Annotated in this window: 50 protein-coding genes and 1 tRNA gene (2 of these 51 only partly in view); 26 read left to right on the forward strand and 25 right to left on the reverse strand. The window is 61.0% G+C overall.

Going from position 1 to position 56,710, the window contains the following annotated elements:
• Positions 1–370 carry the 3' end of a CPBP family intramembrane glutamic endopeptidase gene (locus KTAU_RS10900; protein WP_170293222.1) on the forward strand. 530 nt of this gene lie to the left of the window's left edge, so the window shows 370 of its 900 coding nt (coding positions 531–900); its start codon lies beyond the left edge, outside the window; it ends in the stop codon at positions 368–370.
• Positions 371–562: 192 nt separating this feature from the next.
• Here the strand turns inward: KTAU_RS10900 and KTAU_RS10905 are convergent, their stop codons facing one another.
• Positions 563–1,918, reverse strand: coding sequence for a phenylacetate--CoA ligase family protein (locus tag KTAU_RS10905; protein WP_151728415.1), 1,356 nt, complete (start codon positions 1,916–1,918; stop codon positions 563–565).
• Between the two features lie 234 nt (positions 1,919–2,152).
• Here KTAU_RS10905 and KTAU_RS10910 point away from each other — a divergent pair, with 234 nt between their 5' ends.
• From KTAU_RS10910 to KTAU_RS10920, 3 genes are all read left to right on the forward strand, one after another.
• Positions 2,153–2,824: an HAD family hydrolase gene (locus KTAU_RS10910; protein ID WP_170293223.1), complete on the forward strand. Its 672-nt coding sequence runs from the start codon at positions 2,153–2,155 to the stop codon at positions 2,822–2,824.
• Between the two features lie 170 nt (positions 2,825–2,994).
• A tRNA-Sec gene (locus KTAU_RS10915) sits at positions 2,995–3,091 on the forward strand.
• Positions 3,092–3,338: 247 nt separating this feature from the next.
• The gene (locus tag KTAU_RS10920) at positions 3,339–5,531 is read left to right on the forward strand and encodes a putative glycosyltransferase family protein (protein WP_151728417.1); all 2,193 of its coding nucleotides are present in this window, start codon (positions 3,339–3,341) and stop codon (positions 5,529–5,531) included.
• A 130-nt stretch (positions 5,532–5,661) separates the two neighbouring features.
• Here KTAU_RS10920 and KTAU_RS10925 read toward each other — a convergent pair whose 3' ends face one another.
• A complete protein-coding gene (locus KTAU_RS10925; RefSeq protein WP_151728418.1) occupies positions 5,662–6,522 on the reverse strand; it encodes an SDR family NAD(P)-dependent oxidoreductase in 861 nt (286 codons plus the stop codon).
• A gap of 343 nt (positions 6,523–6,865) precedes the next feature.
• On the opposite strand from KTAU_RS10925, the gene KTAU_RS10930 reads away from it, so the two are divergent.
• The gene (locus KTAU_RS10930) at positions 6,866–8,221 is read left to right on the forward strand and encodes an MFS transporter (protein WP_151728419.1); all 1,356 of its coding nucleotides are present in this window, start codon (positions 6,866–6,868) and stop codon (positions 8,219–8,221) included.
• 7 nt (positions 8,222–8,228) lie between these two features.
• On the opposite strand, the gene KTAU_RS10935 is transcribed toward KTAU_RS10930, so the two are convergent.
• Both KTAU_RS10935 and KTAU_RS10940 read right to left on the reverse strand, forming a co-directional pair.
• Positions 8,229–8,783: an acyl-CoA thioesterase gene (locus KTAU_RS10935; RefSeq protein ID WP_151728420.1), complete on the reverse strand. Its 555-nt coding sequence runs from the start codon at positions 8,781–8,783 to the stop codon at positions 8,229–8,231.
• An 87-nt stretch (positions 8,784–8,870) separates the two neighbouring features.
• Complete coding sequence (locus KTAU_RS10940; RefSeq protein ID WP_151728421.1) at positions 8,871–9,509, reverse strand: hypothetical protein; 639 nt, start codon at positions 9,507–9,509, stop codon at positions 8,871–8,873.
• A gap of 508 nt (positions 9,510–10,017) precedes the next feature.
• Here KTAU_RS10940 and KTAU_RS10945 point away from each other — a divergent pair.
• Positions 10,018–10,749 (forward strand): hypothetical protein, encoded by a 732-nt coding sequence (locus tag KTAU_RS10945; RefSeq protein WP_151728422.1) that lies wholly within the window; start codon positions 10,018–10,020, stop codon positions 10,747–10,749.
• Between the two features lie 107 nt (positions 10,750–10,856).
• On the opposite strand, the gene bcp is transcribed toward KTAU_RS10945, so the two are convergent.
• The 7 genes from bcp to KTAU_RS10980 all read right to left on the reverse strand — a co-directional run bounded on the left by bcp (position 10,857) and on the right by KTAU_RS10980 (position 18,034).
• Positions 10,857–11,366 (reverse strand): thioredoxin-dependent thiol peroxidase, encoded by a 510-nt coding sequence (gene bcp / locus KTAU_RS10950; protein WP_151728423.1) that lies wholly within the window; start codon positions 11,364–11,366, stop codon positions 10,857–10,859.
• A gap of 142 nt (positions 11,367–11,508) precedes the next feature.
• Positions 11,509–12,495 (reverse strand): amidohydrolase family protein, encoded by a 987-nt coding sequence (locus KTAU_RS10955; RefSeq protein WP_151728424.1) that lies wholly within the window; start codon positions 12,493–12,495, stop codon positions 11,509–11,511.
• A 172-nt stretch (positions 12,496–12,667) separates the two neighbouring features.
• Positions 12,668–13,186 (reverse strand): TMEM175 family protein, encoded by a 519-nt coding sequence (locus tag KTAU_RS10960; RefSeq protein WP_228026439.1) that lies wholly within the window; start codon positions 13,184–13,186, stop codon positions 12,668–12,670.
• Between the two features lie 410 nt (positions 13,187–13,596).
• Positions 13,597–14,781 (reverse strand): quinolinate synthase NadA, encoded by a 1,185-nt coding sequence (gene nadA / locus KTAU_RS10965; protein ID WP_151728426.1) that lies wholly within the window; start codon positions 14,779–14,781, stop codon positions 13,597–13,599.
• A gap of 57 nt (positions 14,782–14,838) precedes the next feature.
• A complete protein-coding gene (gene nadC / locus KTAU_RS10970) occupies positions 14,839–15,684 on the reverse strand; it encodes a carboxylating nicotinate-nucleotide diphosphorylase (protein WP_151728427.1) in 846 nt (281 codons plus the stop codon).
• Positions 15,677–17,392, reverse strand: a complete 1,716-nt coding sequence (nadB, locus tag KTAU_RS10975; protein ID WP_151728428.1) for an L-aspartate oxidase — start codon at positions 17,390–17,392, stop codon at positions 15,677–15,679. The genes nadC and nadB overlap by 8 nt, the downstream gene beginning before the upstream one ends.
• Positions 17,393–17,620: 228 nt before the next feature.
• Positions 17,621–18,034, reverse strand: a complete 414-nt coding sequence (locus KTAU_RS10980; protein ID WP_151728429.1) for a secondary thiamine-phosphate synthase enzyme YjbQ — start codon at positions 18,032–18,034, stop codon at positions 17,621–17,623.
• Positions 18,035–18,270: 236 nt separating this feature from the next.
• Here KTAU_RS10980 and KTAU_RS10985 point away from each other — a divergent pair, with 236 nt between their 5' ends.
• On the forward strand, positions 18,271–19,530 hold the full coding sequence (locus KTAU_RS10985; protein WP_151728430.1) for a glycoside hydrolase family 18 protein: 1,260 nt from the start codon (positions 18,271–18,273) through the stop codon (positions 19,528–19,530).
• Positions 19,531–19,632: 102 nt separating this feature from the next.
• On the opposite strand, the gene KTAU_RS10990 is transcribed toward KTAU_RS10985, so the two are convergent.
• Complete coding sequence (locus KTAU_RS10990; protein ID WP_151728431.1) at positions 19,633–20,277, reverse strand: TetR/AcrR family transcriptional regulator; 645 nt, start codon at positions 20,275–20,277, stop codon at positions 19,633–19,635.
• Between the two features lie 240 nt (positions 20,278–20,517).
• Here KTAU_RS10990 and KTAU_RS10995 point away from each other — a divergent pair, with 240 nt between their 5' ends.
• Entirely contained in the window at positions 20,518–20,892 is a 375-nt protein-coding gene (locus tag KTAU_RS10995; protein WP_151728432.1) for a DoxX family protein, read from the forward strand.
• A gap of 172 nt (positions 20,893–21,064) precedes the next feature.
• Here the strand turns inward: KTAU_RS10995 and KTAU_RS11000 are convergent, their stop codons facing one another.
• Together KTAU_RS11000 and KTAU_RS11005 are read right to left on the reverse strand one after the other, a co-directional pair.
• Positions 21,065–23,467 (reverse strand): beta-galactosidase, encoded by a 2,403-nt coding sequence (locus KTAU_RS11000; RefSeq protein ID WP_151728433.1) that lies wholly within the window; start codon positions 23,465–23,467, stop codon positions 21,065–21,067.
• Positions 23,468–23,722: 255 nt separating this feature from the next.
• Positions 23,723–24,865 carry a LacI family DNA-binding transcriptional regulator gene (locus tag KTAU_RS11005; RefSeq protein ID WP_151728434.1) on the reverse strand — a complete coding sequence of 381 codons (1,143 nt, stop codon included), beginning with the start codon at positions 24,863–24,865 and terminating at the stop codon, positions 23,723–23,725.
• A 455-nt stretch (positions 24,866–25,320) separates the two neighbouring features.
• On the opposite strand from KTAU_RS11005, the gene KTAU_RS11010 reads away from it, so the two are divergent.
• The 4 genes from KTAU_RS11010 (at position 25,321) to KTAU_RS11025 (ending at position 30,170) form a co-directional block, all read left to right on the forward strand.
• Positions 25,321–26,643, forward strand: a complete 1,323-nt coding sequence (locus KTAU_RS11010) for an ABC transporter substrate-binding protein (protein ID WP_151728435.1) — start codon at positions 25,321–25,323, stop codon at positions 26,641–26,643.
• 206 nt (positions 26,644–26,849) lie between these two features.
• Positions 26,850–27,824 (forward strand): carbohydrate ABC transporter permease, encoded by a 975-nt coding sequence (locus KTAU_RS11015; RefSeq protein ID WP_151728436.1) that lies wholly within the window; start codon positions 26,850–26,852, stop codon positions 27,822–27,824.
• Positions 27,824–28,753, forward strand: coding sequence for a carbohydrate ABC transporter permease (locus tag KTAU_RS11020; RefSeq protein ID WP_151728437.1), 930 nt, complete (start codon positions 27,824–27,826; stop codon positions 28,751–28,753). The genes KTAU_RS11015 and KTAU_RS11020 overlap by 1 nt, the downstream gene beginning before the upstream one ends.
• A 190-nt stretch (positions 28,754–28,943) precedes the next feature.
• Positions 28,944–30,170 carry a glycoside hydrolase family 53 protein gene (locus KTAU_RS11025; protein ID WP_228026407.1) on the forward strand — a complete coding sequence of 409 codons (1,227 nt, stop codon included), beginning with the start codon at positions 28,944–28,946 and terminating at the stop codon, positions 30,168–30,170.
• Positions 30,171–30,453: 283 nt separating this feature from the next.
• Here KTAU_RS11025 and KTAU_RS11030 read toward each other — a convergent pair whose 3' ends face one another.
• Entirely contained in the window at positions 30,454–30,897 is a 444-nt protein-coding gene (locus KTAU_RS11030) for an ArsR/SmtB family transcription factor (protein WP_151728438.1), read from the reverse strand.
• Between the two features lie 472 nt (positions 30,898–31,369).
• On the opposite strand from KTAU_RS11030, the gene KTAU_RS11035 reads away from it, so the two are divergent.
• Positions 31,370–31,849, forward strand: coding sequence for a hypothetical protein (locus tag KTAU_RS11035; RefSeq protein WP_151728439.1), 480 nt, complete (start codon positions 31,370–31,372; stop codon positions 31,847–31,849).
• A 74-nt stretch (positions 31,850–31,923) separates the two neighbouring features.
• Here the strand turns inward: KTAU_RS11035 and KTAU_RS11040 are convergent, their stop codons facing one another.
• A complete protein-coding gene (locus tag KTAU_RS11040) occupies positions 31,924–32,766 on the reverse strand; it encodes a hypothetical protein (RefSeq protein ID WP_151728440.1) in 843 nt (280 codons plus the stop codon).
• A gap of 459 nt (positions 32,767–33,225) precedes the next feature.
• Between KTAU_RS11040 and KTAU_RS11045 the strand changes: the two genes are divergently transcribed.
• Positions 33,226–34,206, forward strand: a complete 981-nt coding sequence (locus KTAU_RS11045; protein WP_151728441.1) for a GAF domain-containing protein — start codon at positions 33,226–33,228, stop codon at positions 34,204–34,206.
• A gap of 26 nt (positions 34,207–34,232) precedes the next feature.
• On the forward strand, positions 34,233–35,057 hold the full coding sequence (locus tag KTAU_RS11050) for a LamG domain-containing protein (RefSeq protein ID WP_151728442.1): 825 nt from the start codon (positions 34,233–34,235) through the stop codon (positions 35,055–35,057).
• Here the strand turns inward: KTAU_RS11050 and KTAU_RS11055 are convergent.
• Both KTAU_RS11055 and KTAU_RS11060 read right to left on the reverse strand, forming a co-directional pair.
• On the reverse strand, positions 35,054–35,680 hold the full coding sequence (locus KTAU_RS11055) for an ATP-dependent Clp protease proteolytic subunit (RefSeq protein ID WP_151728443.1): 627 nt from the start codon (positions 35,678–35,680) through the stop codon (positions 35,054–35,056). The two genes, KTAU_RS11050 and KTAU_RS11055, sit on opposite strands and share 4 nt — an antisense overlap.
• 55 nt (positions 35,681–35,735) lie before the next feature.
• Positions 35,736–36,041, reverse strand: a complete 306-nt coding sequence (locus tag KTAU_RS11060) for a hypothetical protein (RefSeq protein ID WP_151728444.1) — start codon at positions 36,039–36,041, stop codon at positions 35,736–35,738.
• Positions 36,042–36,314: 273 nt separating this feature from the next.
• Between KTAU_RS11060 and KTAU_RS11065 the strand changes: the two genes are divergently transcribed.
• Complete coding sequence (locus KTAU_RS11065; RefSeq protein ID WP_151728445.1) at positions 36,315–36,752, forward strand: helix-turn-helix domain-containing protein; 438 nt, start codon at positions 36,315–36,317, stop codon at positions 36,750–36,752.
• 232 nt (positions 36,753–36,984) lie between these two features.
• Here KTAU_RS11065 and KTAU_RS11070 read toward each other — a convergent pair whose 3' ends face one another.
• The 3 genes from KTAU_RS11070 to KTAU_RS22140 form a co-directional block, all read right to left on the reverse strand.
• Positions 36,985–37,314, reverse strand: a complete 330-nt coding sequence (locus KTAU_RS11070) for a transglycosylase (protein WP_151728446.1) — start codon at positions 37,312–37,314, stop codon at positions 36,985–36,987.
• Between the two features lie 166 nt (positions 37,315–37,480).
• Entirely contained in the window at positions 37,481–37,729 is a 249-nt protein-coding gene (locus KTAU_RS21925; RefSeq protein ID WP_228026408.1) for an ACT domain-containing protein, read from the reverse strand.
• An 18-nt stretch (positions 37,730–37,747) separates the two neighbouring features.
• The gene (locus KTAU_RS22140) at positions 37,748–37,873 is read right to left on the reverse strand and encodes a hypothetical protein (protein ID WP_265576169.1); all 126 of its coding nucleotides are present in this window, start codon (positions 37,871–37,873) and stop codon (positions 37,748–37,750) included.
• Positions 37,874–38,121: 248 nt separating this feature from the next.
• On the opposite strand from KTAU_RS22140, the gene KTAU_RS11080 reads away from it, so the two are divergent.
• Both KTAU_RS11080 and KTAU_RS11085 read left to right on the forward strand, forming a co-directional pair.
• Entirely contained in the window at positions 38,122–38,571 is a 450-nt protein-coding gene (locus KTAU_RS11080) for an ArsR/SmtB family transcription factor (protein ID WP_151728447.1), read from the forward strand.
• On the forward strand, positions 38,568–39,659 hold the full coding sequence (locus KTAU_RS11085) for a cation diffusion facilitator family transporter (protein ID WP_151728448.1): 1,092 nt from the start codon (positions 38,568–38,570) through the stop codon (positions 39,657–39,659). The genes KTAU_RS11080 and KTAU_RS11085 overlap by 4 nt, the downstream gene beginning before the upstream one ends.
• Positions 39,660–39,959: 300 nt before the next feature.
• On the opposite strand, the gene KTAU_RS11090 is transcribed toward KTAU_RS11085, so the two are convergent.
• Both KTAU_RS11090 and KTAU_RS11095 read right to left on the reverse strand, forming a co-directional pair.
• Entirely contained in the window at positions 39,960–41,231 is a 1,272-nt protein-coding gene (locus KTAU_RS11090) for a Bcr/CflA family multidrug efflux MFS transporter (protein ID WP_371875086.1), read from the reverse strand.
• A gap of 207 nt (positions 41,232–41,438) precedes the next feature.
• Positions 41,439–42,047, reverse strand: a complete 609-nt coding sequence (locus KTAU_RS11095; protein ID WP_151728450.1) for a DUF4202 domain-containing protein — start codon at positions 42,045–42,047, stop codon at positions 41,439–41,441.
• Between the two features lie 368 nt (positions 42,048–42,415).
• On the opposite strand from KTAU_RS11095, the gene KTAU_RS11100 reads away from it, so the two are divergent.
• Positions 42,416–44,116 (forward strand): ArnT family glycosyltransferase, encoded by a 1,701-nt coding sequence (locus KTAU_RS11100; RefSeq protein WP_151728451.1) that lies wholly within the window; start codon positions 42,416–42,418, stop codon positions 44,114–44,116.
• 78 nt (positions 44,117–44,194) lie between these two features.
• On the opposite strand, the gene KTAU_RS11105 is transcribed toward KTAU_RS11100, so the two are convergent.
• Positions 44,195–45,115 (reverse strand): class I SAM-dependent methyltransferase, encoded by a 921-nt coding sequence (locus tag KTAU_RS11105; RefSeq protein ID WP_151728452.1) that lies wholly within the window; start codon positions 45,113–45,115, stop codon positions 44,195–44,197.
• A gap of 555 nt (positions 45,116–45,670) precedes the next feature.
• On the opposite strand from KTAU_RS11105, the gene KTAU_RS11110 reads away from it, so the two are divergent.
• Together KTAU_RS11110 and KTAU_RS11115 are read left to right on the forward strand one after the other, a co-directional pair.
• Positions 45,671–46,552: a PHP domain-containing protein gene (locus tag KTAU_RS11110; RefSeq protein ID WP_151728453.1), complete on the forward strand. Its 882-nt coding sequence runs from the start codon at positions 45,671–45,673 to the stop codon at positions 46,550–46,552.
• Positions 46,553–46,881: 329 nt separating this feature from the next.
• Complete coding sequence (locus KTAU_RS11115; RefSeq protein WP_170293224.1) at positions 46,882–48,396, forward strand: carboxylesterase/lipase family protein; 1,515 nt, start codon at positions 46,882–46,884, stop codon at positions 48,394–48,396.
• 187 nt (positions 48,397–48,583) lie between these two features.
• Here KTAU_RS11115 and KTAU_RS11120 read toward each other — a convergent pair whose 3' ends face one another.
• Complete coding sequence (locus KTAU_RS11120; protein WP_151728455.1) at positions 48,584–49,522, reverse strand: methyltransferase domain-containing protein; 939 nt, start codon at positions 49,520–49,522, stop codon at positions 48,584–48,586.
• Positions 49,523–49,949: 427 nt separating this feature from the next.
• Between KTAU_RS11120 and KTAU_RS11125 the strand changes: the two genes are divergently transcribed.
• From KTAU_RS11125 to KTAU_RS11145, 5 genes are all read left to right on the forward strand, one after another.
• Positions 49,950–50,819, forward strand: a complete 870-nt coding sequence (locus tag KTAU_RS11125) for a class I SAM-dependent methyltransferase (protein WP_151728456.1) — start codon at positions 49,950–49,952, stop codon at positions 50,817–50,819.
• A 624-nt stretch (positions 50,820–51,443) separates the two neighbouring features.
• Positions 51,444–52,295: an ABC transporter ATP-binding protein gene (locus tag KTAU_RS11130; RefSeq protein WP_151728727.1), complete on the forward strand. Its 852-nt coding sequence runs from the start codon at positions 51,444–51,446 to the stop codon at positions 52,293–52,295.
• The gene (locus KTAU_RS11135; protein ID WP_151728457.1) at positions 52,270–53,160 is read left to right on the forward strand and encodes an ABC transporter permease; all 891 of its coding nucleotides are present in this window, start codon (positions 52,270–52,272) and stop codon (positions 53,158–53,160) included. Before KTAU_RS11130 ends, KTAU_RS11135 begins: the two co-directional genes overlap by 26 nt.
• Positions 53,161–53,333: 173 nt before the next feature.
• On the forward strand, positions 53,334–54,377 hold the full coding sequence (locus KTAU_RS11140) for an ABC transporter substrate-binding protein (RefSeq protein ID WP_228026410.1): 1,044 nt from the start codon (positions 53,334–53,336) through the stop codon (positions 54,375–54,377).
• Between the two features lie 304 nt (positions 54,378–54,681).
• A protein-coding gene (locus KTAU_RS11145; RefSeq protein WP_151728458.1) for an ATP-binding protein crosses the window boundary here: on the forward strand, positions 54,682–56,710 show its 5' portion. Its footprint extends 743 nt past the window's final position; 2,029 of the gene's 2,772 nt are visible here — the first part of the coding sequence; its start codon is at positions 54,682–54,684; its stop codon lies off the right edge, out of view.

The following is a 56,710-nucleotide window of genomic DNA, read 5'->3' on the forward strand; positions in this document are numbered from 1 at the left end:
TCTCCCGCTACAGACCAACGATCAGGTCATCCTGGAAAGTAGCCGCCTGGCGCCGCTGACGACCGTGGTCCTGCTGGCGCTGGCGGTGATCGTAGCTCCGCTCTGCGAGGAGATCTTCTTTCGCGGCTTCGTCTTTCCCGGCCTGCGCCGCGGCCTGCCTGTCGGCTGGGCCGTGCTGGTGAGCGCTCTGATCTTCGGTCTGGCTCATGCCGACCTCGGCTCGTTGCCCGTGCTGATCGTGATTGGCCTGCTCCTGGCCCTGCTCCGCTGGTGGAGCGGCTCCCTCTACCCCGGCTTACTCTTGCATATGCTCAATAACGGGATCAGCGCGGCGGTGATTCTACTCTATATGCTGGGTCGGCTGCACTAACTCCCAACTCTGGAGCGACAGGCAGGCCAGCAGCGGCGTGACCAGCGAGGCAGCGCTGAGGGGTCTCCAGCTTCCTTGCTTCGTTTAGGCCGTCTCAGCCAGGGAGTAGGGGACCCACTCAGGTCGCCAGACGCCGCTCACGTCGCTCACCCATTCAGGCCAGGCACCTGAGCTGGCACCTCGTCTGGCTCATCAGGCCCCAGCGTGCAACTTCCGCCGGTCCTCTACTCGCGCACTAGCCGTCTTCGACTCGCCGCCGGTAGCGCGCGGCAGGCTATCGGGCGGCACCAGCTCCACCTTGGGTGTATTGCCCGTGACCGATTTAACCGCCTCCGCCATCGCTCGGGCCAGCTCCTGGCAACGCTCGTTCTGCTCCAACAGCTGCCGCTCCTTGACCTCGACCTTGAGCAGGAAGGTGTCCAGCCCATCGTGGCGATCGACAATGATGCGGAAGTTCGTGCCGGTCTCGGGAAAGCGTAGCAGAGCCGCCTCTACCTGACTGGGGAAGACCAGCAGACCACGAATGGAGACCGCATCATCGGTGCGCCCTTTGATGGCTCCGATTTTCGGATGAGTGCGTCCACAAGGACAGCGCTCTTCCCACCAGAGACGCGAGAGATCACGGCTGCGGTAGCGAATCATGGCTGTTCCCTCGCCCGTGAGCCAGGTCCAGACAAGCTCCCCTTCCTGGCCTTCCTCCACCCATTCACCGGTTTCGGGATCGATGCACTCCACCAGGAAGGTATCGGCCCAGGCGTGCATACCCTGGCGCTCCTGGCACTCGCAGGTCATGCCCGGCCCGAGAAACTCGGTCATGCCAAACTCATCGTAGGCTGTGATGTGAAAGTACTCTTCCAGTTTCAGACGTGTCTCCCAGGGCCAGGGTTCAGCCCCGAAGAGGCCGATGCGCAACCTGGTGCGCGTAAAGTCGATGCCCAGCTCGCGCGCCTTGCGCCCCAGATAGAGGCCGACGGAAGGGGTCATACACATAGCGCTGACTCCGAAGTCAACGATAAACTCAAAAATGCGCTCGTACTGGCGCGCGTCTGATCCCATCGGGATGACCATGACGCCCATCTCCAGGGCCCCATAGTGGAAGCCAAAACCACCGGTCGGTAGCCCATAACCGTAGCAGTTCAAGAGGATATCGCCGGGACGCAGACCAACCATCCAGAGCTCGCGAGCGTTCAATTCAGCCCAGTTCTGCAGATCGCGCCGCGTGGCAAAGACGGGTACGCTCTTGCCAGTCGTGCCGCTGGTGGCATGTACCTCTAAGGCCCCCTGCTCGCCTCCAGGCGGTACCATCGCCATACCATAGGGGTAAGCCGCACGCACGCTCTTCTTTTCAAGAAAAGGCAGCTTCTGAATATCTTCCAGGCTTTTAATATCTTCTGGCTTGACGCCAGCTTCATCATAGAGCTGACGATAGAATGGATTCTGTCTATAAGCACGAGTGACAACCGCCTGCAGGCGCTCCAGTTGGAGCGCGCGCAGGCGCTCGCGGGGCAGGGTTTCGATCTCTTCGTTGAAATATTTCCGATCGCTCATGGGCAGCACCTCCGCCACTATTCTACCATTGCTCTCTGTGGGCGTCTATGTAAGCGAGAGTGCTGGCCCACCTGGATAGGCAGGCCAGGCAGATGATATGGTATCATGTCTGGCGGAACACTGCAGGGGAAGGGCCGAGCCAGCACCACCACGTTCGGTACTCTTTTCCCCTTCTTATCCTTATCCTTATTCTTAGCTCATCTGTTTTGCGAGGAAGGAGCAGGGGGTCTTTCTATGGCTGAACAGGGCCTTCGGGCCGTGATCTGGGACCTGGATGGGGTGATTATTGATAGCGCGCAGGCCCATTTCCGGGCCTGGCAGCGCCTGGCTCAAGAGGAGGGGTGGAGGCTGAGCGAGGAGGAGTTCCGCGCGACCTTTGGGATGCGCAACGATCGCATTATCCCGCTGCTCTGGGGAGAGATGCCTCCCGAGCGGATTCGCGCTCTTTCGGAGCGCAAGGAAGCCTATTTTCGTGAGCTGGTGCGCCAGAATCCCCAAAGTTTGGCGCTGCCGGGAGCACTAGAGCTACTCCAGGCCGTGCATGAGGCCGGCATCGCGCAGGCTCTGGCCTCGTCCACGCCACCTGAGAATATCGCGCTGATCAGCGAGCTGTTGGGCCTGCAGCGCTATCTGCAGGTCCTGATTTCGGGAGAAATGGTGGAGCGTGGCAAGCCCGCCCCAGATATCTTTTTGAAGGCCGCCGAAGCCCTGCAGGTGCCACCCTCCGCTTGTGTGGTGATTGAAGATGCGGTAGCCGGTATCGAGGCGGCCCACGCCGCGGGCATGCGCTGCCTGGCGGTCGCGACCACGCGCGAGCCGGAGGCTTTGTACGAGGCCGACCTGGTAGTGCGCTCGCTCTCCGAGGTGAACGTAGAGCGCCTGCGCGCTTTGATTCCTGCCTCTTGAGAGTCCAGCCCCTTGGAGGCGCTGGACCCGCTCGCCCGATCCGCTGGCGGGCCTTCAAGCCCAAGACGGGCTTGCGGCTCATTGCGCAATCGGCTATACTCTCACTCAGGTGGGGCGAGGTTTCTTCCCCGTCTCTCCTTGGCTTTCTTCAGTCAGCGCCTGACGACTACGGAGGTGTAGGGGTCCCGGTGGGCCTCGCCGTCTTCAAAACGGTTGGGGGGTCGCTGCGCGCGGTCCCTGGTGGGTTCGACTCCCATACACCTCTGCTTCCCTGTTCCCCTCGCTCTGCAGCCTCATGTCGCTCTGCGTCTGCCCTGCCCTGATGGAAGTGCCCTTCGACTGAACGCTCTACTGATCTAGTCTGCTCTGCTCGTTCCCCTTCCTGGCTATCTTTACCATCTTCTGATGCCATCCTCCCTACAAGTCGTTCTGAATCCTGTGGAGGAACATTTACCCCTTTCCAAGCGTCTCTCTATCTACGGAAATGCTTGCAAGAAGAAAGGCGCAGAAAGCAATGGACTATCCCCAGCTATCTTTACGGTATCTGCAGCAAGCATCGAGGAGAGCTAGCAAACTCGGGCCGAGGCTAAAGCGCTGGCTGGTTGGCGCCGGTCAGGTGGCGCTACTGCTGCTGGTGGCGCTGTTGATCCAGTGGCCCGCCCCGGTGAGTGACGATCAGCTGGTGGCCGCCTGGCCTGGCAGCGATCTCGTGGTGAGCCACTGGCCGATGGTTCTGGAGCTACAGCGTACAGTTGCTCAGGCGCACCGCCTTCCACTGTGGAATCCCTATTTCGGCGGTGGCCTGCCTCTGGGTGCCGATCCCCTGGCGGCTCTCTTCTATCCACCCACACAACTGGTGTATTTCTTCTCGCTGCGCCACTACTTCTTTCTATTGATGACGCTGCATTTCTTCTGGGCTGGTTTGGGAACACTGCTGCTGGCGCGCCGCGTTCTCGCGCTGCCGCGCTGGCCGGCGCTGGTGGCGGCGGTTAGCTATATGGCCACGCCACGCCTGATCAGCCATCTGGGGGCCGGTCATGTGACAATTATGCAGACGGTCTGCTGGTACCCCTGGTTGGCGCTGGCTGCCTGGGCCACCGTGCGCCAGCCGCTGCGCTGGGGTCCGGCCCTGGCCTTCTGCGTGGCTATGACCTTGCTGGCCGGCCATCCGCAGATGGCCTACTACGGCCTGCTGATGCTGGCCGCTGTCTCTCTCTGGTTCCTGCTGCAGCGTCTCAGACAGGCCGGCAGGCGTCCGGCCCTGCTTTCTGCCAGCTGCCTCCTGGTAGCCTGCGGTCTGGGCGTGGCTCTGGCCGGCGTCCACCTTTTGCCTCTGCAGGAACTGATGCGCTACTCAACGCGGGCTTACGCCCTGCACCCCCATGATCAGATTACGCTGACACAGTTCCTTCAGGCGCTGGTGAATACCCCACCGCCGGGCTGGCTAACCTGGGAGGGCATGATTGCCCCGGGCCTGAGCGTGCTCTGCCTGGCGGCCTTCGGCACGGCCAGCCGCACGCGCAAAGCCTGGCTGCTGGTGCTGGCCGTGATGCTGGTCGCCAGTCTGGCAATGGGGCAGTCCTCGAAGGTCTACCATGTGGTCCAGCATCTTCTGCCAGACTTCGACCGCTTCCGTGGCCTGGCACGCATCTGGTTCCTGGGCCTGTTGGGGATCGCGCTGCTGGCCGGTCTGGGCACCAGTACCGTGACAGAAGCTCTGCGGCGACTGAGCCGAGCTGCGAGTCTGGGCGCAGGAGCACTCTTGTTGGCTCTGGTGGTCACCAACCTGACGCTGCTCGATCAGCACTACTCGCAGGTTGGCTCCGTGAGCCTCATCACGACACCCCCGCGCCTCGCTCTGGCCGCGCAGCAGCTGGCCGGCGATGGACGCATCTACAGCCTGCAGGAAAATATTCCACAGCTGACCGCTGCTGAGTTGGAGTTACGCCTGGCCGATGGAGCTGATCCGCTGCTGGTCGGCGCTTACGTCCAGTATATGGACCGCGCCGGTGGGTACTACGGGACTGGCTATCAGCAGCGGATTCCCTACGATGCCCCCTGGGTCCACCCTGACCCGCGTCTACTCGGCCTGCTGCACGTCACAGTACTGGTTTCAAAGCGCCCGCTTCACGATAGTCATCTGCTTCTCGTCGGCGAGATCGACGGGACCTTCCTCTACCGCAATAGTCTTGACGCCGGGCCGGCTTACCTGCTGCGCCCCGGACCGGATGGCCAGCCGCCAAGCCTGGCCCATTACCAGCCTCTACCAGCGACGGTCCAGCTGCTGCGCCTGCAGGACGATGAACAGAGCTTCCGCGTGACCAGCGCCACAGGCGGCTACCTGGTGGTGGCTACGACAGCTTACCCAGGCTGGATAGCCATACTCGACGGGCAGCGCATGCCAGTGCAGAGTTTCGCCGGTCTGATGCCGGCCATTCGCGTCGGACCGGGGACACACACCCTCAGTTATCTCTATCGTCCCGCCTCGGTGCTGAGAGGCACGGCTCTTTCTGCGCTCGGCCTGCTGACGCTGCTGTTCTGGCTGGCCGGCTGGCAACTCTATCGACGGGGGCGCCTCCCGCGCATTTTCCCGCGCTGGCCAGACAGATCGCGCGCTGCTCCGGTCGGTTCAGCATCCAGCGCGGCTTCGCCCGAGCAGGCTCCTTCGTCAGAAGGCGAGATCGCCGCATCGCTCGGCCAGGAGTAGCGTAGCGCAAAGGAAGAGCGACAGGGCAAGCTCCAGCGGCCCCCACAGCACAGCTCAGCTCAGCGCAGTCGCTCTTCCTTTGCCTTTGCCAGGATCGGATAGGGTCAGGGAAGTTCCACTTCCAGCCAGCTCAGTGCGCTTGTGGTTCGGGCGTCGAGGAGAGTGAGCGGCCACCAACGGCAGATCTGCCGGGCTGCGTGCGACGGGGCAGGAAGCTGCCAGCGACGCGCGCCCCCAGCGTCCGTGGTACCAGGTGCGTGCCGAAGGCCATCAGCTTGTTGAGCAGGCCCGGGACAACCTGGCTGCGTCCCCGTTCCAGAGCGCGGAGACTGGCGGTTACTACCTGTTCAGGGGAGAGAATGCCGCCAGGCATGTCTTCCTGTGAGGTGCCTATGACCGCAAAGAAGTTGGTGGCGACGGGGCCAGGACAGACGGCCAGAACCCGCAGTCCCTGGCGCCGATATTCGGTCCAAAGCGCCTGGCTGAAGGAGAGAACGAAGGCTTTGGTAGCGGCATAGACGGCCATGTGGGGAATGGGCAGGAAGGCCGCCAGTGAGGCCAGATTAATGACAGCTCCCTCACCCCTGGCCAGCATCGCGGGGAGCAGCGCATGGGTGAGGTCAACAAGAGCTGTCACGTTGAGCATGATCTCCTCATGCTCACGCTCGGCAGACTGCTCGGCAAAGGGACCATAGGTACCGAAGCCAGCGTTGTTGATGAGCAGGTCGACGTTGAGGCCACGCTCTCGGACAGCGCTGGCCACTTGGGTCGCTGCTCCCTCACGACTGAGATCGCTCACGATAACTTCGGCCTGGATACCATGCCGCTCGTGCAGCTCACTGGCAAGCTGCCGCAGGCGCTCCTCCGAACGCGCCACGAGGATAAGCCGCATGCCACGCGCCGCCAGAGCTTGCGCAAAGGCGAGACCAATACCCGATGAGGCCCCTGTAATCAGGGCCGTCTTGCCACGATAGTGATATGCCAAGAGCATCCTCCTGTTTTTTCACCTTTCGCCAGACAATCGCTGCTTGCTCGTTACTCTTCCACTCATTGGCCCTCCACTTGCCTCCGAGCGCCGTTCACCTTGACAGCGCTCCCCTTGCTGTGACAGGCTGTAGAGAGAAAGGTCAGCAAGCAGATGGGAAGCAGAGGCAAGCGCGCCCGAGCCGCTCCTGCCGACTCAGAAACTGGCAGTCGTTGCCTGGGCCCGACCCGGCGCCGTGAGGCACAGGTGCCCGCTCCCTTTCTTTAGAGAATAGTAGCGCTGGCATGCAGGGTTAATTCAAGATCATCGTTCCCCTCTAGCCCGATCAGCCTGGTTGTCATGACCGTAGATGAAAATCCTGATCAATCGCAATTTCGCGCTGCTCTGGCTCGGTCAGGCCATTTCCAACCTGGGCGACGTGATTCTAGGAGCCGCGCTGGTACTTTGGATCGCTAACGATTTGGGACGGGGGCGCTCCTGGGCGCCGGTGGCAGTCAGTGGGGTCTTTATCGCTGAGTACGCGCCGGTGGCGATCATCGGCCCGCTGGCTGGCGTCTTCGTCGATCGCTGGTCACGGCGGTTGACCATGCTGCGCACCGACGGCTTGCGCCTGGCTCTGACCGGCTGCCTGGCCTGGGCCCTTTCTCCTACCGTGCCCTTCTTCGGTGAATTGGAGCCACCACTTGGCTGGCAGCTCGGCGCCGTCTACACTGTGGTGCTGCTCGACCAAAGCTGCGGCCAGTTTTTTAATCCCGCACGCCTGGCGCTGATCGGCGACATCGTCGGACCAGAGGACCTGGCGCGGGCCACGAGCCTGAGCCAGGCGACGATGGGCCTCTCCGTCATCGTTGGGCCTGCCATTGGCTCACTGCTGGTCTTCAATTTCGGTATCCAGTGGGCCGTGATCGCCGATGCCCTCTCCTTCGCCGTTTCATTCCTGACCATCGCTATGATCCGCGCTCCGGTCGAGAAGCGCCTGGAGGGCGATCATATTAGCTTCAGCCAGGAGTTCCGCGCCGGGCTGCATGTTCTGCTTGGCAGCCGCGGGCTATTGGCCGTCCTGTTGGCCAGCTTGCTGAGCATGAGCGCCTTCGGGGCCCTCAATGCCCTGGCCATCTTTTTTGTGACCGACAACCTGCATGCCCAGCCGAACCTCTATGGCCCGCTGGGCACAGTGCTTGGCTTGGGGGCCATCGTCGGGGCCTTGATCGCCGGGCTGATCGCCAATCGCCTTGGTCTAGCGCGCCTGCTGTGGGGGGCGACCTTCGCGTTGGGACTGACCACGCTGCTGTTGGCCCGCATGACCAGCGTCGGCCCGGCTTTCGCGCTGATCTTCCTGGTAGGCGCAACCTGGATCGCCGTGAATGTGGCCGTCGAGCCGCTGGTGCTGCGGCTGACGGCCCGTGAGTTTGTTGGTCGAGTGACAGCGGTACTCACGCCAGCGGGCAGTCTGGCCTCGGTTCTGAGCGCCGCTCTGGCCGGCTCCCTGGTGAGTACCGTGCTACACGATTTCCGGGGTAGCGTGCTTGGTCTGGCTTTTGGTCCGGTGGATACCTTCTTCTGCGGCATCGGGGCCCTGGTGCTGCTGGGCAGTGTTGCAGTACGTCTCTTGATGCACGAGGTGCATTTCCTGGATGAGCAACCGAAGCCCGAGACGCCGACGCTGATGTCTCCCAGCGATCAGGCCAAGGCTCCTGATTCGTAGCCCGGCCTCACTCGCTGCCGCCCTCTTCCAGCTTCGCCAGCTCCTCTTCGAGTTTCTGCATCCGTTGACGACGCAGCCGAGCCCGCTCGATAATGGCGCGCTCCTCATCGTCGCCAGGGACAAGCGGGGGGACCGGCGTCGGTTTGCCATGCTCATCGAGAGCTACGTAGATCACCCGGCTGCTGGCTACGTGCCGCACTTCGCCAGTCAGGGGGTCCTCCGCTGTGACACGCACGCCGACCTCCATGCTGGTACGTCCCACATACTGCAGCTCGCAGTGCACTGAGACGACGTCTCCTAAATAGGCCGGCGCGAGGAAATCAAAACGCTCAACCCGCGCGGTGACTACATTGCGGTGCGAATGCTTGATGGCAACCACTGCCGCCGCCTCGTCGACCATACGCATGATGACACCGCCGTGGACATTGCCGTTGGCATTGGCGTCAAGGACACCCATGAGACGGCTGCTAGTGGTACGTGAGTAGGCGATGGTATGTCCCTGGCTGCTGTCGATCGCTGGACGTGAGGTCGCTCGCTCTTTCGCCTTGTCGAACAGCTCCATGTGCTCCTTTCACTCCGTCTATTGGTGGTCGATGGGTTCGCTAGACTAGACTCTGGTGCTCTCGAAGAGGAAAGCCTCTCCGCGCCTTCAGCTCGTGAAGGCGAAGGATTGGAGCATCGGCTGAAATTCTCCTTGATCAGCCAGCTCGAAGATCTCCTGGGCAGTGGCGTAGGCAATGGTAAAGCCCTGGGTTTGAGGCGAGTTCGCTGGATGGTTGACGGCCAGGACAACGATTTTGACCGTGACTGGATTAGGCTGGCCCTGGACGCGCAGGTCACCAGTGGCCGCTCCCTGGTTCCACTGCTCACCGGCCACGGTCGCGGTCGGGGCAACGCTAACCGGTTGGTAGTGAGTAACCTGCGAGCGGAAGAGCTGCAGCCCAACCGAGACCTGATCTGGCGCTGAGATAAGACCACTCGGATTGGGCTGGACATGCACCGAGAGATAGGCGATGCCCTGGGGATCAGAAAAGGTGACGAAGCCTGGCTTGCTGGTGTCAACTTTCCAGCCACGCGGATAGCCGATGACGTAGCCATTGCCGCGATAACTGACAAGATTGCCTGTCGAGGCAGTACTGGAGGCTACAATCGGCTTGCTCGTCGGTGTCGGCGTTGGGGCACTTCCCGTGCCACCAAAGAGATTGCAGGCGCTCAAGACACTTAGCAAGATCAAGGAGCAACCCGCTCCCAGGAAGAGGCGTGTAAGTTGTTTGATCAGGTTCTTCATGATCGGGCAGTTCCTCCACAGGAGAGTAGATATTTGCCCGCTGATGATCGGCGTGCAAACTGCTCAGCTTGGTGCACCGCCTATTATAGCAGGCAGGCTCAGAGCGAGCCAGGCCCGTGGCCTATCTGTGCCCATCTCCGGCCTCCTCTCATGCCGAAGATAACGCTTCTTCCCTCGCCTTTTGTGGGTTAGTTCGTTCCCCACCTCATCACCGACACCATAGTTATGCTCCGAGTGTGAGAATCAACGCTCTGGCTGTGTCTTCGCCGAGAACTGCCTGCCCTATCGTCCAGGACAGGGCCATTCTCGCAAGGGCCAGAGATTACCTCAGCCACAACCTGATTCAACAGGAGACAGATCGGCAATGTCGGAAGAGACGACCATGCGTGAAACAGATTCTCCCTTTCTTGTTTCTCCACTTTCTCCACTGGAAGCCACCTGGCTTCGCCTGGCTCAGTCGGGTTCCTGACCAGCGAACGTCTCAGACTGGCATTGACGGCAGTTGCCAGTGTGGATCTTGCGCCTGCCAGCAGGCTGCGACAGAGCGCAGCTAACTGCTCTTGGGCAGAGCATTGAGGAAGAGATTGGCCGCTGGCGAGTCGTGGCGGGCAAGGGGCTAGCCCAGAGTGAGAGTCAGCTTCGTTATCTCTGCTCTTTACCCTTGCTCGTGAGCACGCTCTTGCAGCCAGCGGAGGAGACGGGCCAGCTCGTGTGTCTCCTCCGCTGGCTCCAGTTCCCCGCCTCAGCGCCGATGGGGGGTAGCAGAGCACAAGGCGGTCCTCATACTTCCGCCGCTTCGGCCTTGCTTGTGGCGACTCTCTTCGAGCGCCTCACTGTCTTTGGCCAGCAAGCCAGCGCGCTGACAGCGGCCAGCGTCGGAGCCTTGACCCGTTGGGACACTCAGGAGGCTCAGCGCCTCTGGCGATGGCAACGCTACTTTCGCTGCCACCTTGCCAGCCTGCAGCACGATCTGCTCTCCAGCCTGAGTATTCCCGAGCCAGGAGCGCGGCCACTGGAGCCTGGCCACGAAGGTCGTCAACGCCGGCTTATGCTCCTTTGGAGCTGCCTCTCCTCGCTGCGCGACCTTAGCCTCCACGGGAGCACGTTCTGCGAGCGACTGGTCTACCTGGTCGAGGGGCCGCGAGACATTCGTGCTCTGCAACGGATTGAGCGCCAGTTCCAGATTTGCCGCCCTCCAGAGCAAGAGCAGAGGCCAGAGCACCGTCGGGCGCCCCCCTGACTGGGGTCGGCGGTTAGACAGGCGCAGGGCGAGCATGTCCCGCCAGCCGGCTAGACCCTCTCAGGCTGGCGCCTCGCCCCCGATCCAATCAGAGTCGAGCCGAGCCGTCAGGCGAGCTGCAGCTCCTCGATAGCGCGCAGCACCTCCTGAGCATGCCCATCTGGCTTGACACTGCGCCAAATCTTGCGTATGACCCCATCGCGATCGAGGAGGAAGGTCATGCGCTGCACACCGAGGTACTTGCGACCGTAGAGGGTCTTCTCTCCATAGGCGCCGTACTGGCGCGCGACCACGGCCCCTACGTCGGCGAGGAGGGGAAAAGGCAGATGGTATTTCTCGGCAAAGTCGCGATGCGAATCTACCTCATCGGCGCTGATGCCGAGTACGGCAATGCCACGCCGACGGAACTCAGGATGCATATCGCGGAAGTTACAGGCTTCAGTGGTGCAGCCAGGAGTATTATCTTTCGGATAGAAGTAGAGTACAACGACGCGCCCGCGTAGATCAGCCAGATGCAGCTGATCACCGCTGGTCTCATCGCCGCCCACGACAGGCAGCGTGAAGTCGGGGGCCGGCTGGCCCTCCTCTAGCACAACGTGCTCTATGGTTTCGCTCATCGCTGGTCCTTTCGTTCCATGCCATAATATGACCCTGCGTCCGCGAATAGAGACGGAGCCGGCAGTGGGTCAGCGCCCAAGGCGCTGCTTACACAGTATCACCACTGCCCTGCCGCTGGCAAGGCCAGATGCGCGCCATAGCCTAGGCGCCAGGTTTTAGCTTGAGCAGCCGCTCGGCATTGCCGTGGGCGATCTTCTCGCGATCGGCAGGACTGAGGGGAGCCTGCTCCAGGAAGGCCCGCGCCTGCCTGTCTTGAACATAGGGGTAGTCCACAGAGTAGAGAATGCGATCAGCCCCTACGATCTGCAGCGTCAGCAAAAACGGCGGCAGCGTGAACAGGCCGCTGGGCGTAATATAGAAGTGCTCCAGGAAGTAGTCAGCTACTGGCCGCTGCAGATGGGTGGCGGCAGGAGTCAGCGTCTGGTTGATACGCGCCAGGTAGAAGGGGATCATTTCGCCCCAGTGCCCAAGGATCATTTGCAAGCGCGGATGGCGATCAAAGACGCCGGATAGGATCAGATGCAGCGCATGAATGCCGGTTTCCAGGTGCCAGCCCCAGCCTGCAGTTGCAAAGACGGTCGTGACGTTGGGGGGAAGCCCGGCGTAGCAGGAGGCGATGACCGGCTCCGGAGGCGGCGCTGGATGTAGATAGATGGGAACATCCAGGGCTTCGGCAGCTTCTAGTACAGGGCGGAAACGTGGATCATCCAGAAAGAGGCCGGCAACGCGCCCGTTGATCATGGCCCCCTTGAAGCCTAGCCTGGAAACGGCGCGCTCGAGCTCGCGGGCCGCTGCCTCGGGATCAGTCAACGGCAGGGCGGCAAAGCCGGCGAAACGCTCGGGATGGGCCTGAATGGCAGCGGCCAGGCGATCATTGACCTCGCGCATGAGCGCGACCGCCTCCGCAGGCGGGATGGTCGGGAGAGCCAGAGCCGTGTAAGAAAGGACCTGCATATCGATGCCCATCTCCTCCATCGCCCGAAGCCGTCCCTCACCAAGATCTTCTAGCTCGCTCTCAGGCGGGCGATAGCCAACGGGACGGAAGCCCTCTTCCTGGGGCTGCCACTGCGCAGCAGCTCGATTGATCTCTGCAATTTGAAAGTGCTCTTCAAGTGCAATGATACGCATATTTTTCACCTTCTCCTTCAATCAATGGTCTGGTCGCGGCTTTCAGCTGCGCGATCAGCGAGAGCAGGAGAGGCCAGCGTTCTCTTGCCAGCACCCTTCTTCTTTTGATCATAGGGCTGACCTGCCAGATCTAGCTTGCAGGCCGCGAGCGGCAGGCCCTACCTCGACCTCGCTACGGAGCTGGCTTCTCGCCGTGCCCAACCAGAGCCTGCCGCCTGCGGCCAATGAGGCGCGCCAGGCTGACCATAGCTGGGATGAGCATCCAGCAGCCTATTACTAGCAGCGTGGCACTTGTGAAAAGCAGCAGCAGCAACGAAGATAACAGGAGTACTGAGAGGGGCAGACCATAATACAGGGCATGCTCCCACCTTTGATGACCAATCGTGCGCTCCAGGAGCTGGCGGTGAAAGACAGCGTACCAGGTTAGCAGGACCAGGGCCAGACCACAACCGGCCAGGTTAAGGGTATAGAGAGCTATCGCTGGAGATATAGTCGGATAGCAGCCAAACACGTTCATTGATACCGGCAAGAGGGTCACCAAAAAGAGAAAGAGCAGGCAAAGTGCAGAGAAGCCTCCATCAACCACAGACATCCGATCCATCAAGCGATGCTGAGCATACCAGTAGGAGGAACACAAGAAAAATATCATAATATGAATAAAGAAACGTGGTACGGAAGCAGGGAGAGCAATGCACTGAAAACAGCGAAAGGTTCAAGGGCATCCGGCAGACGAATATTGAGGACAAAGAAAGACAATTGGCTTGAGCTAGGTCCTCTCCCTCCCTCCCTGGAAGCTGATACCCCCAAATGTCTCCCCACAGCCAAGCCAGATCAGGAAGGGGAGAAGAGAGCATTCACCCCTGGACCAGAGCAGAGCCAGGCAGCCCCAGGAAGAGAATACCGTTTTTACTCGTTCAACAGCATAGCAGCCGGCACCCTGGCAAGCAAGAGGTCAGAAAGAAGGGTCAGTCAGAGCCAGGCTCTTACCTTCCATCTGAAGGAGCGCATGAGAGAGCGGCGCGCGGGCAGGCTCTTCTTCAGGCCAGCATCCCACGCGCCGTCAGCCATAGGTGCGCCCTGCCTGGCGGTAGCCCGCGGACGTTATTTCAGCGCCAGCATGCGGTCGAGGGCGACCCGGGCCCAGTGGGCCACCTCGGGGGCCACCTTGACCTGGTTGATGACCTGGCCGTCAACGAGAGCCTCCAGGACCCAGGCCAGGTACGCCGGATGGATACGGTACATGGTCGAGCAAGGGCAGACGATCGGGTCGAGGCAGAAGATCAGCTTGTCGGGGTGCGCCTGAGCCAGGCGATGGACCAGGTTGATTTCGGTTCCCACCGCCCATTTACTGCCCGCCGGCGCCTGCTCGATCTGCTGGATGATATACTCGGTTGATCCGTAGAGATCGGCGGCCTCCACCACTTCACGCCGGCACTCGGGATGGACGATGACCGTGATGCCAGGATAGTCGGCACGGGCCTTGGCGATCTGCTGCACGGTGAAGCGCATATGAGTGGAGCAGTAGCCTTTCCAAAGGATGAGGCGCGCGCGTTGCAGCCGCTCCTCATCGTCGAGCGTCTCCTGGGGATTCTTGGGATTCCAGACGACCATCTCCTCCTCGGGGATGCCGTAGGCGTGGCCGGTATTGCGCCCGAGGTGCTCGTCGGGGAAGAAGAGCAGCCGTCGCCCGTGACTGAAAGCCCACTCCATGACCTTGAAGGCATTGCTGGAGGTGCAGACAATGCCCCCATGCTCGCCACAGAAGGCCTTGAGACTGGCCGCCGAGTTGATGTATGTGACTGGCACGAGGCCGGCCTCCTCCCCCAGGACCTCGTTGAGCGTCTCCCAGCACTCTTCAACCTCGGCAATGCTGGCCATATCGGCCATTGAGCAGCCAGCGGTCGGGTTGGGCAGGATGACTTGCTGATGAGGGGCGCTGAGAATATCGGCGCTCTCGGCCATAAAGTGAACGCCGCAGAAGACGATATAGTCGGCTTCGGGCCGCGCCGCTGCCTGCTGAGCGAGCTTAAAGGAGTCGCCGCGCAGGTCGGCATATTTGATGATCTCGTCACGCTGGTAGTGGTGCCCCAGAATCAGCAGGCGCCGGCCAAGAGCGGCTTTAGCCTGGCTGATACGCCGCTCCAGCTCGGCTCCGTCCATCTCGGCGTAGCGACGCGGGATGTGATCAGCGCGCCCTCCATGCGCATAGTGGTCGCGCGTGGCCGGATGCAGCAAGGGCAGAATACGGCTCTCCTGGCTGGCTTCACAGGCTGTTTGCAAGGCCATGAGACTTCGCTCCTCCTTTCGTGACTGCTTGAACGGTAACGCTCCCGCAGGCAAGGACTACGTGAGAAACTCCAGGGCGACATCCAGATTGGGAGCCGAGTGCGTCAGCGCCCCAAGGGAGATGAAGTCGACGCCGGTGGCCGCCACTGCCGCCAGGCGCTCCGGATCTGGGCCGATACCGCCGGAGGCTTCGAGCAGGAGGCCGGGCGTTTCGGCCCGCACAAAGGCGACGGCCTGACGCAACTGCTCGACCTCCATGTTGTCGAGTAAGATGACGTCGGCTCCGGCCCGTACGGCAGCTCGCACCTCCTCAAGGGTCTCGCACTCAACTTCGATCTTAAGGAGATGTGGCACCTGGCGGCGCACAGCCTCAATGGCAGCGGTCAGGCCGCCGGCAGCCTTGATATGGTTGTCCTTGATAAGAATGCCATCGCTGAGGCCGAAGCGGTGGTTATGGCCTCCGCCCAGGCGCACAGCCTCTTTTTCGAGGGCCCGCAGCCCAGGGGTGGTCTTACGCGTATCGAGAATGCGCACGCCGGTGCCGGCCACGGCTCGAACGCAGCGCGCGGTCAGGGTGGCGATGCCGGAGAGGTGGCCGAGGAAGTTGAGGGCCACGCGCTCGGCACTCAGGAGAGCGCGCGCCGGTCCGCTGAGGACGGCCAGCGTCTGATTGGCGATGACCGCCTCTCCATCGCTGACACGCGCCTCGCTCTGGACACGCTCATCGAGCAGGCGAAAGGTCGCCAGGGCCACGGCCAGGCCAGCTACGACTCCCTCGCGTCGCGCCAGCAGAACGGCCTGGGCCTGGGCCTCGGCAGGCACTGTACACAGGGTGGTGAGATCACGATAGGCTCCATCTTCGATTAGAGCCTGCCTGATCAGGTCAAGCGGGAGTTCAGACATACGGTCTTCCTTTGTGCTGGAGAGCTGGGCGACTCGTCACTTCGACGCTCTCAAGAGCTGGCCGCAGGACGAGACTGACGCCGGAGAGCGACGGATCAGGCTGGGGATAGTCGCTACGCCAGTGGCTGCCGCGACTTTCACGACGCGCCAGAGCAGCCTGCACAACGAGAGCAGCGCTATCGAGCATGTTGGCGGTCTCTAGCCAGCCCCGCCCAACTGGCTCGTGCGGGGCACGCGGACGAGCCGCTTCAACAAAGCGAGCCTGCAACCGCTGAAGCGTTTGCCAGGCGCTGCGCAGCCCGTCCTCGTCGCGGCAGAGCGAGACTGAGCGCCACATCAGGTCTCGTAGCTCACGCTGGAGAGCGCGCGCCAGTTCCTCTGGCCCGACCCAGGCTGGAGGCAGCGGCCAGGGATAAGCCTGGTCCTGAGCGGAGAAGAGCGACAGTCTCAGCTCGCGCTGCCGTCGTCCGGAAGCGCCGGAAGCCTGCTCAGGGGCCTCTCCAGGTAGGAGCGCGGCGAGGCGACGCCCAAAGACCAGTCCTTCAAGCAAGGAGTTACTGGCAAGGCGATTGGCCCCGTGCACACCAGTACAGGCGACTTCGCCGACAGCATAAAGATGAGGAATACTGCTGCGACCTTGCAGGTCGACCTGAATTCCGCCCATGCAGTAGTGGGCTGCCGGCGCGACGGGCAGCAGATCATGGGCCAGATCCAGGCCGTGACGACGGCAAAGGGAGGCAATGGTCGGAAAGCGCGCATACATCCGCTCATCAGGAAGATGGGTCAGGTCGAGGTATTGGCAATCTACCCCCTCGGTCAGCATCTCGCTGAGGATGGCCCGTGCCACCACATCGCGCGGAGCCAGCTCGGCCAGGGGATGGTAGCGCGGCATGAAGCGCTCGCCGGCATGGTTGCGCAGATAGGCCCCTTCGCCACGGACGGCCTCCGAAATGAGGTGAGTGGCGCCGTTGACCTTGAGCACAGTCGGATGGAACTGGACAAACTCAAGGTCGGCTAAAGCGGCCCCAGCACGCCAGGCCAGGGCCAGGCCATCGGCGGTAGCTCCGGCGGGATTGGAGGTGTAAGCCCAAAGACTGCCTGTGCCGCCGCAGGCCAGAACTGTGTGGCGCGCTTCGACGACAAAGGGCTGTCCCTGCCGATCAAGGGCCTGCAGACCACTGCAGCCAGCCTCGTCAACGAGCAGAGCGCAGACAGGAGTGTCGGCGTAGATGGTGATCTGGGAACGGGCCTTGAGGGCGGCCAGAAGGGCCCGCTCGATTTCGGCCCCGGTGGCGTCGCCACCCGCGTGGAGGATGCGCCGCCGGCAATGAGCCGCTTCCTGACCTAAGAGCAGACCGTCAGCGGTCGTGGCTTCGGTACTCTCTCCAGGCACGGCGCGATCAAAACGGACGCCCAGCTCGATCAGCCAGCGCACGGCTGCCGGCGCTTCTTCAACGAGGACACGTACGGCCTCTGGATCGCAAAGGCCAGCCCCCGCCGCCAGGGTGTCCGCGTAATGGAGTTCGGGACTGTCGTCCGGCCCCAGTGCCGCCGCCAGCCCTCCCTGCGCATAGCGCGTGTTGCTCTCCCCCAGCCGCCCTTTAGTAAAGAGGGCAACTCGCCAGTCAGGCGGCAGGCTGAGAGCCACGGTCAGGCCGGCGATGCCAGCGCCCACAATGGCTACATCAAATCTCTGGCAGCTCGCCATGATGGTCCCTTCTTGTCTCGGTCCACAGCCATTAAGTGTAAAATTTACACTAACTGGCCTCAAAAAAGAAAAAGGTGTATCAAGTACACCAACCGTATTGCTAACAAGTATACCAGCGATCTGTCAGGAAAACAAGGGGCCGGGGAGGTGCTGCCCGGAGAGCACGAGCGCGCTTGCAATCCAGGCCCGGCCCGTTTGTGCCTGCCTGAGCGAATCAGAGAGATCAGGCTACTCACCGATGACTTTCACAATGACACGCTTGTCGCGCTGACCGTCGAACTCAACATAAAAGAGACGTTGCCAGGGGCCAGCGTCAAAGCGCCCGCGCGTGATAGGAATGACCACCTGCAAATGCATCAAGAGATTCTTGAGATGAGCATCACCGTTATCTTCACCGGTGCGATGGTGATGATAGGTAGGCCGCTCGGGGGCCACCTGCTCGGCCCACTCCATGATATCGCGCCAGAGGCCAGACTCCTCGTCCTGGATAATGACGCTGGCCGTCAGGTGCATCGAAGAAACCAGCGCCAGGCCCTCTTGAATGCCACTCTCGCGAATGATGCGCTCGACCTGGTCTGTGATAGGGATAATATCCTTCCGCTTTTTGGTGTGAAAGGTGAGATAGGCCGTATGTGATTTCATCACAACCTCCTGCTCTCTCAGAGATCAGAATCACGAGTCAATAGAGCCGCAGAGCCAGATCCGCCAGTAGGAAGCGCGGATCGGCAAGGAGACATTTTCGTTCAAGTATAGTGCGGACGCCGGTCGTGGGCAATTCACTCGTTCTGGCCAGGCCCTTCCCTTTGGGAGGGGAAATATGGTACGCTCTGGAACAAAGTGGTTTAGCTCTCCAGCAGCGGTAACAGCGAGGACACTCCATGCACCAGCAGAGGCGTGGCGTGCTGACCGGACTCTTGCTTATCGTCGTGGCCATTGTGCTGGTTTTGTTAATGGGCGTGGTACAGGCACATGCCCCACTTGGCTTTCTATGGGCCGGCAGCGACGTGAGCCTACAGCAACAGGGACAGGAGACACCGCAGACGCTCCACCTGCTCAATGGCAGGCTGGCCTCGCTCGGCTGGATCGTCGGACGCGACTGCCAGCGTGGCATCCAGGCCTATCTGCAGACCGCCGACATTAATCCCGATGCGGCCCTGGTTGGTAGCGGCTGGGTCAATCCCCTGACAGGGCAGCTGATGGACGGCGAGAGCAATAATTGCCAGCCGGGGACCCTCAGCATGGACAACGTGGTTCGCCTGATCCATAGCAAGGGGGGCAAAGCCTACCTGACGGTCACAATGGAGACCGACGCTAACGGCTGGACGGCGCAGCAGCAGTCGGATTACATCAAAGCCGCTACCCAGCAGCCGGCCTATATCCAGGCAATCGTCAACGTCGTCAAGCAGGGCGGCTACGATGGAGTCATTATGGACCTGGAGGGCGCCGATCGTACCTATCCGCAGATCCAGCAGCTTTTCGCGGATTACAACCGCCTGGTCTGGAAAGCCATGCAGGCCCTCAATAAGCCCTATGGCATCGCCCTCATTCATAAGGTGGCCGACCAGGACGACTACTACAATCTGAACGGCTTTGAGGACTGGTCGCTGCTCGGACACTGCGCCGATTTTATCGTCATCATGTCACTGGACGAGTCCTATTTCACGCCGGGGCCCACAGTGAGCGTGCCCTGGCTTAAGCAGATCCTGGCCTATGCCCTCAAGACTATGCCCCAGATGCTGCCTCGCACCATCTGGGAGTTTCCCCTTTATGGGGCGCGCTGGCATCAGGCCGCCGACGGGCACTGGGTCTTTGATGGCGGAATCAACTACGCCGACGCGGTGGCCCTGGTCAAGACTATTCCCGCCGCTCAGATCGACCAGGAGGCCAGCAACCTGAACGACCCCTACGCCGCCCACCTGGTCTACACGGACAGCAGTGGGACCAGGCACGCCGTCTGGTACCATACCGCCGAGAACTTGCTGCGCATCATTCGTGAATTTCGCGACCTGCTGAAGCAGACGCCGCAGTTCAGCAGCGCTCAGGCTTTTTTGCAAATCGCTGTCTGGTACCGGGCCACCTGGGAGCCGGGCACGCTCTGGCGCGCGCTGCTGCCGATCCTCCCCAATGCCACTGCCTAGACCGGGTGTCCCGTCCGTCGCAGGACAGTAGAGTCCTGGCCCGGGCATACTTTCCGTCCCTGGCCGTCTGCGGCAGACAGCAGGAAGCCAGGCTGGCCAGCCTCATTCTTCCAGTCCAGGAACCAGACGACGCGTGCCCTCCACAAGGATACGCAGCACCAGCTCACTCATCTCCCTTGCCGTCAGTTTCCCCTCTTCACGCTTGCTCCACTGGACGGCACAGCCAAAGATGGCCCAGCTCATGACCTCTGCCAACGTCTCCACAGGCACCGGGCGCGACGACCATCGATGAGCTGAGCTATTGGCTGGAGCTTGCCGCAGCCACTGAAGCAAGATGCGCGCTAGCTCTTGCTGGACCGCCCGCTCCATCAAAGGATCAAACTGCCTTCCCGCCGGTGAGCAGTACTCATGCAACCCGCCAAGGAACTCAAAGACAGCGCTGATGAGCAGGCGCAGACTTTCCAGCCGCCAGCCTGGGGTAGCTGGCAGCTTGCTGGTAACAGCCTCCAGAAAGCGTTCGCGGATCACCGCATCAGCCAGGGCATATTTATCGCTAAAATGGGCGTAGAACGTAGTACGATTAACAGTTGCCTTCTCAGCGATATCCTGAATACTGATATCGGAGAAGCTCTTCTCTTGCAAGAGTTCTAGAAACGCTTGCTGCAGCAGCCGCCGGGTACGGCGGACGCGCGGATCAACGTGTCCACCTGCTGATTCTCCCAAGGGCTGCCCTTCCACTGTGCTCATAACTGTTCTTCACAGCCTCCTGTGTGGACTAACTCGACGCTCGGCGCCCAACTGCCTCAAGTCGTTGCGATCACGACTTTGCCAACAGAGGGCAGCCTCCTGTTGCCTAGACAACAGAGAGGCTGGATTGTCTCTTGCCCAGCAGTTCCAGGGCACAGTAGTATGATAAGCAACATCTATTGCTTAGACAATAGCCGATGCTTTCAAGATAGCTGTTGTTTAAGACAAGGAGGGAGAACAATGAGCAACTGGCTTCTCTGGATCGTACAGAGTCTGCTAGCCCTCGCCTTTCTGACAGCGGGAGTCATGAAGAGTGTTCGCCCATTAGAGCAGCTCAAGCAGAGCATGGCCTGGGTAGGCAGGGTGCCACCAATGCTGGTGCGCTTTATCGGTATCTGCGAGCTTCTAGGAGCTATAGGGCTTGTCCTCCCGCTGGCGACCGGCGTTCTCCCCGGGCTGACGGTGGCTGCTGCCGGTGGTCTGGCCCTCATCATGATCTTTGCCGCCATTTTCCACGCCAGGCAAGGCGAATATCGCGAGATTGGCCTCAACTTGATCTTGCTTCTGCTGGCGCTAGTTGTCGCTATCGGGCGACTGCCAAGTGCCCATTTCTAAAAACGCTGCCGGTCCTCTTTGTGGGGATACCGTAATTAGCAGAAGGGGCCTAGGAGGCGCAGGACCAGCGTCCGCGCCTCTTCAACTCAAGAGCGATGAGGCTCCTTCCAGGCAAGGAAGCAATGTCAAGCGGTCGGACAGAGGGAAGAAACCGGAGCTGGGCCACAGCAGCTCAGCGATGCTGCTCCAGCTGGACCCTATACTCTGGCACCAGGCGGATGGCCCGCAGCGTCACCGGCAAGGTACCATCGCTGGCAGGCGCTGGCAGCCGCTCCCTGGAGAAGTAGCGCAGCACTGGGGCATCAGCCCGTAAAGGAGTAAAGCGCAGGATCAGCTCCAGTTCCTGCCCGGGCCGCAGAAAGCGCTTCAGACCGATCACCCACGGCTGCTCAGAGCCGAAGCAATCGGCCACCAGCCGCCCATCGAGAAAAGCCTGTCCCACATCGGCCACACAATCCACATGCAGAAAGAGGTCGTGCACCCCTTCCAGGGCCTCTGCCGCCAGCCGCAGGCGCACCACCTGCGGCTCGGGCTGCTCCAGCGACCAGCGAGCCTGCCAGGGAGTACGCTGCAGACGGTAGCGCCAGAACAAGCCTTGCTGGCCGCACTCTGCCAGCAGGCCCACCTTCTCCAGCGTCGCGGGCAAGCGCGGATAGCTCAGTAGATCAAGCTGAGACTCGCCCTGCCAGCAGATCGTTAGCCCCTCCTCCTCGGCATCGACCCAGGCCGTTCCCTCACTCTCAGCAAGCAGCAGATATTCGCCGCCAGCTAACTTCACTTTCCAGCAGCGCAGAGCCTGATCCTGCGACAAGACAAGCAGTTCAACGGTCTCGCCCGACAGGCTGGTTGCCTCCAGGCGCGTCTCCAAACCAGGCTCCGGCCAGGCATAGAGCGTTTCCCTCTCTTCCAGCATCCTCCCCCCCACCACCGCCAGAGCCTGGCAGCCCTCACGAGCAAAGGCAAACTCGGTCCGAAGTCCTTCGGGAGCAAAAAAGGCCAGAGTCGTTCGCCCGTCAGCGCGCAGTACCGTCAGCGGCTGGGCCGTGGCGTAGCGCAGGTACAGGCCATTAGCCAGCTCCAACCCAATGGGGAAGATAGCGCTCACTCCCCACTGCAGCCGCAGACCACCCTCACGCGGCAGACGCAGCCGTCCCTCCGGCAGCAGGACCTCCAGCGTGATCCCCTCCAGATCCTGGCCCACGGCATGATCCTGATAGGTATTGACAAAGAGAAAGCCCTGACCCTGTTGAGCACGCGCCGCACAGCGCAGTACCCCAGTCATCTGCGGCTTCACGGCAGCGGCCCCCGGAGGTAGCACCACTGGCAGCGGAGCCAGTTGACTGCCGAACTCCGCCAAGAAGAGGTGCAACAGGCGCAGATGATGATAGGAGGGATGGAGCTGACCATACTCCCCCAGAGGGGCCTGGAAATCATAAGAGAGACGCGGCACCGTAAACTCGTTGAAGAAGCTGTGACGACCGACCGGATTCGAGCCACCGTGGTACATGTAATAACCCAGCCAGTTGCAGCCGCTGCCCAGAGCCACCAGGGCCAGCGCCTGCGTGCATTCAGGTGGCACCTGGGGACGATGAAGATAGGTCATCTGGATGCCGGCCCCCAGCTCGCAATAGGCGTACGGATAGCGCTCTACTGGATAGCGGAAGGCCCCGGCCCGCCACCAGTCGCTTTCGGGCTGCTGCGGGGAGCGAAAGAGAAATTCACGGCTGGGCGATGGCTCAAAGGCAGGATCAGGCTCCCAGGGCGTAAAAGGATAGGCGGCATGCATCGGCAAAAACCCCTCCGCGGGTACGGCAGCTCCCCCCCAGGCCGTGCAGGTGTAGAGGGGTGCCTCCAGACCTACCTCGCGGGCCAGGGTCAGCAGGCGCTCCAGATGGGCTGTTCCATCGTTGCCCCGCGGCACCCACTCGCTGCCAGGCCGAAAAGTTAGCTCCCAGGGCGCCCCAGCATGCATATACTCGTTCTCTAGCTGCACGCCGAGAATTGGCCCTCCCTCCTGAAAAAAGAGTCCCCGCACCTGACGCGCGATCTCAGCGAAGTAGCGGCGCACATAGAACAGATAGCGCTCGTCATTCGAGCGCACAGCCACCGCCCGCCCGTAAAGCCAGTCGGGCAACCCACCGTTACGACACTCGCCATGCACAAACGGTCCTACACGTAGCAGAATCTCCAGCCCCATCTCACTGCAGAGCCGCACAAAGGCGCGCAGATCGCGATTGTCCGACCAGTCAAAGCGTCCCTCCTCTTCCTCGACGTGAATCCAGAAAACATAGATGGAGACCAGCGACAGACCGCCGGCACGCATCTTCTGCAGCGCTTCACGCCAGTAGCGGCGCGGATAGCGCGAGGGATGGAACTCGCCCATGACGGGAATCCAGGGCTGCCCGTTGCGGAGTAAATAGCGATGCGCCAGAGCCAGAGTTTCTCCTTGCGGCGAGCGTGCCAGGAGGCGCGGCTCTGGTAGCCCCTCCGCCGCTGCCTCCGCAGCGCGCAGGTCGAGTCGATAGTAGGAACGATCATCAGCGGATAGGCGTGGCTGCCAGGATGTGGCGGACAATGGGCTTCTCCCTCCTGCTCTTCTCTCTTACTGACTGAAGAATCACTTGCTCGATCACTCACACGCTGAGGCCGCCAGCAGTCTGAGTGCCGGGCGCTACCTATTTGTCAGGTTGAGCTGTCGTCAGGAACTATAGTTGTATAGGGGACAGCCAGCCAGAACCTGAACGGCGACCACAGACATAGATGGAGGCGCCAGGCGGGTAGAGAGCGCCAGCAGCGTGACAGACAGGTCGGACGCAGACAAAACGCCCGGTCAGGACGAAACAGGGGCCGCGGTGGACTGGCGTACCACCAGAGAAGGCGGGACCAGACGCAGCGGGGCTGTCTCTGCCTGGCGCTGAGGCGCGCCATCGTTGCCCTCGCCAGCCAGCGGCAACTCGTGCCCCTGCTCCCGGCTCGCCGCCTCAATTTGGGCCAGCAGTAGCTCCGTCGCCTCCTGAGCCAGGCGAGTTTTGGGAATAGCGATGGTCGTCAGGGGCGGACGCAGATGGGCAGAGACCACAATGTCGTCAAGGCCAACGATCGAGATATCCTCGGGTACGCGCAGCCCGCGGTCAAGGACCAGCTCCATTGCCCCGAGGGCCATCCAATCGTTCGTCGCAAAGATCGCCGTTGGCGGCGCCAGCTCCTGCCCGACGCTCAACAACTGACGCGCCGCTGCATAGCCGCTTTCCAGCGAGGAATCACCCAGGGCAATACGGTCCGGGGGTAGCTCCAGTCCAGCCTGCCGCAATGTCGTACGGAAACCTTCTAATCGCAGGTGCTGCTGAGGCTCATCAACAATCACGGCAATGCGCCGATGCCCCAGCGCCAGCAGATGCTCGGCAGCCAGCTGCCCCGCCCGGAAGAAATCTACCGTGACCTGGGGGATGTCCGACGGCGACTCATTCTCTTGCCAGTCGCAGAGCACAATGGGCACTCCCTGACGGAAATAGTGCGCAATGTCGGCTATGTCCATGCTCGACCCCATGATGATGTAGCCATCAACCCAGCGACTCATCAGCCGCTCCATCTGCTGCCGCCCCAGGGCAAAATCACCGTGCGTGTTGCAGAAGAGGGTCTGGTAATCCCGCTGGCGAAGAATGTGCTCGATGGCCTCCATGATCTCAGGATAGAAGGGGTTGGCAATGGTGGGCAGGATGAGAGCCACGGTAAAGGTCCGGTGCTGCGAGAGGTTGCGCGCCAGTAGATTGGGCCGATACCCTAGCTCCCGAGCATAGTAGAGCACACGCTGACGCGTGGCCTCGCTGACCTTGCCTTTGCCACTCAGAACGTTGGCAACTGTGCTTTTGGCAACCCCTGCCGCCCGCGCAATGTCGTAAATCGTAACCATGTGCCCCTTTCTGGCTGCCCCAGGCCGTTCATGCTGCCACTGCTGAAAGCGAGATTCCTTCATCGAAAGCGCATCCTCAACTCTTCGCTTAGAGTATAGAAGATGGACCGGTCCATGTCAAGTAATAGTCCATTCACCCTTGACATGGACCGGTCCATCTTCTATACTTTTCGCGTGTGGACCGTTCCACCTCCCCCTTATCAGGGCAGGCAAGGAAAGCGGTCGGATTGGTCGGCCTGGCAGGAAGCCGGCGCCCCACACCAGCGAGCGGCTGAAAGAGGGCGATCTGGGTAGGCAGGGATGAACGGACGGGCGGACGGACGGACGAACTAATGGGCAAGGCGGATGAAGAGACGACTGAGGGGATGGATGGGAGGAGAGACGGATGACTGAGTCAGTGCCGAGAGGACGAACCAACGAATCGACGTCGCCGGGTCAATCGGTCACTCAGTTGAGTGCGTCTGCAGTGTCTTTAGCAGGCGTCAGCTCCTACAGTGCAGTCAAGGAGGAAACGAGAGATGAACCGCGGTCTCCTATTTTGCCGTGCCAGGGGGATGGCCAAGGCCGGCCTGCTGCTGCTCCTGGCGCTCAGCATCGGCAGCTATCTCGTGGCCTGTGGTGGGACGCCCGCCAGCTCTGGGCCGGTGACGCTCACCTTCTGGTCCTGGGTGCCCAACCTCCAGCAAGCGATTGATCTCTTCGAGAAGAGCCATCCCAACATCAAGATCAAATGGCAGAACGTCGGTTCGGGCGGCACGGAGTACACCAAGCTGACGACAGCTCTCAAGGCCGGCTCAGGCGCTCCCGACGTGGTGCAAATCGAGTACGCTTATCTTCCCCAGTACATCCTCAGCGGGAAGCTGGTTGACCTTTCGCAATACGGGGCCAACGACGTGAAGGATCAGTTCGTCCCCTGGACCTGGGCCCAGGTCACCAGCGGCGGTAAGGTGTATGCCATCCCCCAGGATACCGGCCCGATGGGCCTGCTCTACCGCGAGGATATCTTTAAGCAATATAACCTCCCCGTCCCCACCACCTGGGACCAGTACGCCCAGGAAGCCATTCAGCTGCATAAGGCCAATCCCAAGATTTATATCACTGACTTCTCTGCCAGCGATGGCCCCTGGTTCTTCTCGCTGCTCTGGCAGGCCGGTTCCCAGCCCTTCGTGGTCAATGGAACGACGCTCAAGATCCATCTGGATGACACCGCCGCGCTTAAGGTGGCGAACTACTGGGGAAACCTGGTCAAGAGTGGGGCGGTGAGCACCACCGCTGATTGGAACAACGACTGGTACGCCGCGCTCCAGAATGGGACGCTGGCTACGTGGATCACTGCCGCCTGGGCGCCGTCCGATCTGGAGGGATTCGCGCCAAAGTCCGCCGGCCTGTGGCGCGTGGCGCCGCTACCCCAGTGGACTGCTGGAGAGCAGGCCTCGGCCAACTGGGGCGGCTCGACCGATGCGGTGACGACCCAATGCCAGCACCCCGCGGAGGCTGCGGAGTTCGTCAAGTGGCTCAACACGAACCCCGAGGCTGTCAAGATCTTGACCCAGAAGCTCTACCTCTTCCCCTCTCAGAAGAGCGCTCTACAGGACCCGAGCTTCGATACGGCCAACTCATTCTACGGTGGTCAGCAGGTCAACCGCATCTTCGTGGAGTCCGCTCAGGAGGTCAATACTTCTTTCCAGTGGAGTCCTTTCCAGGACTATGTCTTCTCCCAGCTGCAGAATCAGCTGGCGGCGGCGGTGAACGGCAAGATCTCGTTCGAGCAGGCGATGCATAATACGCAGAACGCGGTGGTGGCCTACGCGCGCTCACAGGGCTTTACGGTCATCTCATGAGCAAGGACGTCAGGGAGGTGCCGGGACCCAGGACCGGGTGTCGGTCGGTCAGCAACCGGGGCCAGCCGCTCGATCGCTCCCGGCACCGCTCCTGGCCCACGATGCCCTGCTGCTCCCAGGCTCGGCGCTGGGTCGGCTCTTCCTCACCCTCTCTTTTGCCTTCCTCGTCTGAATGAGAGGCCTGTACGATGATACCGTCACGGCATATGGCAAAGCATAGTCAGACTGAAGCAATACAGCAAGCGATCGAGGTCCAGGAACTGGCACCGCCCGCCAGCGGCCTTCCCAGCGCTCTGCGGCGCTGGCGACGCTGGCGCCAGCGAGCGGTGATCCCTTACCTCTTCTTGCTCCCGTTCTTGCTGCTCTTCTCATTCTTTATCCTGGTACCGCTACTATACGCGCTTTGGACTAGCTTCTTCGTCGAGCGTTTGATCGGAGGCACTACCTTCGTAGGACTGCAAAATTATCAGGAGGTCCTGCACGACGGCAATTTCTGGGAGGGGGTGCGCAATGTCCTCCTGCTCCTGTTTACGCAGGTGCCCTTGATGCTCGGCCTCGCCCTGGTGCTGGCCCTGCTGCTCGATAGCCAGATCGTGCGCCTCAAGACAATCTTCCGCCTGGGCTACTTTCTTCCCTATGCGATCCCCAGCGTGATCGGCGCTTTGCTCTGGGGCTATCTGTATAGCGCTCATATCGGCCCTTTCGCCCAACTGGCGGAGTTGCTGCACTGGCCCCCACCGCCCTTCTTGACCGCCGCCGGCCTCCTGCCTTCGATCGCCAATATTTTGACCTGGCAGTGGACCGGTTACAATATGGTGATCCTTTATGCCGCCCTGCAGGCCATCCCGCCGGAGCTCTACGATGCGGCGCGCGTAGACGGGGCCAGCGGCTGGGAGATCGCCCAACGCATCAAGATTCCGCTGATCGCCCCGGCCATTGTGCTGACAGTGGTCTTCTCGATCATTGGGACACTGCAGCTCTTCAATGAGCCGCAGATCATGACGGCCATCGTCCCTAATCTGATCCAGGACCACTATACGCCGAACCTCTACGCCTATAACCTGGCCTTCACGAACCAGCAGTATAACTACGCCGCCGCGGTCTCCTTCGGGCTCGGCGCCGTGGTCTTCGTCTTCTCCTACGTCTTCATGCTTGTGACCTATCGCAGGGGGCAACGCTGATGGCTCGTATTGGATCGCTTCCGGCTGGCGGCCCTGTCGCTGCCACACGGCAGACCTCGGCCCGGGCAGTGGGTCGACGCAGCGGCTGGACGCTGCGCGGTCTGGTCCTGCTCTTCCTGGTGCTGATGCTGGTCTACTTTGTGATCCCGCTCTTCTGGCTGGTGGTTTCGGCGACGAAGACCAACGATGAGCTGTTCTCGACTTTCGGACTGTGGTTCGCGCCGGATTTCCATCTGCTGGAGAACCTGCACGATGTCTTTACTTACGATGACGGCATCTTCGTTACCTGGCTGACCAACTCGGCCTACTACGCGGTAGTGAGTGCCCTGGGAGCCTCCCTGATCGCGACACTGGCCGGTTACACCTTCGCCAAGCTCTCTTTCCCAGGGCGCGAGCTGGTCTTCGCTATTATCCTGGGGAGCATCATGGTACCCAATACAGCCCTGGCTATCCCCACCTACCTGGTACTGAGTAAGGTCGGCCTGGTGAATACGCCGCTGGCCATCATCTTGCCATCGCTGGTGACCCCCTTTGGGGTCTATTTGATGCGCGTCTACGCTGAGCAGGCGCTCCCTGACGATTTGCTCGATGCAGCACGCGTCGATGGGGCTAGCGAGTGGCGCATTTTCTGGAGCATTGCCCTGCGCTTGCTGGCTCCCGGCTTTGTGACGGTGCTGCTGCTGACCTTCGTGGGAACGTGGAATAACTTTTTCCTGCCCCTGGTGGTAACCAATAACCCGGCGTACTACCCGCTGACAGTTGGCCTGGCCAATTGGAATCAGCTGTCCCAGACCTTCAGTGGGTCGCGCATTCTCTATACGCTGGTGATTACCGGCTCGCTGATCTCGGTGATCCCACTCATGATCGGCTTTCTCTTCCTGCAGCGCTACTGGCAGAGCGGTTTGACCTTTGGCAGCCTGCGCTCTTAGTGCTCTTGTGGCCCGTCTGCCCTCTGCCAGGCATCGTCACTGTGGTAGGTTCTGTCCTGTTGTTGTTGAGGTTGCCGGCCCAGGTGAGACGCGAGCAAAGCCACTCCCAGTCTGTAGCTAGCCCTGGCCGGCAGATAGGGCAGGATGCCCTGAGACTTCTCGATCTCACTGAGGAAGGTAGGCAGAATCGATGGATCGCAAAGAGCAGAACTATCCCCTCTCTGTTGCCAGGGGCGTGCGATCCGCGCCCGCCCTCTGGAGAGAGCACGTCAGCCGACGGCGTTTCCTTGGTCAGATGGCCTCAGCAACAGCCCTGGCCGGCGGTCTGACCCTCGGCGGCGGTCTGCCAGCGGCGCTGGCGGCTCCGCACCCGGCTCCTCGCCAGAGCGGTCGACCCCGCCCCCGAGTGCTGGGTCACGACCTTTCTACGCTGCAGCAGCTGGAAGACGTCGGCAAGCACTTTTCTGATCAGGGGCACGTGCTGCCCGCCGAGCAGATCGTGGCTCATCATGGCGCGACGTTTATCCGTGAACGACTGTGGGTCCAGCCGCCGATCCCGTACAACGATCTGCCACATATTTTGACGATGGCCCACCGGATCAAGGCTGCGGGCCTGCACTTCTTGCTCGATTTCCATTACTCCGATTTCTGGGCCGACCCCAGCCATCAGACGACGCCACAGAGCTGGCAGGGCCAGGATCTGGCAACGCTGGCACAGACGGTCTACGATTATACGCGCTCGGTGCTGGGGGCCCTGGCACGCCAGGGGACACTACCAGAGATGGTGCAGACGGGTAACGAGGTGACTGCAGGGATGCTCTGGCCCCAGGGCCAGATCTACGTCAACGGGACAGAGCGCTGGCCCCAGTTCGCAACTTTGCTGAAGGCGGCTATCGCCGCTGTACGCGATACCAGCCAGGCGATCGAGGTGATGGTGCACATCGATCGCGGTGGCGATAATGCTGGCAGCCGCTACTTCTTCGACCACGTACTGGCTCAGGGCGTAGATTTCGACGTGATTGGCCTGTCATACTATCCGTGGTGGCATGGGCCGCTCTCGGCGCTGCAGGCGAATCTCAACGATCTGGCGCCGCGCTATGGCAAGGACCTGGTGGTCGTGGAGACAGCTTATCCCTGGACCTTGACCGATGGGGACAGCGAGCCAAATATTGTCAATGCCCAGACGCCACTGCTGCCAGGCTATCCACCGACCCCCGAGGGACAGCTGGCCTATATCCGCACGGTGCGGGCCATCGTAGAAGGGGTGCCACAAGGCCGAGGACGGGGATTGGTCTATTGGGAATCTGCCTGGATACCCGGGGTAGGCTGGGAGCCAGGGGCTGGCGACGCCTGGGACAACATGACACTCTTTGATCGTCAAGGTCGGGCCTTGCCTTCGATTCGCTGCTACCAGTAGCAAACCAGGCACGAACGAGCAGATATCTTCCCTTCTCCTCTCTAACGACCGAGTGTTCAAGCAGTATCGAGGCCGACACAGTCGCCATGCGCCCACACAAGTGGCCCAATCTACCGGTTTGGTAGATTGGGCTGTTTTGCCTCCCTTCCGGCGCACGGTCCCAGCCAGGACGGCAAGCGCTTCCCCTCTCTCCCTCCATTGTTACCGCCAGCCCGCCAGCCCGAAACGTCAACTTCTCTGCCTCTCCTCTTTAGTCGACTCGCACCTCTCGCCAGACTGGTGGCTAGCGAATGACGCCACAGGAGGCAATGCTGGCAGCGTGTTCCTGCAATAGAGTCCCCGCAACGGTCAGGAGCAGACGCACGCGCTCGTCGCTGATACGGTAATAGACATATTTCCCCTCGCGCACCCCTTGCACCAGGCCGCACCAGCGCAGGCAGCCCAGATGGGTCGAGACCCGCCCCTGGGGCACTCCCAGGGCCGCTACTAGCTCGCTGACCGTGCGCCCCTGGGCCGGAGCCTCCAGTAGTAAGGCGAGCAGGCGCAGCCGTGTCGGGTCGCTGAGCACCTTGAAGAAGCGCGCGTAAAGCTCAGCAGCTTCTGGTGTCAGGGCCTCCTCGCTCACGGGCCGGTCCCGCACCTCGTCGCGCTGCCTGTCCGCCAGACCGGCTGTTGTCACTACCTGCGACGTGGCGCTGTCGCTGTTTCTCGCTCCCTCACTCTTCATATACGCTTCTGCCTCTTCTTTGCTTGTTACCATCCGACAGCTCTCATATATATCCGTATAGGCTGATAGGAGGATGATACCACTCGACAGCACGCGCGTCAAGGAAAGCGGCCTGGTGACCTGTAGCTTCCGGCGGCCAGCCGGCGAAGGAGCAGAGAGGCTAGGAGACCAGGCAGGCTAGATAAGCGACAATCCCGGCCTGTGTACTATACTAATACTAACCGTCCTGCTACAGCTGACGGGCGCCGCGGCGCGCCGCTGTTGGTCAGCAGGAATAGCTAAGAGGACAAAAGAAAACAGGCGAGAAGGGAACAAACGAAGAACAGCGAGTGGCCAGGAGATCGGTCCGGCTGGCCAGGCAGCGACCGCTTGCATCGTTCAGGATGAAGCGACTGCAGGCTCAAGTCCAGGCCAGCCACCGGTTTCGAAGACAGTATTGTCTATCCCTATTGGGAAGGGAAGCGCACAACGTATGTGGAAAGATCTCCTTGCTCAAGGAAAATTCGCACGGCTCTGTCATTTAGCCGCCAGGTTAATCATGGTTCTTGGGCTGGCTACCGCTGCAGTGGAGGTATACCTGATCTGGAGTACCTATCAGCGTCTCATCCAGCTCGGGCTTGCTCCCGGCAGCAGTGGGGCCTTCTTCGTCAGCCCGGACAGTTCTCCGTATCTGCGGATGATTACGGGTAGCACTGTGAGCTGGCTTGACCTCACGGGACCGCTGGCTTTCCTCTTCGGCACTATCGCCACCACTATCTTTTATAGCCTCCTGCTGACCCTGATCGGGCACCTACTCAGTGCCTTCGCCAGCGCAGGCCCCGCCCCGGCAGGAGCACGCACTGAGGCAGCACAGGCTGGTCCCAGCGAGGATGAGCCGGTGGACGGCCTGATCTTCCAATCGCTAGACGAGGTGGAGGCAGGCGAGAGGGGTCGAGGCAGGCGGAGCCACTAAATCGGCAGGTGCCCAGGCGCGCGCCGGCTCCTCCCCCTCCACGCCGGCGCTACTGGCTTCAGGCCGACTCAGCCTCAGCCGGCGCTTGCAGCCAGCGGCAAACTGGCGCCGATAAGCTGGCTGACGGCACGGCTCATGCGCACAGGATTGCGCGTTGAGGTGAGATCGCGATAGCCATCAACGAGGACGTGGGCCCGCGGCCCCCCTTCTGTCTGAGGTCGAGCTTCACCCCAGAGACGTCGCTCCTGACCAGCGCAGGCACTTGCCCCCAGGCGATTCATGACGAGCATATTCTCGCGGGCCAACAGGCGATGGGGCAGATAGGCATAGAGCGGCGAACGCAACTCAGCCAGCTGAGCCTCGATCTGCTCCGGCCCGTGGCCATAGTGGTGGCAGGCCTCCCGCACCTGGCTGCGCAACGTCTCTTCGTCCGGGCTGAAGATCGCATCGAGAGCCTGAAGCAGATTCATGACGCGATTCAGGAGTACGGCCCGACCATGGCGGAGCCGCCGTAACAGCAGATTCGGCCCTCCTTGTCCCTGACGGTGCGTCTCCTGGATCTGGCGCGTGAGATCGGCAAAAGGCATAGCGTCCAGCCGCCGCTGTAGGAAAGCAACCACTTCGGCGGTCTCGCCCTCCTGCCAGCCGCGCAGCAGCTGCAGACAGCGCTCGCCCTCGTAGCGTTCGATGGTCTTGGGCACGCTCAGCAGTCGGTCTTTGCACTCGCAGATCCAGAGAGCATGGAAATAGCGCACCGTCATCTCGATAGGGAAGGTCGCAAAGCGCTCCTGCCCCTGCACCTGCTGGACAAAGAGGAACGCAGCTTCAAATTCGGGGCGCAGACGTGCGAAGGCGTTCAGCTTCTGCTCGACCAGCATCTCTGTCGCTTCGTCGCTTGTTGCTTGCCTGGCGTACATGGCTCGCCTCCCCTCAGAGCATTGGCCAGTTGATCACAGACCGACAGCTGCCTCCTGACTACGAAAGGAAGAGAGATGAGGCCTGCCCTTCTCTTCCGCCCGGCCTTGGTCCAGTCTGAAGCAGGCGGGCTAGCAGACAGGCAAGTAGAGAGACACGCAGCGAGTCAGGTGGCTGCGACGGTTGCTCCGACCAGCATTGCAATTATCCAGGAACAGACATCTTGAGACACCCTGCCCTTATTGTACCGCCATCGACGGTGCGGGACAAGCGCGACAGGGAGGGATGGCTCGCCTGCTCCCTGGGGCCAGCTTGTGCTTGCCTGGCGGGCCGGAACAGGTTGGGCAGGAAAGAGCAAGGCTCGTAGACTCAGGCGGCAAAAGAGTTGACGGTCAGGCGCTAAGCTGTTATCATGACGGAAGATCAGTGCAAGAGCCATTTCAGCAGCAAGGCAACACGCTATGGATGAACCACGCACCTGGCGCGAACTGCTAGGAACCATCATCTCTGATACCCATGAGAGACAGCGCCTGGCCGAGGAGCTGGGGGTGACGCCCACCACGTTGGGTCGTTGGGTTTCCGGCACTTCCGACCCTCGCCCTCAGAATCTCCGCCTGTTACTCAAGGCACTGCCCCAGTACCGCGAGCAGCTGCAGGAGCTGATTCAGGCCGAGTTTGAGGACTTCGTGACAGCTCCCTCTGACGACTCATCCCTTGAGATTCCCGCTGCTTTCTATGCGCGGATCTTCCGGGCCCGCGCAACGACGACCGAGGCGATGCGCTACTGGTCGCTGAGCAACCTGATCCTCCAGCAGGCGCTGGGACAGCTCGACCCCGATCATATGGGGATGGCCGTGCGTGTGGTGCGCTGTATGCCTCCCAAGGAGGGAAAGATCCGCAGCCTGCGCGAGTGGCTCGGACTGGGCACTCCACCGTGGGGGGGGGAGCTGGAGCACAAAGCGATGTTTCTGAGCGCTGAGTCCCTCTCGGGCTATGTGGTGAGTTCCTGCCGCCCGAACGCCATTCAGAATATCGATGAGGAGCACTCGCTCATCCCCGCTCATCGCGATCCTTATGAGCGCAGCGCCGCCGCCCACCCTATCCTCTACGCCGGACGCGTCGCCGGCTGCTTCCTGGTCTCCAGCACTCAGCCCTACTACTTCCTCTCCCAGGCTCGCCTGACGCTCATTCAGCAGTATGCCGATTTGCTGGCCCTGGCCTTCGATCCCCAGGAGTTCTATGATCCTAAAGATATCGAACTGCGGGTCATGCCAGACCAGAGCATCCAGCGGCAGTATTTTATGCAGTTCCGCCGCCGCGTCTCAGAGGTGATGATGGAGGCCACTCGCTCGGGCCACTCGCTCAATAATCTGCAGGCGGAACAGCTGGTCTGGCAGGAGCTGGAAGATAAGTTGCTCGAATTGTCTCTGCGACTCAATTGAAGAGGCTCTAGAATAGAAGATCGTCTATGTTCGACGACTTTGACTGGCGGGAGCAGGAAAGCGGCGAGCTTGATCCGCGCTGGCGGCGCACCTGCCTGGGTGGCGGACGTCTGAGCATGGAGCAGTCGCGTCTGCGCCTGGAGTTAGAGGCCAGCCGCCAGGGGGAGTACAGCGACGCACAGATCGACGACTATGGTGAGCTGCCGCGTCGGGCTTTCCCCTGGCATCCACCGCTGCGTCTGGAGGTACGAGCCTCCTTCTCTCATCCGGCGGCTACACTGGCCAGTACGGCGGAGACGCCGGGGCTGCTGCGCGGGACCGCCGGCTTCGGTTTCTGGAATTACCCGTTCTCGCTGCGCGGGGATATATTGATGCTCCCCGAGGCAGTCTGGTTCTTCTACGCCTCACCTCCTTCGAATATGGCCCTGGTGCCCGGCGTGCCGGGCTGGGGATGGAAAGCGCAAGTAGTGCATGCGCTGCGCCCGAGCTTCCTGACGGCAGCCGTGCCCACGGCTCTGGCAGCCCTCTGGGGGCGGCTCAGCGGTGAGCTGCGCCCCGCGGCGCGCTGGCTGCAGCGCCTGACCGGGGCCCAGGAGCGCCTGCTGGAGGAAGTTGTCCTCACGGACTGGCATACCTATGCCCTTGAGTGGTTGCCATCGCAGGCCCGTTTCTTTGTGGACGGCAGCCTCCTCTTTACCGCTCCCTCACCCCCAGTGCGCCCCCTGGGCTTCGTGGCTTGGGTAGACAACCAGTATGCGATCGCCACCCCGCGCGCTACCTTGCGTTTCGGTACGATCGCGACTGGCCGCCAGTGGCTGGATCTTGACTATGTGCGCATCGAGCCACTTTAGAAGGATAGTACCTCTTTCGCCTCCTTGATGGGTGGTTCCAGCACCTCATCGATGATGCCGTATTCGACGGCCTCGGCGGCGCTCAGGAAGAAGTCGCGGTCGGTGTCATGCTTGATGCGCTCCAATGGCTGGCCGGTATGCAGCTGTATGATCTCGTTGAGCATGTCTCGAGTGTGCAGCATCTCACGGGCATGGATCTCGATATCGCTGGCCTGGCCACTGACGCCGTTGGAGGTCCACGGCTGATGCAGATGGATGCGGGCATGCGGCAGGGCCCGACGCCGTCCACGGTCCCCTGCCATCAGCAGGATGGTACCAAAGCTGGCGGCATAGCCGACACAGGTGGTGGCGATGGGACAGGGCAACATGCGCATGGTGTCGTAAATGCCCAGACCGGCGGTGATGACGCCGCCTGGTGAACTGATGTAGAGGTTGATCTCCCGCTCGCTGCTCTCGGCAGCTAGAAAGAGGAGCTGGGCAATGACCAGTCCCGCCATCTGCTCCTCGATGGGGCCGTTGATCAGAATGATGCGCTCTTTGAGCAGACGAGAGTAGAGATCGTAGGCGCGCTCTCCGCGTCCCGTAGCTTCGATGACGGTCGGTACGTAAAGGGTAGCACTCATAACAACTGGTCCTTTCTCGCGGTTGCCCTCTGTCTGGTCTTCGTTCCTTTGCAGCTTACTCTTCTCCGGCTGCCTCTCGCCTTGATTCGAGGAGGCGACGTACAAAGTAGTAGTGCAGCTGGGTGCCACTTCCGCTGGCGCGCTCGTCGACAATGGCCTGGAGCAGCCAGCCCTCTTGCCCAAGCCTGGCCAGGCTGGCCTCGGAGAGCAGTGGCTCTTTGCGCAGATCAAGGCTGATGAGACGATACTCCCAGCGGGGAGGCTCCAGCTGGTGCTCTTCATAAACAATGGGAATATGCAAGGTTGACTGGATGTGTTCTTGTGTATATGACAGGAAGGGAGCCAGAGGACGTGGTAGCATGCAGGTACTCCTTTCTCTTCTCTGATGCGACGTCGGCCTGCCTGGTCAGGTCCGGTTCAGGTTTCCGCCTCGCCTGCTCCTCCCCCGCTGCGACTGGCAGGCCGGCAAGGGGAGGACACCTTGAATATAGCAAAGTGGAGGGGTATAGTGATAGCAAAAAGCGATGCTATCAGCATAGCTGCCCGCCAGGCTATGCTATGAGCATAGCTCTCGAAGGCGGCAGAGAGGCCACAGACTCCTCTGCAAGGGAGGAGCGCAGAAAGGAGCGTGGGGATGGCCGATCTTCAAGAGACGCTCGGGAAGGTGATTCGCCGGGAGCGCCAGCAGCGCCGGCTGACGATGCGCGAGCTGGGAGAGCGCGCTGGTCTCTCGGAGATCTATGTTGGTGAAATTGAGCGCGGCCAGAAGTATCCCTCGGCCCGGGTGTTGGAGAGTGTGGCAGCAGCCCTTGATCTGGAGGTCGCCGAGTTATTGGAGCTGGTTGCTACCGAGCTGCGCGAAGCCTCGGCGGCAGCCCGCAGCAGAACCGCTGGTCTCGGCTTCGGCTTCGGGAGGCCGGAGCCTGTTCGCAGCAGCATTGGCACTCAGGAGAAGGGAGCAGCGTCCAGCGAACCATTGGCTGCTCAGCAGGTGTTGACGATGGCCAGCTTCAGTTCCCTGTTGCTGGCCGGACGGCTGGGAGAGGCGGCGATCCGGCGCTCACGCCGCTAGGCCAGGATACGCGGTTCGGCTCGCTACAGAGGAGGGCTTACAGGCACAGACGGTGTGGCGCTACCCTCCTCTGTTGTGTTTCGCCGGGAGGCAAGCCTTGCCTTGTATCAGCTTTGCATGGTGACCACCGTGTGGCAGCGGGACCGGGCGCGGCTGTGCAGGTGCTGGCGAGCTGGCCTGACGTGACGGCGGGCGCTGGAGGCCAGATGAGAAGAGCAAAGTCCCCCTTCCGTCACCAGCGCCACCAGCGGCGCGGTCGATGGGCATAGCTCCCACGGCGGTAGTAGTAAGGGGAAAGGCGACGATAGGCGAAGGCACTCCAGATGAAGACCAGGACCGCCGCCGCCAATACCGACGTTACCAACGGGACGCCGTTGAGGTATGGCTCACCGCTGATGTGCCAGTGGAGGACGCCATCAACCAGAAAAATGGCCAGCAGGCCCAACAGGATGGCCCCGACAATGCCGCCGGGGGCGTGACGACGAGCGATGAATTCTCCCACTACTCCGACAATTGCGGCAATGATAACCCAGATGATGAGCTGCTCCAGGCTGATAGTCATGTTGACATGCACCTCCTTGTTTAAGCCGGTCTCGCCCGGCTTTCCCTGGATGCTCGCTTCTACAGCATCTGGGTAAAACACGTGCTTCCCGCGCCGCGAGTTTCAGGCCGCCCAAGCCACGAACGCTCTTTGCTGGCCCGCGCCCCTCTCCTTCTTTTCCTTCAGGCTATAAGAATTCGTGACCATGAGCCAGGAGAACGGCCCGCGCGGCTTCTAGCTGCGGCTCGCGCACTAAAAGATAGTCGGTATCGTAGGTAGAGAGTGCAAAGACTGGAATATGAGCATCGGCCAGCGGCCTGAGCAGCGTGGCGAGTATCCCAGTCAAAACAAAATCGAGGGGGCCCACGACCTTGAGGGCGGCCCAATCTGACGCACAGGGTACACCTTCGGGCACCCACTCTTGAGGGCAAACCACCGACAGCTCATCGGCGGTTCACGTGAGCGCCAGCAAAGGCCGCCGTTCCAGGCCGGCGGCAGAGAGCCAAGCTGGCAGCGGGCTTTCAGGAGCGAGACGACAAATCGCCAGCTTGTGGGCAGCTACCAGCAATTGCATAGGCATCAGTCCTTTCTCACCTCTGTTGTACCTGTTGGCACTGCCGTCCTGACTCTGGCCAATCAGGGCAAACAGGCTTGTCCAGAAGGACCTCGTAAGGACAGGACCTACGATAGCATAGCCCTTTGGTCCTGTCCAGAATCGTTCGTTCTTTCCAGCGGATTGCAAGCAAGCAGCGACGATGTTATAGTAGTAAGAGAAAGGAAAGCTGCATAGCTGTACAGGTTTTACGAAGACGAAAGGAGCAAGCCGGGATGGCCACTCGTCCGCGAGGAAGCGAGACCAGGGGAAGCGCTGAGGCGACAGACCTCTGCCAGGTGCGCGCGGTGCATCCTGAGCAGGTGGAAGCTGTGCGGCAGAGCTTGCTGCCTCTGGAGAGTGCTATGCGTACGGCGGCCCTTTTTGCCGTTCTCAATGATCCAACGCGCCTGCAGGTGCTCTTTGCTCTGCTGCATGCTCCGGCTGGCGAGCTTTGCGTGTGTGATTTGGCTGCTGGCCTTGGCCGGGACGATACGACAATTTCTCATCAGCTGCGTGTGCTGCGCACGCAAGGCATTGTGAGTATGCGCAAAGTCGGGCGAGTGGTCTACTACCGTCTCGTTGATGACCATGTGCGTCAATTGCTTGAGCTGGGCCTGGCCCATGCGAGCGAGCCGGCAGGAGGGTCACCCGGTACCCTTTCCAAGGTGGAGGTTTCCGCATGACCATGTTTGTCGGTCATGGTGAAGAGCCTGCTATGAAGCAGATGAATAAGGGAAAGAACCCTGAGCAGGTGGGAGGGAGAGAGGCCGATCACAGTCATGAGCGCCATACTCATCTTCATGTTCACTCTCACGCCCATGCCCACCATGCTCATCAGGAGATGCCGCGGCGGAGCCTCCGTCTGGCCTTTCTGTTGACAACGGTGATCCTGCTCAGCCAGCTGATAGGTGGCCTCCTGGCCAACTCGTTGGCCCTCTTGTCGGAGGCTGGCCATGTGGTGACAGACCTCTTTGCGCTTGGTCTGGCCTGGTTTGCAGCGGTTCAGGCTGAGCGGCCCGCGAATGCGCGCCGTACCTTCGGCTATCATCGCGTCGGCATCTTGGCAGCACTGATCAATGCGGTGACCCTGATTGCCATCTCGGTGGGGATTCTCATCGAGGCGGTTGGGCGTCTGCGCCATCCAGCTGAGGTGCAGCCGCTGGCGATGTTCGTGACGCCTTTGATCGCGATCGCCATCAATCTCTTTATCAGCACTGTACTTCAGCGCAATGGTCACCATAATCTGAATACACGCGCAGCTCTGCTGCATGTGCTCGGCGATGTGGGGGCTTCGCTGGCGGTTATCGTCGGCGGCCTGGTGCTGCTGGCGACCGGTTGGAGTGCCGTTGATCCGCTGTTGTCAGTGGGAATCGCCCTGCTGCTGGCCTTGGGCGCCTGGCAAGTCGTGCGTGAGGCGACCGATATTCTACTGGAAGCGGCGCCGCGTGGCCTCTCAGTCTCCCAGCTCGCTCATGATATGCTACAGGTCGAGGGAGTCCGCGAGGTACACGATCTGCATGTCTGGACGATCGCAAGCGGGATGCCAGCGCTGGCTTGCCATGCGACGATCGAGGATGGGACGCCTGCCCGCAGCGCTTCGATCCGCTATGCACTGACGCAGATGCTGACGGAGAAGTACCATATCGATCACGCAACGATCCAATTTGAGTCGGAGAAGGATCGCCAGAGCTGTTGCCACGGTCAGAGCCTCTACTGTTGTCTCGATCCTTCGCGGCGTCCACGCCAGCCCCAGGCTACAGCTGAGGAATAAGCGCGGGGTCAGAGCCAGGGCTAAGAGCTTGCCTGACCCCGGCCCCCCTGGATGGTAAAAGCCTGAGATATCTGAATCTGTTCCCCTCTTTCCTCCTTCTTTTTCTTTTCGCTGGCCTCTGGGTCCTCAAACGATAGGTTCTCGTCTGCTCATGCATCCGGCCTGGCTGAGTGCGGGAGAGCGCTGCCTGGGGAAATTCCTCCGCTGGCCAGCTCGGTCCAGAGCCTATCAACTGATGGGCCTCCGAACCAGGAGCGAGCCAGGGGAAGAAAGAGGAGCTGAAGGCAGCCCCAGAGTGGGTTAGTGACCTTCCAGGTGCTCGATCTCCGCCGCCAGGGAGGAGGCAGCGTTTACAGGCTTCCTTTGTCCAAGAAGCAGGAAGGTGATGAAGGCAGCCAGACCGAGGAAGCAGATTACACTCGCCATCGGCAGAGCAGTGTGCGCGCCAGCAATGCCAACGAGCGGTGAGGCCAGCGCCCCCAGAATAAATTGCAGTAATCCAAGGAGGGCAGAGGCACTGCCGGCTGAGTGTGGATGGTCAGTCAGAGCTAAAGCGGCAGCATTCGGAAATACCATGCCCTGACTGGCGACGACGACGAAAAGCGCGGGGAGAATGCCTACCAATCCGACTCCGCTGATCACTGCTAAGAAGAGTCCTCCACCGCCCAGGGCCACGGCTGTCAAGGCTCCCGCCAGCAGCTTGCGCGGCGCTACTCTGCTAACGAGACGTCCGCTGATCTGTCCCATAACGGCAATGCCCAGGGCGTTTGCACCGAAGATCAGGCTGAAGGCCTGGGGCGAGAGACCATAGATCTCCTGCGTGACGAAGGGCGAGCCAGAAATGTAGGCGAACATGGCCGCCGCCGAGAGACCACAAGAGAGCGCATAGCCAATGAAGGCTTTATCGCTAAGCAGACGGCGAAAGGTGCCCAAGGTCACGCTTAACTCTCCGCTCTGCCGTCGCTCCGGCGGCAAGGTCTCAGGTAGCCCCAGAAGGACCGCTACCCACATCAAGGCTACAAGCAAGGCGAGGAAGAGAAAGATGCCACGCCAGTTGGTGAGACGCAGCATGAGGCCGCCGATAAGAGGGGCAGCGATGGGCGCAACGCCACTCACCAGCATGAGCATGGAGAAGAAACGGGCCAGGGCGATTCCACTGTATCTGTCGCGTACAATGGCTCGTGCGATGACGATGCCCGCAGCTCCGGCCAGTCCCTGGATCAGTCTGAGACCAATCAGGAGCGTAACCGATGGCACGGTGGTACACAAGAGCGAGGCCAGAATGTAGGCGAGTAATCCGACCAGTAAGGGACGCCGCCGCCCAAGGCTATCGCTCAGCGGCCCTGCTAACAATTGGCCAAGGGCAAGACCAACAAGGCAGGCGCTCAGCGTGAGCTGGGCCGCCGAGGCGCTGGCCCCCAGGTCACGGCTGAGCAGGGGCAGCGCCGGCAAATACATATCAATCGAGAGAGGACCAAAGGCTGCCAACGATCCAAGGATGATGATCAGCAGGATATAGCGCCATCTCTCCAACGAATCCACCTGATGATTGGGTCGCTCTGCATTATCCAATGATGTCTGTCTCATTCCTTCAGCTACCTGATAGATATACAAATATCTATATAAGGACGAAAAAATAAGCGCCACAGCAGAGATACTTGCTCCGGGCAGGGGGCTTGATCTGCTGCTCTCTTCCGACTGCCTTTTTGGCTGCAGTATCCCCAGGGAAGGGCCTGGACGTGGCATGCACTATGAGACGCCGGGGCGGCACCTTTTATTTTACTCTTGCAGGGAGGGCTTTGGCTCCCTCGGATGCTTCCAGTGCTCTTCTTGCTGACGAAGCTTCTCCAGAGCTTGCTGATAGAGAGGTGTGGCCAACTGGCGGGCCTCCGGCAGCCGTATCCGCGAGTACATCCAGGAAAACTTGGAGCGAACAGCTTCAGGTGTCCAGCCAGCTCGGGTACTGCTCAGCATGTCAAGAAAGGGTTGGACGTTGACCTCCAGGAAGCTGAGGCTGTCCGCCGCCTGAACCCAATCAGCTTCGGGCCATCCTCCTACCTCGTGCACGCGGATCAGGGCCATTACCTCTTCTATCAGATCGGGTGGCGCCTGGTGCTCGCGCAAAAAGTCGCCCACGATGCGCGCCGAGCGCTCGGAATGCGCTTGTAGATACAGCGGGTCATCTGCTCCACGCGAGAGATCTTGCTTTGGGCTATCGGGTCCAGGGAAGGCTCGCTCCATGTCGTGAGTCAGGGCCGCCAGCAGCATGGCCTCTGAAGCAGCCGGGTTGATCTGCCGCAGCCATTCTTCTGCCCTCAGAAGATGGGGGACCTGGGAACCGGCATGCTCCTTGACCCAGGAGCGAGCGCATGCCAGTAAGCTCTCCATCGATCGCCTCGCCCTTTCCTTATCAACGCAAGCAAGAAAGTACTGCTCACTATCTCTAAGCTTAAACACCCTGTCAAGCTCGCCTGGGTGCTGGTGCCGCAGCTCGCACCGTGAGCCTGGCGGCGATGCCCAGACCTCAACCGCAAGGTCGCCAGGCATTTGCTGATGGTGACAGTTTATCACTATTGAGCTTCATCGCCAGCTCAGAGGCTTGTAGCCGTTTTCCTCCCCCGTGGCTCTTCCTCAGACTACGCTGCGCAGCGCCTAGCTCCTCTGTCTCTGATCGGTTGACACCCTATGGTATCCATGCTACCATCAACGGCACAATTGGTTCTCTATCACTATATTTTCTATCGAAGTGCATGACTATGACCATTGCTAAAGGGAAATTGCGTAGATTGGTTCCCCTGGAGAGATGGAATCTGGTCGCGCTCGGCCTTATCCTGGTCGGGGTCAGCCTGCGCCTGATGCTGCTCAAGCAGCACTGGCCCTGGACCGATAGCGATGAGGGGATCTTTGGCCTGATGGCGCGCCATATTGCCTATCAGGGTGAGCACCCAACATTTATGTATGGCTCGTTCTATATGGGACCGCTCCAGGCTTACCTGGGCGCCGCCTTCTTTCACCTGTTCGGGTCATCGCTTCTCGCTCTACGACTTGGCCTGGTAATGCTCTTTGCTCTCTTTCTGGTTGCTCTCTATCTCCTGACCCGTACACTGTATACACCTGGGTTGAGCTTGCTGACACTGACGTTGCTGAGCCTTGGCTCACCTTATATGCTCACCTATGAGCTGCGCTCCTATGGGGGCTATCTGGAGATCCTTCTCTGCGGCACACTGGCGCTCCTGATCGCTACCTGGTTAGCACTCCCCACCAGCCCCACGCTCTCGCCACGCCGCCTCCTGCTCCGCTGCGGGGGCTATCTGGCCTGGGGCACTGTGGTGGGCCTGGGCCTCTGGAGCGATATGCTCATCTTACCACTAGTGGGCCTCTCCGGCCTGTTGATCGTGCTTTTCTGCTGGAGCGAGTTGGTACGCCTGTTCCCCATTGTTTGCATGGTGGGCGGCCTGGCACTGGGAATGTGGCCGCTGCTGGCTTACAATCTGCATGCGCCACCTGGTCTTGACACGCTCAGCGCTGTGACCGTGCAGCAGCAGGGGCCGGTGCCGCTACACTATACGCCAGCCCTGGTCTGGCAACAGATTAAGGCTACTATTCAGCTCTCTCTGCCCACGATTAGCGGCAACCCCTTCTGCCCAGTCAGCGAAGTGCCGGTCCTGCGGGACCCCACCAGCGCCCCTACACTGGCTTGCCGGTTGATCCATCTCGGCTGGGGCACCGGCTATTTGCTGCTCTTTCTCGCCGCCCTGGGGCTGGCCGGCTGGGATCTATGGCGCCTCGGACGGCGTCCTCGTCTGGAAGGCAAGGCCAACAAGCAGGCTGACCTCGTCCGAGCCAGCGCCCGCCTGCTGTTGCTGATTGCCGCCGCCATCACTCTGGTGCTCTTCATTCATAGCCTTGCACCGCTCAAGTGGCCCTCTCTGCATGGGCGCTACCTGATCATTTTTTGGATCGCTCTCCCCGCAATCCTCTGGCCCCTCTGGCAGGGTGCACGGGTCACGTGGTCCTTTCTGCCCAGGTTACGTCAGCCTGGTCGCGCGCTCTGCCTCGCTCTGCTGCTGTTGCTGCTGCTCTTCTATGGAATTGGTACGGCTCAGGCTTTTAGCGAAACTGCCACAGCTCAGATGTACTATCAACAGGATATGGCTTTCGTACAACGACTGGAGGAACTGGGCATAACCCACTTCTATAGCGATTATTGGACCTGCTATAAGGTGGCTTTCCTCAGCCAGGAGCGCCTGACCTGTGGGGTTGTCAACCAGCAGCTGCAGCCGGGCTATATTCGCTACTGGCCCTATTACTGGGCTACCCACGCCGATCACCATGCCGCTTACGTGCTGCCACGTAGCGACTACGATGCCGCCCTACAAGCGTTGATGGCCCAGCAGAATCGGCACTATCGCCTGACGCTCTACAGAGACTACTTTATCGTGCAACCAGTAGGATGACAGACCTGTCTGGCAAAGGACTTAGCACAGGCGCAAGGGTAGCGTCTCCTGTCAGAGGGGGAGTCGGAAGGAACGACCCTACCTAGGGGTAAAAGGCTTCTGCCCGTAGCCAATGAGAAAAGAGCAGCTGGCTCGCAGGCTGTTCCATTCCTGGTTAGCGCTGTCGATAAGATTATACACTTCTTGCTGCGAAAGGTTGAAATAGGCAGCCAGAGGTGTGCTGATCGCTTTCCAGATCTCGCGGAGGTCCAGGGCCAGCAGGGAGCCGATCCGTCCTCCCCACTCCCCTACCGGTGCTTCGACGGTGCGCATATATACGTTGACTAGCCTGGCTTCTTGAAGATAGCGTTCCAGGGAGCGCGCCACTGCTCCCTCCGTGTCTAAGCCTCGCTGCGCAGCCAATTGGGCCCCCATGCTCAGGAGCTTCTCGTTTGCCGGTCCTGCAGGGGTGACACGCAGACCTAGCCCAGGCTCGACCAACTCAACCCAGCCTCCAGGAGCAGTCAGCCGAGCCAGCTCGCGCACTACCTCCGGCCAGGCAGCCAGGGGCAGAGCTGAGGTCAGGAGCCGCTGGTGGACAAAATCGAAGGAGGCGTCGGCGAAGGGTAGGCCCCGCAGTACATCACCCTGGACGAAGCGATAATTGGAGGGAGGGGTGGTCGCCTTGAGCTGTTCCAGGTCGACGCCGACTACTTCCGCCTGTGGGAACTGCTGGCAGAGTTCAAAAGCCCATTGCCCGGTACCACAGCCGACATCCAGAATGCGCCGCGGCTGCCCAATTGGGGCCAGGTAGTTGGCCCGTAGCAGGGCCCGCAGAACGTAATGTTGGAAATCCAGCCGATTGACTTCGCCCAGGTCCTTGGGCAGCATGTAGGGCTGCTCTTGCAAAAAGCGACGCTCACCCTGCAGCGGCGGTAAAGCAGCCCCCTCCGCCACTACCTGGCCCGTCGCGCGCGACGCTGGCACAGAGCGCCGTCGCCGAAAAACCCACCAGGGCATGGAGAAGCTCCTTTCTGCAACGAGATGACCTGGCGCTGGTGGCAGTAGAAGCAGCAGTCGGCAGACAGCTAGCCAGACAGACACAGCCAGTGAGACTCAAATACCCTGATCTGCTTCTTCTGGAGCAGGCTCTGCTTCTTCTCCAAAGGCAGGAAGGGGGGCACATCCGGCGCCAGGCCTGGCGTCGTTATCCGCGAGCAATCGCTCAATTGAGAGTGTAGGTAAGACACGCGGCCTCTGTCAATTGTAAACACAGCCAGCTGAGGAGAGCACCGCCCTTTATTAACAGATTTTTTATGTGAGTAGATCAGACGTGCAGTAGAAGCGAGTCTTGAGGCCAGTTCGACGCCGCCAGTCCAGCGCCCTTCTTCGCTGTTGCCGCCAGCAGAAACAGTCGTGTACCATCTAAAAGATGATTCTACCCAACCGAACTAACAACATGAGTCCCATGACCCGCCTCTTGTCGGCGACGGCGGCGCTCACTCCTGCAGAGAGCTTGTGGGAGATGCCAGGAGGGGGTCCCTCTCTGCTGCTGAGATCTGAAGGAGGCATCAAGTGCAACAACGTCTTTCTGAGCAAGCCACGATTGATCTCCATTTGCACACGACCTGGAGCGATGGGCGCTGGACCGCGGCAGATCTTTTAGTCCACGTCCGCGAGCGGGGCTTTAAACTGATTGCCGTCACGGATCACGATCGGGTGGATACGATCCCTCAGCTGCAGGACCTGGCGAAGGAGCAGGGGGTTGCCGTCCTCAATGGCGTTGAGATCAGCGCTGCCTGGCGAGGCCAGATGGCCGATGTGCTTGGCTACGGCTTTGATCCTGAGCAGCCGGAGCTGCGGCGGCTGGTGGAGCAAGTACATGAGGGGCAGCGAGCTAACGCAGAGGAGGTTTATGCCGAGTTGCTCCGTCGCGGCTACTCCTTTCCCGAGCGGGAGCGGCTCCTGGCAGCGCAGGGTAACCAGCTGCGAGTCGCTGGTGACTGCGGCCTCCTTCTGTTGAAGCATGGCTATGTCTCCAGCTGGAGAGAGGCCCTCGCCCTGATCCGCGACGCGGGCTATCGGGAGATTAAGGTGGATCTGGCCGCTGCTATTGACGTGCTCCACCGCAGTGGGGGCCTGGCCCTGATCGCCCACCCGGGCCGCGGTCTGCGCGAACCGGCAGAGTTCACATTCTACAGCCCCGAGCTACTGGATCGCGTACGGGCGGAGGTCGCCTTCGATGGGCTCGAGGTCTACTATCCCACCCACGGGCCGGAGCTAGAGGCCATCTATGAAGCTTATGTCCGACGTCATGGGCTGGTCATGAGCGCTGGTTCGGATTCGCATGGCCCTCCTGGCCGTCTGCCTATCGGTTACCCAGCATGGCGCTGCCGAGCGCTATTGGAGCGGCTAGGGATCGCGGTCGAGCCGGAGGCAGCAGCTGCTGACAGCTAAAGGGAGCGAGGAGACTGTCCTCTTGTGCGCCTGCTATTGCATTTCATACCAGCAGCCTTATGAGGAGGCCAGGCCCTTAAGGCAGTCGTCCGGCGAAGCGGTGCCAGGGACAGCGGCGATCAGGTGATAAGATGATAATGGCCACGATGCCACCTCCTCTTTGATTACCAGGCATGGTCGCTGCTGAAGAGAACAAGACGGTCGCCAGCGCTTTCGCGGCATGGTCACGAAGCTGCACTGGCAGAGCCGCCTTCTGTGAAGGCAGGGCCTAGCGGCGGCAGTGAGGCCCTCACTAAAGCTTATCTGCATCGATGAGCAGGAGTAGAAGCATGAGTCAATGCATTGTCGAAACACGCTATGGCAGGGTTCAGGGCTATCAGCAAGGAGAGATTTGCGTCTGGAAGGGCATTCCGTTTGCCCGGCCTCCTCTCGGGGCCAGGCGCTTTCGTCCGCCTGAGCCACCGCAACCGTGGGCGGATGTGCGCCCAACAACATCCTTTAGTCCGATGGCTCCCCAGGTAGCCGAGATGGGGGCCAGTATGGTTGGAGCCATAGGGGCTGAGCGCGTCGTTGATCCGCGCCCGATCAGCGAGGACTGCCTCTATCTGAATATCTGGTCTCCCGCCGCAGACCAGGGGAAGCGCCCGGTGATGGTCTATATTCATGGCGGTGCCTTCACCGTGGGATCGGCCTCCGACCCGTGGTACGACGGCGCCTCGTTCGCAACCCGCCACAATATGGTAGTGGTCTCGCTCAATTACCGGCTGGGGATTCTGGGCTTTGTCTACCTCAAGGAGCTGGCCGGCGCGGCCTCCGGCTATAGCGGCAACTGCGGTCTGTTAGACCAGATCGCTGGCTTGCGCTGGGTACGCGAGAATATCGAGGCTTTCGGCGGCGATCCCGAGAATGTGACAGTGATGGGCGAATCGGCGGGAGCTATGAGCATCGCGGCCCTGCTGGGCATGCCCGCAGCGCGCGGCCTCTTTAAGCGGGCGATTCTGCAGAGCGGGGCCGCCGGCGACCTTCCTACTGGCACAGAAGCCACCCGGGTGGCCCAGGCCTTGTTGACCAGGCTTGGTCTGGACCCTTCGCAGGTCGAGGCACTGGCTGAGGTGCCGCTGGAGACGCTGCTCAAGGTGCAGCCGGAGCTGGGACAGGAGTTCGGCGGGGTCCGCGCTTTTAGCCCGGTGATCGACGGTGAGACACTGCCGCAGCACCCACTGGCCATGCTGGCCCAAGGCTCAGCCAAAGATGTGGCCGTGTTGCTGGGCACGAACCGCGATGAATGGCGGCTGTTCGCCTTGATGAGTGGAGGGGTACAGGTAAACGAAGCTCTTCTCAAGCGGCTCTTCGGGGATTCGGCTCAGCGGGTGCTCGCGCTTTATACCGCGGCACGAGAGGACCATTCCCCCGAGTTCGCCTGGATTGATCTGATGAGCGATCTAGTCTTTCGCATCCCAGCTATTCGCCTGGCGGAGGCCCAGGTTCAGCAGGGGGCCCCCGTCTGGATGTACCGCTTCGACTGGAAGTCGCCCGCTTTCGGCGGGGTGCTCGGGGCCGCGCATGCAATGGATATTCCTTTTGTCTTCAATACGCTTGATGTGGGACTTTCGCGCATTTTTACTGGTACTGCGCCCAGCCGGCAGGCCCTGGCCGACCTGATGCACGCCTCATGGGCAGCCTTTATGCGCGACGGGAACCCGTCCATTCCCGGCCTGCCAGAGTGGCCTCGCTATGATCTGGAGCGGCGCGCAACGCTGATCTGGGATGAGACCCCCTCTCTTGCCGAGGACCCCCAGGGAGAGCTGCGAGCACTGTGGGAAGAGATCAGACAGGTATCCTGAAGCCCGACCGCCAGCCAGCAGGAGGTAAACCGGCCCCTCCCTATCGGCACCTTCTCAGGTGAGCCTCGCACTGGCTAGTGGCAGGTACGAGGCGGGAGTAGTACCCGCCTCGCACTTCAGACAATCTTCCTTTTGCTTCCTGGCTGCACGGCATAACGGCGCCACAAACTGGGTCGGGCCAGGAGGATTAGCTAGCTGTCGGTTTTTGAGCGCAGGCAACAGCCAGAGAGTAGGAGGTTCGCAGCTCATTCCATTCGCGATTGGCTTGATCCAGCAAATCAAGCACTTCCTGCTCGGAGAGGCCAAAGCGCGCCGCGACAGGAGCGCTGATAGCCTTAATTCCCTCACGCACATCAATAGCCATCAACGACCCGAGACGCCCTCCCCATTCCCCAACAGGAATCTCGATCGGATAGCGCTGGACGTTGATCAGACCGGCCTCTAGCAAGTAGCGGTCCAGCGAGCGCATCACTTCGCCCTCGCTATCGAGACCGCGTAGAGCTGCTAGCTGCCCAATCAAGCCGATCAACTGTTGGGTAGCTGGACCAGCAGGGGTAAAGTTACTCGAACTAGAGCCTCCCTCAACAAGTTCGATCCATCCTCCGGAACAGGTGACGCGCGCCAGTTCCTGTATCACGCCCGGCCAAGCTGACAAAGGAATAGCCAGGAAGAGAAGGCGCTGATGGACAAAATCGAACCAGTTGCTCTCAAAGGGGAGGCCATCCAACACATCTCCCTTCACAAAGCGATAGTTGGCCGGTGGGGAGCTGCTCACTTTGACCTGCTCCAGGTCAAGACCGATGACTTCGGCTTGGGGAAATTGCTGGGCCAGTTCGATAGCCCACTGCCCGGTGCCGCAGCCAACATCCAGAATGCGCCGCGGCTGCTCAATGGGAGCCAGATAGTTACCCCGCAAGAGACTGCGCAAGACATAGTGTTGGAAATCGAGACGGTTGACCTCTCCCAGATCTTTCGGTAATAAGTAAGGCTGCGCATCTAAATAGCGGCGATGGCCTCGCAGACGCGGCAAAGCCACCTCTCCAACCGACCTGCGCGTCGGCTGCGCTGCCGGATCTGAACCTCCGCCATCTTTGCTAACTCGGCGGCGAAACAGCCACCAGGGCATCCTTTCCTCCTTCCTGATCCCGCCCTTATCATCTGCCAGGTAAGGAAGGGAGACGAAGAACAAGGCCGCGACGGTCTTCTCCCCCCATAGGCGGACGGAACACGAAGCCAGTGGGCTCCTCGGGAGAAAGCGTAGTTCAGAAGAAAGTGTAGAAAAGAGGACAAGTTACTGTCAAGATGCCTTGCAGGGAGAAAGGGCAGTCGTTCTGATTTTTATGACTTTTTCATATCCTCCCACTCACCAGGGCCTAGGAACTGGCCCGGCCACTTTTGCCAAGGCAAAGCCACTGCCGCCAGGCTACCCTGGCTCTTCCAGCTCTGGGCTGCTTTCTGCTACACTTGAGGAAGATGCGTGCTGAAGAAGATGCCATCAGTCCCGGAGGCGCCCAGAGCAACGCGCCTCTTCAGGCTGGAAAGGAAGCAAGTGCATGGCGGAAGTAGATCATACGTATGTGATCGATCCAGAGAATGCAGGCGAGTTAGCCCGCCTGATGCAACAGGATCGGCTGCTGACGGAAGGCATGGGTGGCCTCTTTCCCGAGGGTCAACTCCTGCCGGAAGGCGGGCGAGTGCTCGATCTGGCCTGTGGCCCTGGCGGCTGGGCCTTAGAGGTGGCTTTTCACTACCCTCACGTTGAGGTGATCGGCATCGACATCAGTCCGCTGGTGATTGAGTATGCCCAGGCCCAGGCTCAGTCACGTGGACTGAGGAACGCCCGTTTCCAGGTTGGCAATGTCATGGAGCCGCTGGCTTTCGCCGACGCCTCTTTCGATCTGATTAACGGGCGCGCTCTGTCGGGTTTCATGTTGCCAGCGGCCTGGCCCCGCCTGCTGACTGAGTGTTCCCGTCTGCTCAAGCCTGGCGGCATCTTGCGCCTGACCGAGGGAGAACTTCCCCTGACAACCAGCCCAGCCTACGAGCGTTTTAGCTCCTTGATCGCCGAAGCGTTCCGGCGAGTTGGGCAGAGTTTTTCCCCTGACGGGCGCCATCTCGGTATTACACCAGTGCTGCCACGGATGGTACGCCAGGCCGGCTTTGAGGAAGTACGGCTGCGAGCCAGCGCCATCGAGTGGTCAATGGGAACGGAGATGTATTATCCTATCTTCAAGGATCATCTGGCCGGGATGGAATTGATTCGACCCTTTCTCGTGAAAGTCGGCTTAATCGGTCAAGAGGAGTTAGGAATACTGATTCAGCAGGCACTGGCCGAGATGCAACAAGAGGATTTCTGCGCGCTCTGGACGCTGCTCACCGTCTGGGGACATAAGCCGACGACCACGACCAGCACCACCATATAGAAGAGCTGGCAGTTGCTCGCTGACGGTTGAGCAGCGCGAGTTGCTGAGAACGCGCCGCCCGCTCCAGGGAAGCGCCCCGCCGTCAGCGAGCGGCCCCTTCATTCTCATCCTGGTCGCGCCGGGCACTCTCCACAGCCCCCGCGCGTGATGCGCCCTCCACCTCCAACGCTTAGCAAAAGAAATAGATTGGCCGCAACGGTTCAGGCATTCCTGCCATAAGGAGCGCAAGGAGCGCCGTCCTCAATCGAGGCCCTGCTACAGGATCATAGGGCTGCTTCCCGATGACAAGTCCCTGCTAGACATGCTGCTCAGCAGCACGCTACGCCTGGGGAGAGCCTTTCTTAGAAAGGCAATGAGCATTTATGCAATGTTTAACTCTCACCAAGGGTCATTTATGCGTTATTTATCCATCATGAGCTAAACTCATAGTGTCCGCTCAGAGACGAGCCATTGAGAACGGAGCCAGCCGGCCAGTTGGGTCGTCTCGCCATCTGCCCGACCGTCCCACTGGTCGGCTGGTCGGCTAGCCGAGCGAGATCGTAACAGAGAGAGCATCTTCTTCGGCAGCAAGAAGCACGAACAATGCAACACTCACAGAAAAACGTCTCATCTGCTTCACCCCCTATGCCACGCTCCCCATTCCAGGAGGCTTCTGGTGATAGGCGTCCTACGGGCAGCACGCCGGCCATCGAGCTACGCCAGGTGACCAAGCGCTTCCTCACTCCCCGTGGGCAGACCTATACCGCGCTACGTGACCTGAGCCTGAGCGTGGCCCCGGGCGAGTTCTGTGCGCTCATCGGCCCCACTGGCTGCGGCAAGTCCACGACATTGAGCCTCATCGCCGGGCTGGATAGCCCGAGTGCCGGCTCCGTCCTGGTCATGGGGGAAGAGGTGCATGGCAACGACCCGCGCATCGGCTATGTCTTTCAGACCGACGCCGTCTTCCCCTGGAAGAACGTGCTGCACAACGTGGCCGCCGGTCCCCTCTTTCGTGGCGTCCCCAGGCGGGAAGCTCTGGAGCGCGCCCGCGCCTGGATCGCCCGCGTTGGCCTGGCCGGCTTCGAAGACCGCTATCCGCATCAGCTTTCGGGCGGTATGCGCAAACGTGTGGCCCTCGCCCAAACCTTCATCAACGAGCCACAGATTCTGCTGATGGACGAGCCTTTCAGCGCTCTCGATGTGCAGACACGCACGCTGATGGAGAACGAGCTACTGCAGCTGTGGTCTGCGCTTTCGGCCTCGGTGGTCTTCGTGACCCACGATTTGGAGGAGGCGATCGCTCTCGCCGATCGCGTCTGCGTGCTGACCGCCGGACCGGCTACGATCAAGGGCATCTATACCATCGACCTGCCGCGTCCGCGCAACGTGGCCGAGATCCGCTTTGATCCGCGCTTCGTTCAGCTCTATCACGACATCTGGGAGGACCTCCGCGACGAGGTGATGATCAGCTATGAGCGAGCCAAACACTCTTCTTGAGCGGCAGCAGAGCATTGCTCATCCGACGGCAGAGACGGACAGCGCTGCTTTGGCGGCCCTGGTTCGGCGACGGCGACGCCGGCGCTGGCTCATTAACGCTCTGCGGCTGCTACTGTTGGTGGCGTTGATCGGTGGCTGGGAATTGGGGGCCCGCCTCGGCCTGATCGATTCATTCTTCTGGGGGCGCCCGTCTGGGATCTGGCAGCAGCTTGTGACCTGGGTGGTTCACGGGACCGCTCAGGGACCACTCTGGGTGCAGATCGCTGTGACCCTGGAGGAGGCCCTGCTTGGCTTCTTGATCGGTGTCGTTCTCGGCATCAGCTTCGGCGTTCTCCTGGGTCGTAACGCCTTTCTCGCCGAGCTGCTTGGCCCCTATATTAAGGCTGCCAATTCTATTCCCCGCGTGACCCTGGCGCCGCTCTTCGCCATTGGGCTGGGTCTGGGTAGTCAGTCAAAGGTCGCCCTGGCAGTCGTCCTGGTCTTTTTCATCGTCTTCTTTAATGCCTTCCAGGGCGTGCGCGAGGTCGACCGGAACCTGCTGGCCAACGCCCGCATTCTGGGAGCCAATCGCTGGCAGCTCTTCCGCGAGGTAATCCTGCCTTCGGCGCTCACCTGGATCATCGCCAGCCTGCACACAAGCTTTAGCTTTGCGCTGGTGGGGGCTGTGGTCGGCGAGTTCGTCGGCTCGATCGAGGGCATCGGTCTGATGATCCAGAACGCCGGCGCCACCTTCAATGCCAATGGGGTCTTCGCGGCCATGCTGATTCTGGCCGCAGTCGCCCTGCTCTCGGAGATAGTGATTACCGCCCTGGAGCGGCGTCTCCTGCGCTGGCGCCCGAGCGCCCTGAGCGAGGTCACCCTCTGACACCGCTCCAGTTCTGGGTGGGCAACGCATGCCTTCATCCGGTCTGCAACTGAGGAGTCAGCCAATAATCAAGGTGCGGCAGCACCACAACCCGAAAGTGGCAACGTCTGGGTGCCGGCTGAACCGCCCCATGAATGGAACGGAAGGCACGAAGAGAAAGGAAGGGAAAGACCATGAGTGTCAAGCGACAGTGGCTGCGACAGCCCATGACTGTGCTTATCCTTCTGCTGGCCGCGCTGGCCAGCGCCTGTGGCAGCAGTGCCAGCGGACCAACCGTGAGTAATGGCAAGATCCAGCTCAAGATCATGGTCGGGGGACTGAGCAAGCAGATTTATCTGCCCAATATGCTCACCCAACGGTTGGGCTACTTCGCCCAGGAGGGCCTGGCTGTCACTCTCATCGATGAAGCGTCTGGCCAGTCGGCAGAGGACGAGGTGCTGGCCGGCCAGGTCGATGCAGGCTCTGGCTCCTACAACCACACCATCGAGCTGCAAGCGGCAGGCAAACAAATGGAGTGCGTGGTGCAGCTCGATATCGCCCCGGGCGAGGCCGAAATTGTGGCCACGCGCGAAGCTGGCCAGATCCGCTCGGTCAGCGATCTCAAAGGGAAGAACCTGGGGGTAACCGAGCTGGGTTCGGGAACTCAGACCCTGACAACCGTCCTTCTTCACAAGGTTGGCATCGCCCCCAATCAGGTCCACTTCGTCCCGGTGGGGGCCGGGGACACGTTTATTGCTGCTCTGCAACAGGGCAAGATCGACGCCGGCATGACGACTGAGCCAACTATTTCGCGCATTCTGGCGAGCGGTATCGGCAAGGTCCTGGTCGATCTGCGCACTCCCCAGACCACACAGGCCGCCCTCGGTGGTCCTTATCCCTTTATCTGTGTCTTCATGCGCAACGACTATGTGAATGCTCATAAGGACGTGGTGCAGAAGCTGGTCAATGCCTACGTCAAGACTCTGAAATGGATTCACAGCCATACGGCGGAGCAGATCGCCGACATGATGCCTGCCGACTACTACGCCGGTAATAAGCAGCTGTACGTGACAGCGCTGCAGAACCAGCTTGCGATCTTTAGTCCAGATGGCCTGATGCCCGCTGGCGGCCCCGAGTTTGTGCTGAGTACAGAACAGCAGTCGAATAGCTCGGTACAGGGGAAGCAGATTGACTTGAGCGCGACCTACACCAATGAGTTCGCGAGCAAGGCCAGTTAGTCAGCAGAGAGCAGGAGACGGAGCTGTCTGAGCGCTAGACGGATCGATCACGAGGATCGACATAGTATAATGGATGTCGCTGGCTCTGCCTCTGCCTCGCCGGGCAGGAAGGAGTGGAACGGGAGAGGCCAGGGCAGAGCCAGGGTGATCCGGCTTCCCTCCCAGCAGAGGCACCCGGGTCTCGCTCCTTTGGTCGCTGGCCGGAGACAGGCGAAGCGGGGATCTCCAGATGGCCAGGTAGAGCTTTGGGACACGGGCCCCCTCTCATGGAGAAGCTGGCAAGGTTCAGCGCGGAGGAAAGCAGATGCGGCCCACGGTTCGTCGCTCGCTACTGACTCGTCTGCTCACAGTCTATCTGCTCTTCGTCTTGGTCGTCCTGCTTGGCGGAGTGGGGATCAATACCCTGGTTGAGCAGCGGCTGCGCAGCGACGTCCAGGCTGCCGACCAGGCCCTGGCCGAGGAAATCGCTCGCGAGACGAGCCTGCAACTGTTAGGAGCCGAGCAAGCGCTACAGAGCCTGGGCCGGCTGGTGGTGGAGTCCCAGAGCGAGACTCCCGCTACACTTGAGCGTCTCTTCGAGGCGTGGCACGATGCCCGGAGCGATGTCGACCACGTCTACTGGCTTGATCCTTTCGGGGCGGTGCTGGTAGCCTGGCCCGCGGGCCATGTCACCGCCGGAGCCGAATTTTCGCCGCCCACAGTCGTTGAGCAGGCCCTCAAGAGCAGCCAGCCCGCCTTCGAGGTGGGCATCGTGGGACTGGCTCCCAGCAGGCTGGCAACGCCAGGTGTGATTGTGGCTCAGGCCGTGCGCTCTCAGGGGCACCTGCGCGGCCTGATCGCCGCCAGCTTCTCTCTGGCCGAGTTGAGCCTGCCGCTGGTCAACGTGGTTCAGGCTCAGCAGAGACAGAGCAAGCATCTGATGATTACGGTGATCGATGGGGATGGCGTCGTGGTGGCCGCCTCCGAGCGCGGGCGCCTGCTGGAGACAGCCCTCAGCGAGCTGCCAGGGGCAGCTCTGGCCCTCCAGGGTCAGAGTCTCTCGCGCGCAGGACCAGGGCCGGATGGCCAGGATTGGCTGTTCAGCTCTGTGCCGGTGCCAAAAGTTGGCTGGGCGGTGGTGGTTGAGCGACCAGCGAGGGAGGCCCTGGCCGTCGTCGATCAGTTCCATCTCTGGCTCTTGCTCGTGGCCTTGCTTTTTACACTGGGTGGTCTGTTCTTCTGGCTGCTCCTACACCTGCGCGTCATTCGCCCCCTGCAGGCACTGGCCGGCCAGCATCAGGCCCTGCCAGCCAGTGCCGATGCCATCCCGACTGCCACTCTCCTGCTCGCTCGTCAACGCGACGAGATCGGCGATCTGGCCCGCTCGCTGATCCGCCTGGAGCGTGATGGTTTGCGCAAGCTGAGCGAGCTGCATACTTTGCTGGAGACCTCGAACGCCGTGGTTCGCTCACTTGATCCCCGCGCCGTCATCGAGGAGATCATGCACGAGGTGCAGCGCCTGGTCGATGTCCAGGCGGTGGCGGTCCTTCTGCCCGATGAGCAAGGGGTGCTACGCGTCTTGCAGAGCAGCGGTCACAGCGAGCGCTACGATCGTCTGCTCTCCCTCTCACCCGCGCGCGTCAGTTCGGCGGCAGTACTGGCCCTGCGCAGCGGTCAGCCTGTGCAGAAGTTACTCGATGGCAGCCAGCCCTCCTTCGCCTACGACGACGGCTTCCGCGCTGTTCTGGCCTTGCCCATCATCAGTCATCACGTCGGCAGCGTCGTCCTGGTGGTCCACCGACGGGAGCCGCGCCTCTTCGAGGAGCACGAGGTTCAGTTGCTGTCGACCTTCGCTAACTATGCAACGCTCGCCTGGGAGCACGCTGTGCTCTACGAACGCAGCGATGAACGACTGCGCCAGGTCGCTCAGGAGAATGCCCGCCTCTATCGGCGAGCCACCGAGGAGAAACAGCGGCTGGCGGCCATCATGGAGAGTATGCAGGATGGGCTGCTCCTGTTGGGCACTGACAATCAGATTCTCTACGCCAATCAGGCAGCCTGCACCATCGCCGGTCTCCCGCGAACAGCTCTGGAGGGGAAGCCTATCGCGGCTTTCTATGAGGCTCTGCAGGCTACAGGGGCTGAGGCCGCGGCCTGTGCCCAGGCGCTGAACCAGATCGAGCCAGCGACGTTCCTGCTCGAGAACGGTGAGGGGCGCCAGGCGCGTACGCTGCAGCTGCGACTCTTCGCTGTGCAGAGCGAGACCGGAGAGACGATCGGACGGGGCCTGCTCGTGCGCGATGTCACACGCGAGCGGGAGCTGGATGAGTTTAAGACAACCCTGCTGGCAGCAG

It is taken from the genome of Thermogemmatispora aurantia (assembly GCF_008974285.1).
Lineage (GTDB): Bacteria > Chloroflexota > Ktedonobacteria > Ktedonobacterales > Ktedonobacteraceae > Thermogemmatispora > Thermogemmatispora aurantia.

Bases quoted from the DNA above. Each gene is read 5' to 3' on its own strand.
- KTAU_RS11035 (WP_151728439.1), top strand. From the start codon at position 31,370: ATGTGGAAAGATCTCCTTGCTCAAGGAAAATTCGCACGGCTCTGTCAT.
- KTAU_RS11060 (WP_151728444.1), bottom strand. From the start codon at position 36,041: ATGCTACCACGTCCTCTGGCTCCCTTCCTGTCATATACACAAGAACAC.
- KTAU_RS11030 (WP_151728438.1), bottom strand. From the start codon at position 30,897: ATGAAGAGTGAGGGAGCGAGAAACAGCGACAGCGCCACGTCGCAGGTA.
- bcp (WP_151728423.1), bottom strand. From the start codon at position 11,366: ATGAGCGAAACCATAGAGCACGTTGTGCTAGAGGAGGGCCAGCCGGCC.
- nadA (WP_151728426.1), bottom strand. From the start codon at position 14,781: ATGGCCTTGCAAACAGCCTGTGAAGCCAGCCAGGAGAGCCGTATTCTG.
- KTAU_RS11115 (WP_170293224.1), top strand. From the start codon at position 46,882: ATGAGTCAATGCATTGTCGAAACACGCTATGGCAGGGTTCAGGGCTAT.
- KTAU_RS11020 (WP_151728437.1), top strand. From the start codon at position 27,824: ATGGCTCGTATTGGATCGCTTCCGGCTGGCGGCCCTGTCGCTGCCACA.
- KTAU_RS10995 (WP_151728432.1), top strand. From the start codon at position 20,518: ATGAGCAACTGGCTTCTCTGGATCGTACAGAGTCTGCTAGCCCTCGCC.
- nadB (WP_151728428.1), bottom strand. From the start codon at position 17,392: ATGGCGAGCTGCCAGAGATTTGATGTAGCCATTGTGGGCGCTGGCATC.
- KTAU_RS11050 (WP_151728442.1), top strand. From the start codon at position 34,233: ATGTTCGACGACTTTGACTGGCGGGAGCAGGAAAGCGGCGAGCTTGAT.
- KTAU_RS11005 (WP_151728434.1), bottom strand. From the start codon at position 24,865: ATGAAGGAATCTCGCTTTCAGCAGTGGCAGCATGAACGGCCTGGGGCA.
- KTAU_RS11065 (WP_151728445.1), top strand. From the start codon at position 36,315: ATGGCCGATCTTCAAGAGACGCTCGGGAAGGTGATTCGCCGGGAGCGC.
- KTAU_RS11105 (WP_151728452.1), bottom strand. From the start codon at position 45,115: ATGCCCTGGTGGGTTTTTCGGCGACGGCGCTCTGTGCCAGCGTCGCGC.
- KTAU_RS11085 (WP_151728448.1), top strand. From the start codon at position 38,568: ATGACCATGTTTGTCGGTCATGGTGAAGAGCCTGCTATGAAGCAGATG.
- KTAU_RS11130 (WP_151728727.1), top strand. From the start codon at position 51,444: ATGCCACGCTCCCCATTCCAGGAGGCTTCTGGTGATAGGCGTCCTACG.
- KTAU_RS10940 (WP_151728421.1), bottom strand. From the start codon at position 9,509: ATGAAGAACCTGATCAAACAACTTACACGCCTCTTCCTGGGAGCGGGT.
- KTAU_RS11135 (WP_151728457.1), top strand. From the start codon at position 52,270: ATGAGCGAGCCAAACACTCTTCTTGAGCGGCAGCAGAGCATTGCTCAT.
- KTAU_RS11095 (WP_151728450.1), bottom strand. From the start codon at position 42,047: ATGGAGAGCTTACTGGCATGCGCTCGCTCCTGGGTCAAGGAGCATGCC.
- KTAU_RS11015 (WP_151728436.1), top strand. From the start codon at position 26,850: ATGGCAAAGCATAGTCAGACTGAAGCAATACAGCAAGCGATCGAGGTC.
- KTAU_RS11140 (WP_228026410.1), top strand. From the start codon at position 53,334: ATGAGTGTCAAGCGACAGTGGCTGCGACAGCCCATGACTGTGCTTATC.
- KTAU_RS10925 (WP_151728418.1), bottom strand. From the start codon at position 6,522: ATGCTCTTGGCATATCACTATCGTGGCAAGACGGCCCTGATTACAGGG.
- KTAU_RS10920 (WP_151728417.1), top strand. From the start codon at position 3,339: ATGGACTATCCCCAGCTATCTTTACGGTATCTGCAGCAAGCATCGAGG.
- KTAU_RS11080 (WP_151728447.1), top strand. From the start codon at position 38,122: ATGGCCACTCGTCCGCGAGGAAGCGAGACCAGGGGAAGCGCTGAGGCG.
- nadC (WP_151728427.1), bottom strand. From the start codon at position 15,684: ATGTCTGAACTCCCGCTTGACCTGATCAGGCAGGCTCTAATCGAAGAT.
- KTAU_RS11100 (WP_151728451.1), top strand. From the start codon at position 42,416: ATGACCATTGCTAAAGGGAAATTGCGTAGATTGGTTCCCCTGGAGAGA.
- KTAU_RS11125 (WP_151728456.1), top strand. From the start codon at position 49,950: ATGGCGGAAGTAGATCATACGTATGTGATCGATCCAGAGAATGCAGGC.
- KTAU_RS11055 (WP_151728443.1), bottom strand. From the start codon at position 35,680: ATGAGTGCTACCCTTTACGTACCGACCGTCATCGAAGCTACGGGACGC.
- KTAU_RS10985 (WP_151728430.1), top strand. From the start codon at position 18,271: ATGCACCAGCAGAGGCGTGGCGTGCTGACCGGACTCTTGCTTATCGTC.
- KTAU_RS22140 (WP_265576169.1), bottom strand. From the start codon at position 37,873: ATGCCTATGCAATTGCTGGTAGCTGCCCACAAGCTGGCGATTTGTCGT.
- KTAU_RS10955 (WP_151728424.1), bottom strand. From the start codon at position 12,495: ATGCGTATCATTGCACTTGAAGAGCACTTTCAAATTGCAGAGATCAAT.
- KTAU_RS11045 (WP_151728441.1), top strand. From the start codon at position 33,226: ATGGATGAACCACGCACCTGGCGCGAACTGCTAGGAACCATCATCTCT.
- KTAU_RS10935 (WP_151728420.1), bottom strand. From the start codon at position 8,783: ATGGAGCTGTTCGACAAGGCGAAAGAGCGAGCGACCTCACGTCCAGCG.
- KTAU_RS11120 (WP_151728455.1), bottom strand. From the start codon at position 49,522: ATGCCCTGGTGGCTGTTTCGCCGCCGAGTTAGCAAAGATGGCGGAGGT.
- KTAU_RS11010 (WP_151728435.1), top strand. From the start codon at position 25,321: ATGAACCGCGGTCTCCTATTTTGCCGTGCCAGGGGGATGGCCAAGGCC.
- KTAU_RS10930 (WP_151728419.1), top strand. From the start codon at position 6,866: ATGAAAATCCTGATCAATCGCAATTTCGCGCTGCTCTGGCTCGGTCAG.
- KTAU_RS11025 (WP_228026407.1), top strand. From the start codon at position 28,944: ATGGATCGCAAAGAGCAGAACTATCCCCTCTCTGTTGCCAGGGGCGTG.
- KTAU_RS10980 (WP_151728429.1), bottom strand. From the start codon at position 18,034: ATGAAATCACATACGGCCTATCTCACCTTTCACACCAAAAAGCGGAAG.
- KTAU_RS10910 (WP_170293223.1), top strand. From the start codon at position 2,153: ATGGCTGAACAGGGCCTTCGGGCCGTGATCTGGGACCTGGATGGGGTG.
- KTAU_RS11070 (WP_151728446.1), bottom strand. From the start codon at position 37,314: ATGACTATCAGCCTGGAGCAGCTCATCATCTGGGTTATCATTGCCGCA.
- KTAU_RS10990 (WP_151728431.1), bottom strand. From the start codon at position 20,277: ATGAGCACAGTGGAAGGGCAGCCCTTGGGAGAATCAGCAGGTGGACAC.
- KTAU_RS10905 (WP_151728415.1), bottom strand. From the start codon at position 1,918: ATGAGCGATCGGAAATATTTCAACGAAGAGATCGAAACCCTGCCCCGC.
- KTAU_RS11040 (WP_151728440.1), bottom strand. From the start codon at position 32,766: ATGTACGCCAGGCAAGCAACAAGCGACGAAGCGACAGAGATGCTGGTC.